The following is a 45,629-nucleotide window of genomic DNA, read 5'->3' as shown; positions in this document are numbered from 1 at the left end:
GCTCGGCTGCGGCGGCCTGCGCGGTCTCGGGCTCGGTCGCCGCCGCGCCGATCGGGTTCGCGCTCCCCGCGGCGGGGGTCGCTGCGGCCGGGGCTGCCCGGCGGCGCCGCGAGCGCGCGAGGCTCGAGGAGGCGATGCCCGAGGCCTTCGGGGCGCTCGCCGTCTCGCTCGGGTCGGGGTACTCGCTGCCGCAGGCGATGCGCTACGTGGGGAGCCATGCCGAGGAGCCGGTGCGCACGGAGTTCATGCGCGTGTCGTTCGCGGTGGACTGCGGCGTGCCGGCCGTGGAGGCCCTCGACGCGATGCTGGGACGCCTGCGCGCACCGGGACTCGACCTGGTCGTGCTCGCCCTGAAGGTCTCGCAGCGCACCGGCGCCCCGTTGGGGGAGCTGCTCGCCGAGGCCTCGCGCTCCGTGGGCGAGCGCATCGAGCTCCGCCGGAGACTCGATGTGAAGACGTCCCAGGCGCGCATGTCGGCGCGGATGGTGGCCTGCATGCCCATGGCGATGACGGCGCTGCTGTCCCTTCTCTCGCCGGATTTCCGCTCCGGGCTCGCGACGCCCGCGGGGGCGGGTTCGGTGGCGGTCGCGCTCGCGCTCAACGCCGTGGCATGGGGGTCGATCCGCAAGATCATGGATGTGGAGCTCTGAGGAGGTGGATGCCGTGAACGACCGGATGCTGATCGGTTCCATCGGGGCGTCGGTCGCGCTGCTCGCGTGGTTCGCGCCGGGCGTCGATGCGGGACGGCTCGTCCGTCGGCTGCGAGCCGCGGCGGCACGGGTGCGGGAGGTCGCGGCTCGCCCGTCGCGGTGCGGAGCCCGCCCCGGCGCGCCGGGCGGCCGCCGCGTCGGGTTGGGCGAGGTCGCCGAGATGGTGGATGTGGTGCGCCTGGGGCTCTCGGCGGGCCTCTCGTTCGACGCGTCGCTCGGGATGTACTGCGAGCAGGCGCCCGGCCCGCTGGCGTCGAGCATGGCCCGGGCCCGTCTGAGCTGGCAGATGGGGATGGAGACGCGGGAGGAGGGCCTGTCGGCGGTGGCGCGGGAGACCGGCGTGCGGCAGCTGGAGTCCTTCTCCGCCGCGGTGGCGCAGGCGCACGAGCTGGGCGCGCCGCTGGCCGACACCCTCGCGCGCCAGGCGCGCGAGATGCGCGCCGCGCACCGGGCGGCCGTCGAGCGCAGGATCGAGCAGGCGCCGGTCAAGATGCTCATCCCGACGGGCACGCTCATCCTGCCCGCGCTGCTGTTGTCGATCGTCGGCCCGCTGCTCGCGGCCGGCGGCATGATCTAAGGAGGTACAGATGGGTTCGGCGGTTCGTATGAGGGACGGGTTGCGCGCTGCGGGGCGGCTGCTGCGCGAGGAGCGCGCGCAGGGGACGACCGAGTACGCGATCCTGGTCGGCGTGCTCGTGGTGATCGCGATCCTGGCGATCATCGCATTCCGCGACAAGGTGGGCGAGCTGTGGGACGCGATCGCCTCGGGGATCAACAGCCTGTGAGGGGGCGCGGGCGGGGGATGCTCGCGCTGGCGGCGCTGTGCGTGCTCGTCGCCGCGGCGGCGTGGGTGCTGACGCCCCGTCCCGAGGCGGATGGGGGCGCCGGCGGCGGGGGCGGCGCCGTCCCGGAGCAGGGTGCGCCGTCCGTCCTCGCCCCAGCCGCCCCGTCCTCGTCCGAGCGCTTCCTCGCCGACCTGGAGCGGGGTGCGCGGGACGGGGGCGGGCCCGCCGCCGTGGCATGGGAGGTGCCGGGCGACCTGCCCGGCCCCGCCTCGGAGGTCCTGAGCGCCTACCGCGCGGTCCCCACCGCCTCGCTCGCGGTGAGCGGGTACCTGGACCTCAAGGGGAACGTGTGGGGTGCCGTGGTGCGCGACTCCCGGGGCTGGGTGGACGTGGTGCACGTGTCGACGACGGAGGCGGCCGAGCGGACGGAGGTCCGGGTGGCGCGCCTGGCAAGGGAGGACCTGTGAGATCGGGGGGACGGGATGGGTCTGCGGGACCGATGGGGCGCCTGCGGGCATCCGTGCGGGAGGATGCGGCGCAGGCATCGCTCGAGTACGCCCTCACGGTCGCCGCGCTCGCGGCGGTCGCCGTCGCGCTCGCGGCGCTGTGGCGCGCCGGCGAGGACGGGACGCTCGCGCGGCTCATCGAGCAGGCGGCGTCCCATGCGCTGGCAGGGACGGGGCCGCTCGATATCGCGCTGTATTGAGGGGCTGGGCGACGAGATGGCGCAGGCGACGGTCGAGGCCGCGTTCCTGCTGCCGACCTTCCTCACGCTCATCCTGCTGGCGCTCCAGCCGGTGTGCGTGCTCTACACGCGCAGCATCATGGAGTCCGCCGCGGCCGAGACCGCTCGGCTGGCGGTGACCTCCGCGGACGCCGACGCCATGCGGGCGTTCGCGCTGCGCCGCCTCGCCGCCGTGCCCGACGTCTCGATCTTCCACGCGGGCGGACCGCTCTCATGGGAGGTGGAGGTCGTGCGGGCGGGTGCGGGCGATGGGGGCGCGGGGGCGCCGCGCGGGGTCGAGGTCACGATCTCGGGGGCGGTGCGTCCGCTGCCCGTGATCGGGGCGTTCGCCTCCGCGCTCGGGGAGACGAATGCAAGCGGGGACGTGCTGTTGGAGGTGACCGTGAGCTATGAGGGGAGACCGGGCTGGCTCGAGGGCGACTACGGGGAGTGGGTCGCCATGTGGGGGTGAGCGCGTCCCGCGGTGCGGGATCGACCTGTTCATCGAGGACGGGGCGTACACGACGCTCGCCGCGGCCGTGACGATCCTGGTGGTGCTCGCGCTGCTGTTCTCGTCGGTGACGGCGGTGTGGAGCATGTCGCGGGCGGGCGACGTCCAGGTGAGCGCGGACGCGGCCGCCCTCGCGGGCGCCAACGTGGTGGCGTCCTACTCGACCGCTGCGACCGTGGTGGATGCGAGCGTGGCGAGCCTCGGCTTCGCGGGGCTCGTGACGACCGGCGTGGGGCTCGTGGGGCTGCTCGTGCCCCCGGCGAGCGCCGCGGGGGCCGAGGCGGTCGATGCGGGGATGCGCATCCTGGATGCGCGCAACAGGTTCGCCGCCTCCGCCTCGAAGGGGCTGAAGGCGCTCGAGGGGTCGCTGCCCTATCTCGTCGGCGCGAACGCCGCGCGCCTGTGCGCGGGCCAATCCACCGAGGAGCTCTCGTACACGGGGATCGCGCTGGCGGTCCCGCGCGATTCCGCGTCCGAGTTCCCCGCCCTCGAGGGCGCCGGCGTCGACACGTCGGGGCTCGAGGAGGCCTCCTCGGATCTGGAGGCGGCGGCGTCGGAGCTCGCCCGCGCATCGGAGGAGACGGCTGCCGCGAAGGAGCGTGCGTGGATCGCGGACTGCGGCCGCGCAGGGAGGAGCATGCAGGAGCGGGCGGCGAGCCTCACGGGGCTCCCCGCGGCGCAGAACCCCGACTACGCGTCCAGCATCACCTGGGAGCCGGCGGTGGCGCTCGAGCGCGCCCGCGCATACTACCGCTGGCGGCGCGACCACGAGCGGCCCGAGGACGGCTCCGTCGAGGAGCGCGCGGACTCCGCGGCGCGCCTGGCCTTCTACCGGTTCGCCTGCGAGCAGATGGAGCGCGCCGAGGTCGGGGAGAGCGGGGGCAGGTTCGAGTCGACGGTGCCCCTTCTGCCGCGGAACACGGAGGAGGTGCGGCGGACGGAGCTGTTCACCGAGGCGGTGTGGCCCGCGTCCATGGAGCCGGAGGGCCTGACCCTGCATTACGGGGCGGACTGCCCGGGGGCCACCGGCGGCGCGGCGGCGTCCCTGCCGCTCTCCGCCCTGGAGGGGGGAGGCGCCCGACAGTGCCCCACATGCCGGTTCGATGTGGGAGACGTGGGGAAGGCTCCCGCCGCGTCGACCTCGATCGACAACGGGTTCGAATACCACCTGCGCGAGTTCACCCTCGCGCTCGAGGACTACGCGGGGTGCCGCAACCGGGAGCTGGAGCTCGAGGAGCGAGCGCGAGAGGAGGCGGGATCGGCCGGCGACGCCTTCGGCGAGGCGCTGGAGGTCCTCGCCTCCAAGCGCCCGCGCATCGCGCCGCCCGGGCGCTTCGGCTGCGTGGCGCTCGCGGTGTCGGGCGAGGCCTCCTCGCCCGAGGAGCTCGACACCGCGTTCAACGATGCCGCCGAGCTCGGCCGTCGCGGCGCGGTGTCCGCGGCGGCGCTCGCGCCCGATGCGGCGACGCGCGAGAACAACGTGCTCTCGTCGTTCTTCTCAAGCCTCGAGGAGCGCGCGGGGGAGGACGGCGTCGTGGGTCTCGTGGGCGGCGTCATGGATCTCTGGGGGTCCCTGCTCGTCTCATACGGGGACCTCGGTGCCGGCTTGGAGCAGGCCATGGACGGGCTCGTGGGAGACGTCGAGGCCATGGGCGCCGGCCCGATCGCCCGTTGGCTCTCCGACCGGCTGGCGGACCTGATCGGCGCCCTCGGGCTGGAACCGGTGGACCTGAGCCTCAAGAAGCCGGTGCTCACCGATTCCGCGCAGGTCATCGAGCGCTCGGGCATGGCGGGGCTCGCGGACGTGCAGGGGATGCTGCGCGCGCTGCCGCTCGGGACGACCGATCCCGAGGCGATCTTCCAGGCGGTCGGGTACCAGGTGGGGGAGTACCTAGCGTCGATGGAGTTCACCATCGCCGAGATCCCCCTGCCCGGCGGAGGCTCCATCCCGCTCACGATCAGGCTGCGCGATGTCGCGGGGGCGGGGTCGTGACCGGGTTCGGGACGCCCGGCGGGCGCGCGGGCGCATCGGGTCCTCGCGTGGCGGCACGCCCGCCTCGCCTTCGCCGGGCCCCGGGGTCGGGCGCCTTCGGGTTTACTGCCTGCGCGCGGGTTCTGGGCGGGGATGCGGCGCAGGCGACCGTCGAGATGGCCGTGACGGCGCCCGTGCTCATCGTCTTGGCGCTCATCGTGTTCAACACGATGTCCTTCGCGTCCGCGGTCGCGCGGTTCGACCGCGTGGCGCCCGATATCGTGCTCGCCCACGGGGTGAGCCCCGAGGGAGACGGCGGCATGGCTGCGGTCGATGCCGTGGAGTCCCATCTGGGCGATGCGATGGAGGGCTACGACCTCGAGATCGAGGTGACGTGCGAGGACGCGGCCGCCGACGGGTCGATGCTCTCGCTCGTCGGGGGGCTGCGCACCTATCGGTGCACGATGCGCTACGCGCCCTGGCCGAGCGGCCTCTCGATCGCGGGGGCCGACCTCGGGGCGCCGGCGCTTCTGTCCCATGAGCGGTCGGTGACGGTCGATCCGTGGCGGCCCGGGGCGGTGATGTGAGGTGCGCCCGTCCTCCATCGGCGGCGTGGGACTCCAGCGCGCCCTCTGCGCCCTGGGTTGGCGGCCCGCCCGCCTGCACGTCGCCGAGCGGTTTCTCGACCGGCTGCTCGGCATGACGGTGCGCCGTCCCCAGACGGTGGAGGGAGAACCCCTCGTCATGGCCTTCCCCCGCTGCGCATCGGTGCACACCTGCTTCATGCGCTATCCCCTCGACATCGCGTTCGTCGACCGGGAGGGGAGGGTGCTCCGCCTCGTGGAGGGGGTCGGTCCGTGGCGGTCCGTGCGCTGCCCCGGGGCCGCCGCGGTGCTCGAGCGGGCCACTCCGTCGCGCGGGGAAGCCGCGTAGCACGGTCGCGGGTCTCGAGGCGGTACCGAGCTTCCGTCGACGAACGGGGCGGTGGGGGCGGAGCACGGATTCTGACGGCCCCGCCCGCCGTCGCCCGCGGGCCGTCCGGGAAGAGCGGCACGCGGCGAGCAAAAGGTGCCGATAGGACGCACCGGCCTCGCTGGAGGCTGGGTGTATCAAGATGATTTCCCCTATTGAGATATACCGTATATAGAGTACTATAGAATATATACGGTATGGATTTGAGGAGATATGGGATACCGAGTTCTCATCGACCATATCGTTACCTGGCTTGACGCGCAGGATGACAGGACCGTCGCGGGCGTCGCTGCCGCAATCGAAAGCCTCGAACGCGAGGGGCCGACGTTGGGGAGGCCGCTGGTGGACAGGATCCACGGGTCGCGGGTCCACAACCTCAAGGAGCTGCGTCCCGTCTCTCCTCCGGGTAGGCGGGTCCGGATCCTGTTCGCGTTCGATCCCGACCGCAGGGCGGTTCTGCTCGTGGCGGGCGACAAGGCGGACGGCACGTCGAGACGGAAGTGGGGCGGATGGTACCGGAGGAATATCCCGATCGCCGAGAGGCGGTACCGGTGCCATATCGAACGGATGGGTGGTGCCGATGGATATCCATGAGTATCTTCGGGAGCGCGGGGTCTCGGAGGCCGAGGTCGAGCGCGCGCGTCAGGCGACCGAAGAGAAGGTGCGCGCGCACACGCTTGCGCAGGCGCGGAAGCGCTGCGACCTCACGCAGCGCGACGTCGCGTCCCGCATGGGCGTGAGCCAGAAGCGGATATCCCAGCTCGAACACGGGGACATCGGCTCGGCGCGCATCGACACGCTCCGAAGATACGCCGAGGGCATCGGCGGCACGCTGGTGGCCTGCGTGGAGCTGCCCGATGAGGTGATACGCCTCGTGTGATGCCGTTCCCGTCCTCACGGACAGCGGCCCCGCCCGCCGTCGCCCGCGGGCCGTCCGGGAGCGCGCGAAAATTCTTTCAAGATTCCCCTTGACCCGAAGGGGTGATTTGTTAAACTGTACGAGCTGTCGTTCGCGACAGGAACGGCCAGATAGCTCAGTTGGTAGAGCAGAGGACTGAAAATCCTCGTGTCAGGGGTTCGAATCCCTTTCTGGCCACCATTTGATGTTGAAAGCGTCCGTCGTGAGCACGTCGGGCGCTTTTTTCGTATCCGCCGGGATCATGTCGCGAGGCGGCTGCCCGGCGCGGCGCTACAGGGGAGGTACCACCCATGTCAGGTCTGAAGGAGAGGATCCGCGGCGTCAACCTGTCCGGCTGGTTCATCTTGGAGCCTTGGGTCACGCCCTCGCTGTTCGCCGCCACCGGCGCGACGAACGAGACGGAGCTGCAGCAGGTCCTGGGCTCGGCTGAGTACAGCGAGCGCCTGCGCCGCCACTACGAGACCTTCGTCAGCGAGTTCGACTTCAACCGCATGGCGGCCATCGGCTTCAACGCCGTGCGCCTGCCCGTGCCCTGGCACGTCTTCGGCTCACAGGGCGACTCCCTCGCGCACATCCCCGCGATCGACTACGTCGACCGCGCGATGGAGTGGGCGGCGAAATACGACATGCGCGTCCTGCTCGACCTGGCGACCGTCCCGGGCGGCCAGGGGGACTCGAACGAGGGCGCCACGACCCCGGAGACCGCCGCGGACTGGCATTCCACGAGCAACGGCCGCCATGTCGCGCTGAACGTCCTCGACAACCTGGCCGAGCGCTACGGCTCCCACGACGCGCTGCTGGGCATCGAGCTTCTTGACTCGCCGGTGATGAGCGTGCGGCGCGGCCTGTTCAACATGACCGAGGGCATCCCCAGCCACTACCTGCGCAACTACTACCGCGACGCCTACGAGCTCGTGCGGGCGCGCATGGGCGACGACAAGCTCGTGGTGTTCTCCGCCTCCGGCCATCCCGAGATGTGGAAGCGCTTCATGAGCGGCTCCAAGTACCGCAACGTGTGCATGGACGTCCACCTGTACCACTACCGCGACGACACCGCGGTGGACATCACCTCGCCCCAGGGCATCTCCCAGGCCGTCACCCGCAACCGGCGCCTCATCCGCACGGCCCGCTCCTGCGGGTTCCCGGTGCTGGTGGGCGAGTGGTCCGCCGCCGCGGTGCTGTCGAGCTCGAGCGTGACCCCCGAGGGCCGCGCCGCCTACGAGCGCGTGTTCATCTCGAGCGAGCTGGCGAGCTTCGCCGAGGCGGCCGGCTGGTTCTTCCAGACCTGGAAGACGGAGAAGCGCATCCCCTCGTGGGACGCGCGGGTCGCGCTGGCCCCGCTCGAGCGCGCGATGATCGACTAGCCATGGAGAGACGGGAGGGCGCCGGCCGCCTGTACGTCGTGGGCACGCCGATCGGGAACCTAGGCGATATCACGCCGCGCGCGGCGCAGGCCTTCCGCGCGGCGGATGCGGTCTGCTGCGAGGACACGCGCGTCACCACGAAGCTGCTCGCGCACCTCGAGATCTCGCGCCCGCTCGTCCGCTGCGACGAGAACGTCATGGCGGCGCGGGCCCCGCAGCTCGTGGACCGCCTGCTGGCGGGCGAGACGCTCGCCTTCGCCTCCGATGCGGGGATGCCGGGCGTCTCCGACCCCGGCCAGGTGCTCGTCGACGCGGCGCGCTCCGCGGGGGTCGACGTCGAGGTGGTCCCCGGTCCTTCCGCCTGCGTGACCGCCCTGGTCGCCAGCGGCATCCCGTGCGAGCACTTCTTCTTCGAGGGCTTCCTGCCGCGTCGCCCCGGGGAGCGCGAGCGGCGCCTGCGCGAGCTCGCCGGAGTCCCCGGTGCGCTGCTGTTCTACGAGTCCCCGCACCGCGTGGAGGCGACGCTCGAGGCCATCGCCCGGGTGTTCCCCGCACGGGAGGCGGCTCTGTGCCGCGAGCTGACCAAGCTCCACGAGGAGGTCCTCCGCGACGCCGCCCCCGCGCTGCTCGAGCGCGTGCGCGAGCGCGGCGAGATGCGCGGCGAGATGGTGGTCGTGGTCGCGCCCCCGGCGCCCGGCGAGCTGCCGGGCGCGGCCTTCGCCGCCCCCTCCGCCGAGGATGCGGCCGCGGCGCTCGAGCGCGACATCGCCTGCGGCCTGGCAGAGGGGGAGTCCGCGGGCGCCCTGGCGAAGCGCCTCGCCCAGAAGTACTCCCGCCGCAAGCGCGAGGTGTACGCCCTGGTGCTCGAGGCGCAGGAGCAGGACGGGGAAGCCTAGGGGGCGTCTCACGGGCTCGGGGCGCCGTCTGCCCGCCGTTGCGTATGGTCGACGCACCCCGCATGCGCTAGAATGGCGGATTGACTGCATATCCAGCCTGTTTGACCGCATCGAGCACGAAGGGGACTGCCTCCATGGAGCACACCAAGCCGTCCTACTACATCACCACGCCCATCTACTACGTGAACGCCGCGCCGCATCTGGGCACCGCCTACTCCACGATCATGGCGGACGTCCAGGCGCGCTTCCGCCGCGCGACGGGCTATGACGTCAAGTTCCTCACCGGCATGGACGAGCACGGCCAGAAGGTGGCCGAGGCCGCGGAGAAGCACGGCCTGTCCCCGCAGGAGTGGTGCGACTCCCAGGCCCCGCTGTTCCATGAGCTGTGGGAGGAGCTCGAGATCTCCAACGACGACTTCATCCGCACCACCGAGGAGCGCCAGAAGCACGCCGTCCAGTACCTGTGGGAGCGCATGCGCGAGGCGGGCTACATCTACAAGGGCAGCTATGACGGCTGGTACTGCGTGCCCGACGAGACCTACTTCACCGAGACCCAGGTGGAGAAGGCCGACGAGGAGCGCGGCACCAAGGGCGAGCACCTCTGCCCGGATTGCGGCCGCCCGCTCGAGCGTATCCAGGAGGAGAGCTGGTTCTTCAAGCTCTCCGCGTTCCAGGACCGCCTGCTCGCGCTCTACGACGAGCACCCGGAGTTCGTCCAGCCCGATTTCCGCATGAACGAGGTGCGCACCTTCGTCGCCGGCGGCCTGCAGGACCTCTCCGTGTCGCGCAACACCTTCGACTGGGGCATCCCGGTGCCCTTCGATGACGGGCACGTCACCTACGTGTGGTTCGACGCGCTGCTGAACTACATGACCGCGGTGGGCTACGGCGTCGATGCGCCCGAGGCCCGCGAGGACTTCGCCTACCGCTGGCCCGCGCAGACCCATATCGTGGGCAAGGACATCATCCGCTTCCACTGCGTGATCTGGCCCGCCATGCTCATGGCCATCGGCGAGGCGCTGCCCGAGCACGTCTTCGCCCACGGCTTCCTCACCGTGCGCAACGAGGAGACCGGCAAGGCCGAGAAGATGAGCAAGTCCCGCGGCAACGCCATCGCCCCACGCGAGGTGATCGAGCTCATGGGCGTCGAGGGCTACCGGTATTACTTCATGACCGACGTGGTCCCCGGCTCCGACGGCGCCATCTCCTTCGGCCGCATGAAGCAGGTCTACAACGCCGACCTGGCGAACAGCTGGGGCAACCTCGTCTCCCGCTCGCTCAACATGAGCGCGAAGTACTTCGACGGCTGTGCCCCGGCCAAGCCCGCGGACGTCGCCGCGTATCCGAACCCGCTGGCGGAAGCGGCCGACGGCCTTGCCGGGCGCTATGCCGACAAGATGGGCTCCTTCGCGTACGGCGAGGCGGCGGCGCAGGTCATGGAGCTCATCCATGCGGCGAACCACTACATCGAGGACTCCGAGCCCTGGGCGCTCGCCAAGGACCCGACGCGCGCCGACGAGCTCGCCTTCGTGATCTACAACCTGCTCGAGGCCATCCGTATCTCCGCGCACCTGCTCGCCCCGTTCATGCCGAGCACGAGCGCCGAGGCGTTGCGCCGCATCTCCTGCGCCGATGAGGCGGGGTGCGACGACCTGGTCGCCGCCTGCGTGTGGGGCGGGCTGGCCGGCGGCGCGCCCGTGGAGAAGGGCGAGGCCCTGTTCCCGCGTCTGGTTGACTAGCGTCCCCGCGCCCGGACGGACACCGGGTATCGAATCCGATAGCGCCTCGTTCGGGGCGGTCGCCCTCGCCGTGCTCCGCGGGAGCCGGCGCGCGGCGGCCGCCCCGTCCGCTGTTGCGCAACAGCGGACGTGTTTTGGGCGGCTACCATGGAAGGCGGTACCGCGACCCGGGCGCAGCCCCCGGGAGCCATGGTGAAAGGAGTCCCGATGTTCTGTTCCTCCTGCGGCGCGAAGGTCGCCGACACCGCGCGCTTCTGTCCGATCTGCGGCGCCGCGCTCGCCGCTCCCGATGTCCCCTCCGCCGCGCCTTCCGCGCCCGCATCCGGCGCGTCCCCGGCTCCGGATGCCGGATTCGCCGCGCCCGCGCAGCCCGTCGCCCAGGCGCCCTCATCCCCCGCTGCGGCCGCTCCGGGGCAGGGCTTCGCCCCGCAGGCGCCGGCCCAGCAGGCGCCGGCCCAGCAGGCGCCCGTCGCCTACCCGCAGCAGCCCGTCGCCGGGGCGCCGTATCCGGCCGTCGCGGCCGAGCCGCCCATGAAGTGGTACAAGTTCGTGATCTGGGTCCAGCTCTTCTTGAATGCGCTGCTGCTCGCGGTGACGACGTTCCAGCTCGCACAGGGGGCGTTCACCTTCGTCAGCGACCTCTTCCCGTCGTTCGCCGCAGCGTACGGGTACGTTCCCGGCGAATGGGTGCTGTTCACCGTCTTCAACGCCGTCTTCGCCGTGCTGTTCTGCGCGCTCGCGGTGATGTGCATCGTGGTGCGCCAGGAGCTCGCCGCGTTCAGGCGCGTCGGACCGATGCACTACTACGTGCTGATGGGCGCCATCATCGGCGTGCAGCTCCTCTACATCGTGATCCAATCCCTGATGATGGGCACGCTTCTCATGAACCCGGCTTCCTTCTCGGGGCTGTTCTTCGCAGTGGCCATGATCTTCGTCAACAAGGCGTACTTCGACAAGCGCATGCACCTCTTCGTCAACTAGGGGCGCTTACCGGTCGTGACCGCCGGCCTGTCGCTGAGCGCCCCGGGCGCTCCCGTGCGGGGCGGTCGCCCTGCCGTGTCGGCTGGCCCGCCGCGTGCGCACGGGGCGGGTACGAGTCGTTCCGCTGTGCGCTCCTGCCGCGAACTGTCCGCTGCGTACGCACGGGGCGCTCACCGGTCCGACGCGGTCGTATCTGGCGGTCTCACAGAGGTTTGCCGCCGCGGCCCTCGCGGCGCGCGGTCGGGGCGATAATACGGGGGCGGGGCCGGGACCTCTCGGCGCCCGCCCCCGGTTTCCCCGATCCGTCTGCGGGCCCGCGCGCCCGTCCGATTGGAGCACGATGACGACATCGCCGCTGGCTAACCCGGGCGCGACGCGCGCCCTGCTCGAGACCTACGGGCTCGCCACCAAGCACCGGCTCGGCCAGAACTTCCTGGTCGACAACCATGTGATCGAGAAGATCATGGACCTCGCCGCGCTCGACGGCACCGAGCGCGTGCTCGAGGTGGGGCCGGGCATCGGCACGCTGACGCTGGCGCTCCTGCAGGATGCCGCGCGCGTGACCTCCATCGAGGCCGACCCGGAGCTCGAGCCGGTCCTGCGCACGCATGCGCTCGAGCACGAGGGGTTCCGCTACATCATGGGCGACGCGCTGAAGGTCGACCCCGCGCGCATCGCCGAGGTGACGGACGGGGAGCCGACCGTGCTCGCGGCGAACCTCCCCTACAACGTGGCCGCCACGATCATCCTGCAGTTCTTCCAGACGATGCCCGCGCTCGAGCGCGCCGTGGTGATGGTGCAGAAGGAGGTCGCCGACCGCATCGCGGCGCACCCCGGGACCAAGGCGTACGGCGGCTACACCGCGAAGCTCGCGCTGCTCGCGCGGGTGACGGGCCGCTTCGAGGTCCCGCCGCGCTGCTTCATGCCGGCGCCGCACGTGGACTCAGCCGTGGTGCGGCTCGAGCGCGACCCCGCGCGCGGGGAGGCGCTGGCGCAGGTTCCGGGCGCCGACCCCGCAGTCTCCGTCTCCGCCGTGATCGACGCGGCGTTCGCCCAGCGCCGCAAGACGATCCGGAACTCCATGTCGTCGTCCGGCTTCGACAAGGGCGCGCTCGACGCGGCGTTCGGTGCCTGCGGTATCGCGCCGACGGCGCGCGCCGAGACGCTCTCCGTCGAGGATTTCGTGCGGCTGACCGCCGCTCTGGACGAGTAGGGGCGCGCGGGACGGGGCGCGGCGCCCCGGCGCGCATGAAGAGGCGAGGAGAATCCCCATGAGCAGACGGCACGGCCAGTCGGGTCAGATCGCGCAGGTGCGGGAGGCGGGCGGCGACGTCCCCTCGACCTCGCTGCGGTTGAGCCTCGCGTGGATGAAGAAGGGCAGGCTCTTCGAGCCCCCCGCGCTGCCCGCCCCCGTCGCCGACACCCATGCGCATCTCATGAGCTTCTGGAGGGTCGACCCGGTCTCGGCGCTCGCGCGCGCCGCGGCGGCGGGTGTGGCGCAGCTCACGACGATCTGGGACCCCCTTGCCGACGCGCGCTGCGCCGCGACGGCACCGGCGTTCCACGACGTGCTCGAGGCCTGGGTGGCCGAGGCGCGGGACCTGTTCGAGCGCGGCGTCGCCGAGGGCGCGATCGACGGGGGCTCGGCCGCGCCGCAGCTGTTCGACCATATCCGCTATCTCGCGGGCGTGCATCCGTACGGGGCGCCCCGCTACGACGACGCCGTGCACGCGCGCGTCGCCGAGGCGCTCGACGACCCGCTGTGCGCGGGCGTCGGCGAGATCGGGCTCGACTACCATTTCGACGCCGACGACGACATCGAGGCCGCCCCGCACGACGTGCAGATCAGCGCGTTCGCGCGCCAGCTCGAGCTCGCCTGCGCGCGGAACCTGCCCGTCGAGCTCCACCTGCGCCATGAGGACGCGGACGAGGGGCGCGCGTCGCATGCGGACGCGTATCGGGTGCTGGAGGAGGTCGGCGTGCCCGAGGCGGGCTGCGTGCTCCACTGCTTCGGCGAGGACGCGGCCACGGCGCTGCGCTTCACCGACCTCGGCTGCCATATCGCCTTCGGCGGCGCGGCGACCTTCTCGCGCAATGGGGAGGTGCGCGAGGCCTTCGCCGCCTGCCCGCTCGACCGGATCCTGTTCGAGACGGACTGCCCCTATATGGCGCCCGAGCCCATCCGCGGGCTCGAGTGCGAGCCGGCGATGATCTGCCAGACGGCAGCCGTCCTCGCGGCGGACCGCGCCGAGCGCACCGGGGAGCGCGTAGAGGACATCCTCACCGCCGCCTGGGTGAACGCGCAGGGGCTGCTGGGCTGAGGCTCGCGGCGTCCGGGCACCCGGCGGGCGCGTAGCGGAAGTTCACCATGGCCATCTGGGCGGGCGAGACGATTGTGATATCGGGGTTCCGGCGGCATTCGTCCTCGGCCCACCGGGCGTGGCGTTCCTGCCGCGCTTCGCGGTGGCGGATGCCTGCCGGCGCGGCGCGCTCGTGGAGCCGGATTCGGACATCGAGCCCATCCGCCTGCAGAAGTAGCTGTTCGTGCACGAGGGCAAGCCGATGGCGGGCCCGTTGCGCGCCTTCGTCGAGCTTGCCGGGGAGATGCTCTAGCCGCTGCGCGCCCGGGGCGGGGTTGCATCGGCGCGGGCCGCCGAGGAGGGCACCGGAAGAACCCTTCGGGCCGGCCCGCTGTGGCACAATAGGGTGTTACATGGATCGGACCGGCAGCGGACGCGAGGGTGCACGATGGGCAAGAAGCGCAAGGGCAGGCAGAAGAAGCAGAAGGTCACCAAGGCGGACCTGCTGGAGGCGGACCGCCGCGCCGCGGAGCAGGGGACGGGGGAGACGGACCGCGTGAAGCGCATCCGGGAGTACCGCTCCGAGCCCGCGAAGCGCCGCAGCGTGGACAACGACATCCTCTTCGAGCTGCCGTCCGGCAAGGCCATGACCGCCGTGCTGGCGGTCGGCCTCGTGCTGTACGTGGTCTCATGCGTGCTCTCGATGCTGGGCGCGGCGGATATCCAGAGCGTGCCGCGCTATGCCTCCTACGCGCTGTTCGTCGTGAGCTTCGTCCTGTTCGTGTTCGCCCGGACGAAGGCCAAGCGCCTCACGGCGGAGCGGCGCGCGTCCGAGGAGTAGCGCGAAGCCGGGCCCCGCGCGGCCGCCTTCTATGGGATGGTTCACACACCGTCCATGGACCGGTATACCGAAATGCTTACATGAGCGCGCGGATGCGCCTCGATTCTTGACGAAACCCGCTGCGGCGGACGTCGATTCCTTACCGTGTGACGACCCGGTAAGGAATCGCGCCCCGCATCCGTAAAGGCGGGTCAGCATCGTGCATTGAAACGTCGCCGATGGGGCCCGCGCCCTTGCGACCGCATACTATCGTCTCCGGTGCACGGCCGCCGTCCTGTGGCCGTGAGCAGGGGGAATACCATCCCCTCCCTTGACAGTGCGCCGGCATCGCCCGGCATCCGGAAGGAGACGAACGCGTCCAAGATCATCGATTCCCAGCTGTCCCGCCGCTCGTTCCTCGGCCTGTTCGGCATCGGCGCCGTGACCGCCGGCCTGGGCCTCGCCGGCTGCGGCGGCGATGCCGACAAGGGCGGCGCCGCGACCGGCGGCGACTCCGGTTCCGCCTCCAGCGACAGCCTCGAGAAGATCACGATGGTGTGGCTTCCCAACGAGTCCGCCGCCGAGTTCGACGCGGGCCGCGAGGAGTTCGGCCGCGTGCTGTCCGAGTACGCCGGCATCGAGGTCGAGCTCATGACCACCACCGACTACAACGTCGCCATCGAGGCCATCGCCTCCGGCAAGGCCCAGATGGCCAACCTCGGCGCCGAGGGCTACATCCAGGCCCAGGAGAAGAGCGGGAACGTCCACGCCCTGTTCACCACCTCCGACACCGAGGGCACGCTCGACGGCGCCAAGTACTACAGCCGCATCGCCGTGCCCGCCGACCAGATGTCCGAGTACGAGGATGCCGAGAGCTCTACCGGCTACTCGATCAAGAACATCAAGGGCAAGCGCATGAGCTTCGTCTCCCAGACCTCGACCTCCGGCTTCAAGGTTCCCTGCAACGCCATCATGACCGAGTTCCCCGATGAGGTGGCCTCCACCGACGAGCTGGCTCAGCCCGGGTTCTTCTCCCAGGTCCTGTTCGGCAACTCCCACCCCGGCTCCTGCGTGAACCTGCTGCAGGGCGATGCCGACGTCGCCGCCTTCGACGACATCGACGTCGACATGTACCTGCAGGTTCCCGAGGGCGAGCGCGACGCCGTGAACCAGCCCGGCTCCGTGTACGGCGTGGCCGACGGCGCCGCCCAGCCCTTCGACCGCGTCCAGGGCAAGGAGTTCGGCATCATCCAGTCCACCCCGGTCCTGAACGGCCCGATCGTCTACAACGCCGACGTGCTGCCCGAGGACATCAAGGACAGGATCCTCGAGGGCATGACCTCCACCGAGGTCGCCGACAACGAGCAGCTCTTCGCGCCCGAGGACGCCGAGGGCACGGGCGCCATCTGGAGCCGCGGCGACACCGCCGGCTTCATCGCCGTCGACGACGAGTGGTACGACCCCATCCGCGAGCTGGCGTAATTGGGTTGGTTGGGGACGGGTTCGTTTCAACCCGTCTTCCCCGGAAGTGCATGCAATAGGTGCGTCCCCGATACGCGCTCGTCCCCGATATGCACTTCGACGCGGTGCCCAGAGGCGGTGCCCGCGTGCTCCCATGCAGGCCTGCAGGTATCTGAGCAAAAGAGACGGAGAGGCATGAGCACATCGAATCATCTGCTGATCATCGACGACCTCGGCAAGAGCTACGAGGCGCGCCGTCGCGGTGCGAGCGCCGGGACGGCGGCTGCGCTGTCCGGCGTGAACTTCACGGCCGACCCCGGTGAGTTCATCACGATCATCGGGCCCTCGGGCGCCGGCAAGTCGACGCTGCTGCGCAGCATCAACCGTCTGATCGAGCCGACCGAGGGCGCGATCACCTTCGACGGGCGCGACATCACGCATCTGAAGTCGGGCTCCCTGCGCGAGGTGCACCGCGAGATCGCCATGATCTTCCAGAACTACAACCTGGTCTACCGCCTGACGGCCATCCAGAACGTCCTCCACGGGCGCCTGGGGTACAAGAACGCGCTCGCGGGCAGCCTCGGCCTGTACACCGAGGAGGAGAAGCTGCGCGCCTTCGAGCTGCTCGACGAGGTCGGGCTGGGCGAGTTCGCCTACCGCCGCGCAGACCAGCTCTCCGGCGGTCAGAAGCAGCGCGTGGGCATCGCCCGCTCGCTCATGCAGGATCCCAAGATCATGCTGTGCGACGAGCCCATCGCGAGCCTCGACCCCAAGAGCTCCCGCATGGTCATGGAGACGCTGCAGCGCCTGACGCGCCAGCGCGGCATCACCTGCATCGTGAACCTGCACCAGGTCGACTTCGCGCTCGAGTTCTCGGACCGCATCATCGGCCTGCGCGCCGGGCGCAAGGTGTTCGAGGGTACGCCGGGCGAGGCGACGCCCGCGGTCATCCGGAGCATCTACGAGGGCCAGATGGACGAGGTCGTCGATGTGGCCGTCGCGGCGCCCGATGAGGGCGGGGCGGGTATCGGAGACGGCATGGCGGTTCCCGTGAACGCGGCGGGCGGTGCGCAGTGAGCGCGAACGAGGCGAGCATGGGGACCGCCGGCTCGACGGCGCGGGACCTCTCCTGGTTCCGTCGCCGCCAGCTGAGGACGCTCGCCGGCGTCGTCGCGGTCGTCGTCGCATTCCAGCTGTGCTCGCTGATCTGCAATTTCTCGCTCGGTTACGCGATGGGCTCCATCCCCGCGGCCTTCGCGTGGATGTTCCGGAACTTCGCGCCCACGGCCGCGTCCCTCGCGAACCTGCCCATGGTCGTCGAGCAGACCGTCTCGACCGCGCTCGACTCCGTGGCGGCGACGGTGATCGCGGCCGTCGTGGGCATCGCCCTGTCGGTGCTCGGCTCCTCGACTGTCGGCGTCGAGTGCGCGCCGGTGCGCGGTGCGATCCGCGCCATCGCGAGCATCTTCCGCAACATCCCGATGATCGCGTGGGCGCTGCTGCTCCTGCTCTCGTTCAAGCAGAACGAGTTCACGGGGTTCCTGGCGTTGTTCCTGACGACCTTCGGCCAGCTCACGAGGTTCTTCCTCGATACGTTCGACGAGATCCCGACCGGTCCGGTCGAGGCGCTGCGCAGCTGCGGGGCGTCGTACTGGCAGGTCGTGTTCCAGGCGGGGCTGCCTCTGGCCGTGGCCGACCTCATGAGCTGGATGCTCTACATGGTGGAGACCAACATCCGCTCGGCGACGCTGATCGGCCTGCTCACGGGTACGGGCATCGGCTTCGTGTTCAACCTGTACTACACGTCGTTCCGCTACGACACGGCCGGCCTGGTCATCATCGTGACCATCGTGTTCGTGCTCGCGATCGAGGCGGTCTCGAACGCGGCGAGGAGGTCGATGATCTGATGACCACGGCAACGCTGACCAAGGGGGCCGCCGAAACGCTCGAGCGCGACGCGCGCGGCCGCATCCGCCTGACGGCCGCATCCGAGCGGAACATCTCCGTGCAGCTGACGCTGTTCGTCCTCGCGGCGCTCACGGTCGTGACGTTCGCGCGCATGGGGTACGGCACGGTCGACCTGGTCCAGGCCGCCCGTCAGGCCCTCGCCGACTTCGGCGCCATGATGCTCCAGCCCGCGCTCGACCCGCCGCTCGGCGCGTCCCACTTCACCTGGGCGACGGTGCTCGAGAGCGCGGTCATCACCGTCGCCGTGACGGCCATCTGCACGGTGCTGTCGGCCATCGTGTCGTTCTTCCTCGCGCTCGCCGCCTCGGCGAACCTGTCCAACCCGGCGGTCTCCAACGCGGTGAAGGGCTTCGTGGCCATCATCCGCTCGATCCCCACGATCCTGTGGGTGCTCGTGTTCACCGTGGCCATCGGCCTGGGGTCGGAGGCCGCCGTGCTCGGCATCTCGTTCCACTCCGTGGCCTACCTCGTGAAGAGCTACTCGGAGAGCTTCGAGGAGATCGACGGCGGCGTGATCGAGGCGCTGCGCGCGAGCGGGGCGAGCTTCTGGCAGGTGGTCTTCCAGGCCATCACGCCGGCCACCATCACCAAGCTGCTCTCGTGGACCTTCATCCGCCTGGAGATCAACTTCACCAACGCGGTGGCCGTGGGCGCCTTCGCGGGCGCGGGCGGTATCGGCTTCCAGCTCTACCAGGCGGGCAGTCGCTACTACAACCTCCACGAGGTGGGCGTGATCGTGTACGTGTGCCTCATCGTCGCGTTCGTGCTCGAGTTCGTGAGCGTGCGCCTGCGCAAGAAGTACATCCTGCAGGACTAGGCGCCGGCAGGGCGCGGGGCGCCGGGTCGCCGGCCGCCCGGGGACCCGGCGCCCCGGCCCGCGGATCATAGGTTTCGATCGGTAAGAAGGAGTTATCCATCGTGATGTCTAGACGGGCGAGGACCGAGGTCCTCGTGGAGAGCGCGCCCTCGCTGGCGCATGAGCTCGCGCGTGCGCTGGAGGCGGAGCTTCCCGTGCGCGTGGTCGTGCCGCCGAGGCAGGGCCTTGTGATGAACCAGGTGCGCGAGACGGCGCGCAACAGCCGCTTCTACCTAGGTGAGGCGCTGATAAGCGAATGCCGCGTGCGCATCGGCGACGTGGAGGGCCTGGGCGCCGTGCTGGGCGCCGACGGCGAGCTCGCGCGGAGCCTCGCGGTGATCGACGCCGCGTACGCATGCGAGCCCGCCCCGGCGGTCCTCGCGGACGTCGACGCCCGCATCGCGGCGGCGGGCCGCGCGCTCGACGCCGAGCGCGCCCGCGAGGCGGCGCTCATCATGGGCTCGCGCGTGAGCTTCGACGAGATGGGCGGGCAGGACATGAGCGTGCAGGCGGTGGTCAAATGACGGATGAGGTGTTCGAGCGCGAGGCGTATGCCGACGACCGCGCGTTCTACCTGCAGCGGACGTTCCGCGCGCTGCTCGATGCCATGGCGCGGCCCGGCGAGGTCGCCGAGATCGGGGACCGGGCGCAGGGCGATGCGCGCGACGCGGAGGCCTCCGGCCTGACGCCGAGCGCGCTCATGCTCGCCGACGTGCTGCTCGACGCGGCCACGAGCGCCGCCGTCGCCGGTCCCGACGGGGAGGGCGCTGCGCTCGTGCTCGCCCGCCGCACCCACGTCGCCCCCGCCCCCGCCGCCGAGGCCGCCGTCGCCTTCGTGCCGGCCTCCGTGCGCGGCGAGGCCGCCGCTGCCTTCGTGTCCGAGCTGTCCGCCGGCACGCTCGCCGACCCGCATCTGGGCGCGACCTGCATCGTCGCGGCGGACACGGTCATCGGCGTCGACCGCGACGGGCTCCGGACCGGGGCGCTGTCCGGCATCTCCGAGGTCGGCGCCTGGCGCCTCTCCGGTCCCGGTATCCGCGGGACGGTGGACGTCGAGCTCGACCGCGTCGACGTGATGGGCGCCCGCGCCGCGCGCGGCGACGAGTTCCCGCTCGGCATCGACCTCGTCTTCGTCGACGGGGCGGGCCATGTGCTGTGCCTGCCGCGCACCACGCGCGCCGAGCGCATCGAGACCGCGTGCGACCGCAGGGAGGGTGCCGCATGGGATATGTAGCCGTGACCGGGGGCGAGCAGGCCATCGCGGCCTCGCTCGACCTGAACGAGCTCCGTCGCGTCGAGGCCGGCCGCTCGGTCGCCGTCGAGGACATCCTGGCGACCATGCCCGACCTCGTGAACCAGGTGCAGTCGGAGGGGTCGCTGTGGGCGCCCGAGATCGCCGCCGTCGCCATCAAGCAGGCGTGCGGGTCGATCGAGGAGGCGGTCTTCCTCATGCGCGCCTACCGCTCCACCCTCGAGCGCCTCTACACCTCGCGCGTCGTCGACACCGACGGGATGCGCGCCGGCCGCCGCATCTCCGCCGCGTTCAAGGATATCGAGGGCGGTCAGATCCTCGGGGCCACGCGGGACTACTCGCACCGCCTGATCGAGTTCGAGCTCGCCGACGAGACCGTCTCCGACGCGCGCGAGCGCGCCCGCGAGATCCGCGCGCGCCTCTCCGCTCCGGCCGACGCCGACGCCGCGGCCCTGCTCGACCGCGTGCCGCGCGTGCTCACCTACCTGCGCTCCATCGACATGGTGCGCGATTGGCCGGTCGACGACACCGAGCCCGTGGACATCACGAAGACGCCCCTGTCGTTCCCCGCGCCGCGCAGCGTGATCCTCCAGGCGCTCTCCCGCGGCCTCACGCAGGCGGTCGTCGCCATCGGCTACGCCGCGATCCGCGGCTTCGGCCTGTCCCACCCCACGGTGGGGGAGCTGCGCCGCGGCACGGTCGCCATCGAGATCGACGCGCCCGGGGCGTCGGGGGACGCCGCCGCCGAGGATGCGTACTACCTCGGCTCCATCCCGGTCACCGAGGTCGAGAGCCTCATCGTGTCCGACGAGGAGGACGGGGAGGGCGGCCACCGCTCGGCGCTCGACGTGGGCTACGGCCTCGTGATGGGCGACGACGAGAGCAAGGCGATCGCCATGAGCGTGCTCGACCACAGCCTGCGCGCCGACGACGTGCGGTTCCCCACGCAGGACCAGGAGTTCGTCCTCTACCACATCGACGGCGTCGAGGCGACGGGCTTCATCAGCCACCTCAAGCTGCCGCATTACGTGACCTTCCAGAGCAAGCTCGACTCCGCGCTGCGCTCTGCGGCCGAGAAGGGAGGCGAGGCGGATGCGTAGGAACTACAACTTCGCCTATCTGGACGAGGGCTCCAAGCGCGAGATCCGCCGCGCGATCCTGAAGGGCGTCGCCATCCCCGGCTACCAGGTCCCCTTCGCGAGCCGCGAGATGCCCATCGGCCGCGGCTGGGGCACGGGCGGCCTGCAGCTCACGCTGTCGTGCATCGGCCCCGACGACGTCCTGAAGGTCATCGACCAGGGCTCCGACGCGAGCGTGAACGCCGTGTCGATCCGCGGCCTCGTGCACGAGACGACCGGCGTGGACACCACGACGCTCACGCAGGACGCCACGCTCATCCAGAGCCGCCACCGCATCCCCGAGCGCCCGCTCACCCGCGACCAGCTGCTCGTGCTGCAGGTTCCCACGCCCGAGCCCCTGCGCACCTACGAGGCGCGCGAGACCGTGACGAAGCGCCTGCACGCCGAGGCGGAGTACACCGGCGCCTATCTGGAGCTGTTCGAGCAGATCGTGCGCTACGGCACCACCACGACGGGCGCCGACCACCCGGTGATGGTCGAGGGCCGCTACGTCATGGCGCCGAGCCCCATCCCGCGCTACGACAACGCCAAGCTCGACATGGCGGAGAACCTGACGCTTCTGGGCGCCGGCCGCGAGAAGAAGATCTACGCCGTGCCGCCCTACACGAAGGTGGAGTCGCTCGCCTTCGACGACTACCCGTTCGTCACCGAGGACTTCGAGGGCGCCTGCTGCCATGTGTGCGGGGCGACCGGCGTCTACCTCACCCAGACGGTCGACCCGGCGACGGGCGAGCAGGTCTGGCAGTGTTCCGATACCGATTTCTGCTCGCAGCGCGTCGCGGCGCGTTCGGCGGGGAAGGAGGCGTAAGATGGCCATGGCGACCACGCAAGCCGCGCCCGCCCCGGTCGAGCACGCGTTCACCGACGACATGCCCGTCCTCGACGTGCGGGGGCTCTCCAAGCGCTACGGCCCCGGATGCCCCTACTGCGCCGACCCGGATGCCGAGCTCGAGCGCAACATCTGCCCGGTGTGCGGGACCGTGCACGCGGTGCGCGGCGTCTCGCTCGAGGTGCATCCCGGCGAGATCCTGGGCATCGTGGGCGAGTCGGGGTCGGGCAAGTCGACGCTCATGCAGTGCCTGTACTTCGACCAGGACCCGACCGAGGGCGACATGCGCGTCGCCGCCTACGACGGAGGGCGCGAGAACTGCTTCACGGTCTCGCGGCAGCAGCAGCGCTACATCCGCGACCGCATCTTCGGCATGGTCTACCAGAACCCCTACCTGGGCCTGCGCATGAACTTCTCGAGTCTCTCGAACATCGCCGAGAAGCAGATCGCCGCGGGCGTGCGCGACGTCCACCGGATGGTGGGCCGCGGCGAGGAGCTGCTCGAGCGCGTGAAGATCCCCCTTCGCCGCAAGCAGGACCCGCCGCGCGCCTTCTCGGGCGGCATGCAGCAGCGCGTCCAGATCGCGAAGGCGCTCTCCAACGAGCCCCCGGTGCTGTTCTTGGACGAGGTGACCACGGGGCTCGACCTCTCAGTGCAGGCGCGCGTGCTCGACCTCATCCTGCAGCTGCGCCGCGACCTGGGCGTGTCGATGGTCGTGGTGAGCCACGACCTGGGCGTCATCCGCCTGCTCGCCGACCGCACGATCGTGATGCTCGACGGTCGGGTCATCGAGCACGGGCTCACCGACCAGATCATGCAGGACCCGCAGCACGCGTATACCCAGGAGCTGGTGTACTCGCTGCTGTAGCGGGCTTCCTCGGGGCCCGGGCCCGCCCTGCCGGCGGGGACGGGCCCGTGGGGCGGACGGCGCACCCGGCGGCGGCCCCTCCCGGCCCCGCTAGCCCGTCCCCGAAGGGCCCTGACGCCTTCCGGCCTGGCTCCTTTTGACCCCGTCCCAAGAAGTAGGCCCCGCTCCCGAAGGGCCCCTGACCTATTTTGACCCCGTCCCCGAAAGGGTCACTCTGTCCCCAAGGGCCCCTGACCTATTTTGACCCCGTCCCAAAAAGTACCAAAAAGTACCACGCGATCCCAAGGAGGTCGTTCCTTGTACGTCATTCGCAACGGCATCATCGTGCAGCCCGACCGGCTGCTGTTCGGCTACGAGCTCGTGGTGGAGGGTGACCGCATCGCGGCGATCCAGCGCCAGGGCGTCCTCGATGCCGAGCAGCGCGGCGCCGGCGTCATCGACGCGCACGGCGGCTACGTCGTGCCCGGCCTCGTCGACATCCACTCCGACTACATCGAGACGGTCATCTCCCCGCGCCCGACCGTCCTCATGGACTTCCCGACCGCCCTGTTCGAGGCGGAGCGCGAGCTGCTCGCCCACGGCATCACGACGATGTTCCACTCGCTTTCGGTCTACGGCGCCGACAAGATGGACGTCAAGCCGGTGCGCCAGTGGGACCGCACCGAGCAGCTCATGGACCTCATCGGCCGCGCGAAGCGCACCGAGGGGCGCAACGCCCACCTCATCCGCCACCGCCTGCACCTGCGTCTGGAGATCGACAACGTGAACCTGGTCGACCAGGTCGAGCGGCACCTGCGCGCCGGCGAGATCGACGAGCTGTCCTTCATGGACCATACGCCCGGCCAGGGGCAGTACCGCGACCTCGAGATCTGGCGCAGGTCGTTCCGCGGCAAGAACCTCACCGAGCAGGAGGCCGCCGCCATGGCGGCCGATGCCCAGGCGGCGCCCAAGCTCGGCTACGAGCAGCTCGCCTATCTCGCGGGCATCGCGCGCGAGCACGGCATCGCGCTGGCGAGCCACGACGACGACAGCATCGAGAAGCTCGACCTCATGCGCGAGCTCGGCTGCACGATCTCCGAGTTCCCGATCTCGCAGGAGGTCGCCGCGGCGGCCGTCGAGCGCGGCATGTCCACGGTCATGGGCACGCCGAACATCCTGCTCGGCAAGAGCCATTCGGGCAACCTCTCCGCGCGCGACGCCGTGCGCGCCGGCGTGGCGAGCTGCCTGTGCTCGGACTACTACCCGACGGCCATGCTGCAGAGCGCGTTCGTCCTGCACCGCGACTTCAAGCTGCCGCTCGAGCAGGCGTTCGCCATGCTCACGGTCAACCCGGCGCGCGCCGTCAAGATCGACGCCGACCTCGGGAGCCTCGAGGAGGGCAAGAAGGCCGACATCCTCGTGGTCCGCGAGGTGGAGGAGGGGCAGCGCTCCTACCCGGTCATCACCGCGACGCTCGTGGACGGCCGGGTCGTCTCGCGCATGTGGTACCCGGCGCTGCCGTCCATGTCCGCCCGCTTCGCCGTCGACGCGGCGACCATCCGGGAGACCGTGACCGACGAGGAGGTGCGCTAGATGACCGCCGACGCCATCGACATCGCGCAGGGCGCCGCCGCTTCCGCGGGGACGCCGCGTCCGATGCTTGCCATCGAGGACCTCTCCAAGGGGTTCACCCTGCACGCCGCCGGCCGCCGCGTGCGCGGCTGCGAGGGCATCTCGCTGTCCATCGAGGCGGGCGAGTTCGTGGGGGTGACCGGCCGCTCCGGATCGGGCAAGTCGACGATCCTCAAATGCATCTACCGCACGAACCTGCCCGAGGCGGGGCGCATCGTGTACGACTCGGCCGCCTTCGGGCCGGTGGACCTGGCGACGCTCGATGAGCGCCGCGTCATCTACCTGCGCAACTACGAGATCGGCTACATCTCGCAGTTCCTGGACGTCGTGCCGCGCACCACGGCGCGCGATATCGTGCGCGCGAGCGCCGCGGAGGCCTTCGAGGACCCCGACGTCATCGAGAGCGAGACCGTGCGCATGCTCGAGCACTTCGACTTCCCGCAGGAGCTCTGGGACCTCTATCCGAACACGTTCTCGGGCGGCGAGAAGCTGCGCCTGAACATCGCCCGCGCCATGGTGCGCCGACCGCGCCTGCTCCTGCTCGACGAGCCCACGGCGAGCCTGGACAACGCGAGCAAGATCAAGGTGCGCGACCTGATCGAGCAGCTCAAGGCCGGCGGCACGACCATGCTCGGGATCTTCCACGACCTCGAGTTCATGGAGGGTGTGTGCGACCGCGAGTACAATATGCAGGCAGGCGGGTTCGTTGCGGGCTGAGGCCGGCTGGGCGGTCAGGGACGCCGTCCCGGCGGACGAGCGCGCGATCCACGGGCTCATCTGCGAGCTCGAGGGAGGGACGTTCGCATACGCGCCGTTCTGCGAGCGCCTGCGCGCCCAGATGGCCGACGGCCGCCACGTCTGCCTGGTCGCCGAGGTCGGGGGAGCCGTGGCGGGCGTGATCAACCTGCGGATCGAGCCGCAGCTGCACCACGAGCGGCCGACCGCCGAGATCTTGGAGCTGGTGCTCGACCCGGGCGCCCGCTGCCGCGGCCTGGGCGCCCGGCTGCTCGCCGCCGCCCGCGCCCGCGCCGTCGCGGCGGGATGCGAGGAGCTCGAGGTGCACTCGAACGTGGTGCGGACGAGGGCGCACCGGTTCTACGAACGCGAGGGCATGGTGAAGACGCATGAGCACTTCACCTGCGCCCTCTGAGCGCCCGACGCGGGTGGGACCCGCCCGGGCGGTGAGGAGGCGACCATGGGGGAGCACGGAGTGCGGCGCTTCGACCTTCACAGCCATTCGACGTTCTCGGACGGCTCGTTTTCGCCGGAGGAGCTGATCGGGCGGGCCCGTGCGGCCGGTCTCGCGGGGATCGCCGTGACCGACCACGACAGCCTGACGCAGCTCTCCGCCGTCCGCGCCGCCGCGCGGGAGGCGGGGTTCCCCGTGCTCGCGGGGCTCGAGGTCTCGGCGGCCTGCGCGGCAACGGGGCGCAAGGTGCATGTCCTGGGCTTCGGGCTGGAGGCGACGGCGGACGGGTCCGGCCCACTCGAGCGCATGGTCGCCGGCACGCTGCGCGCGCGGTGCGCCAACACGCTCTGGCAGGCGTGGACCATCGCCCGCGCCATGCGCTCCGGCTCGGCGGGGCCGTGCGATGCGCTGTCGGCTGCCGGGGTGGCGGAACCGGGGCTCGTCGACCCGGCGTTCACGCTCGACCGGGTGGCGGAGGTGTGCGCCGCCGGGACTGCCGCCTACAAGCAGCACGTGATGGAGGCGCTCGTCCACCTGCCGTATACCGATGCCTCTTACCAGCGCGTCTACCGCAGCATCTTCAAAGGGTCGGGCATCGCGGTGAGCGATATCGGCTACCCCGAGGCGGTCGACGCCGTGCGCGCCATCCGGGAGCAGGGCGGCGTCGCGGTGCTCGCCCATCCCGGCCAGATGAACTCGTGGTCGATCATCCCGGACCTGGTGGATGCCGGCCTCGAGGGCATCGAGGCGTATCACCCCGACCACGGGGACGCCGACCGCGAGCGCGCCCTCGCCGCGGCGGGGGAGCACGGGCTCTTCGTGACCGGGGGCAGCGATTTCCACGGGCGCTACGGCGCCCCTGCGGGCATGGGCGCCTGCACGGTGGACGCGGAGGTCGCCGGGCCGCGCGTCGCCGGGTTGTTCGAGCGCGAGGCGGGCCTGCGCTGACGGGCGCGCCCGCCCGGCGCCGCCGCGTGCGGGGTGGGGCGCTGCTTCCGCGCAGCGCGTCAGCCGCCGCAACGCCCGCCGGGCGCGGCCTACGCCGCGTCGAGGTCGGTCGCCGAGGGGGCCACGGCGTAGACCTCGGCCTCAGCCTCGGTCGGCTCTCCCGAGATGCCGCGCACGAGGCGGTCGAGCTGCACGAGCAGCCAGCTCACCGGATCGGGGGCGCTCTGGTCCTCGGCGCTCACCAGCTCGACGGTCGCCATCTCGTGCCCGTTCTGCGAAAGGGTGAGGGTGCCCACCGCCTCGCCGCGCTCGACGTCGCCGGTCACGGTGTCGAGCTGGATGTCCTGCTCGACGTCCCCCGCCAGGCTGAACAGCGAGACCGTCTGCTCGGGGTCGGCCACCGTGACGTCGACGGTCTTGTCCGTCCAGTCGGCATGCGTGGCGCGCGCCACGAGCGGCTGGCCGTCGGGCGTGGCGCGGTCGGTGGTGACGGCGGGGTAGGCGACCATGTGGTCGTAGTACCACGACGCGAGCCGCGAGGTGTCGGTGAAGCGGTCGTCCGGGCAGCCGAGGACCACGATGTAGATCTCGCCGCCGTTGTCGCGGCTGTAGGCGGACACCAAGCAGTCGAGCGCCTCGTAGGTGGTGCCGGTCTTCCCGCCGATGTTGCCGTCCTTGCCCAGCAGGTCGTTGTGCATCTGCAGGGTGATCTCGCGCTGGGTGCCGTCCGCCCCGGTGACGGAGATCTTGTTATCGGTGCTCGCCGTGATGGCGCGGAAGTCGTCGTTCTTCATGGCCTCGGCGAACATGACGGCGACGTCGCGGGCGGAGGAGTGCATGTCCGCCTCCCAGCCGTTGAAATCGAGGCCGTGCGGGTTGGTGAAGGCGCTCGCCATGCCGAGCTCCGCCGCCTTGTCGTTCATCGCTTGGACGAAGGTCGCGTACGGGTCGGTGCTCTCGGGGTCGATCTTCGCGCCGACGGTCGTGGCGATCGCCATGGCGGCATCGTTGCCCGAGGCGATGAGCAGGCCGCGCAGCGCGGCCTCCATGGTGAGGCGGTCCCCCTCGCGCAGGTTCGCGGACGACTCGCCCACGGTGGCCGCGGCGTGGTCGACCACGACCTCGTCGGTGAGCGATGCGTGGTCGAGCGCCACGAGGGCGGTCATGACCTTGGTGATCGAGGCGATCTTCACCTGGGCGTCGGCGTCGCGCTCGAAGTAGACCGTGCCCTCGTCGTCGATGAGGATGGCGTTACGGGCGGTAAGGTCCGGTCGGTCCGCGGCGGGATCCTGGCGCTCGGACTCCGAGACGCCGCAGATGACGTCCGTGTCGAGCTGCGATGCGAGCGCGGGGGCGGGGCACAGGGCGAGGCAGATGCCGAGGGCAAGCGCCGGCAGGAATCCCGCGGCGCGCCGGGCGCCGCCGCGGCGAGATGGACGATCGGACATGGTCCTCGCTCTCCTTGGGTGGTTCATGGTTTGCGTACAGGCTAGTATACCTGCGCGTGTCGTCGACTGCAGCGGCTATCGGCGCGATCGGCGCGGTTCGTTTGGCGCCGGCGCGCCGATCGGATCGACCATCGGCGGGGAGGGCGGTGGGGCTCATCCGGGATGGCCCGGGCCGCCGACGGCGGCGCATCGGTCTTCGGCGGGCTGTCCGACGGCGGCTCATCGGTCTTCGGCGGGCTCCCGATGGCAGCACCCCTATATCTTGTGTAGATCGGGGTCCTGTATATCTACGGCGAGATTACTGTAACGTTCAACTCGGTCCTGCCGAGTAGACCTCCGGATGTGCGATCGCTCTATCAGCGGGTTCTTTCTAGGCGAGGGGAGGTTCTACTCCAAGGATCCGGTTTTAACGATACAGTAATCCTCCCGTGCGCGTGCGGACTCGTCCGATATGGCCGTACTGTCCGTGCAGTCCGCTATTATTATGCGAACTGCAACTAGTTTTATACATTGAGCGCAGCGTAGGGGCTCCTGCCGGTGAAACCGCGCTCGGATTCCCGTCGGCGCCTCCTGAGGTGCCCGCCCTGCAGGGGGCGTGCGGCCCGCCGGGCCTCTTGAGCGCGGACCGTGCTCTCGCAAGCTCCGATTGCCCGTGCTTGAGACCGGCAGGTCGCCCGGATGCGGGGCGCGCCATGTACGAGGGTCCCACCTGCTACCTGCAGGACGATGGACCGCCTGCATGCGATCTGATGGACTGCCCGAACGGCGGCCTCGCGCTTAAGACCTCTTAATTCCCCGTGGCAAAACGGTGTGCGCATGGGGAGCCGGTCATAATGGGAGGAAGGGGGAAAGGAGCACGGATGGACCCTCATATCCTCATCGTCGACGACGAGCGAGCTATCACGGATCTCGTAGGTATCTACCTGCAGAACGAGGGGTACCGTGTGACGCTCGCCTACAACGGGGCTGATGCCGCCAAGGCGATCCTGGAGCAGGATTTCGACCTCGCCGTGCTCGATATCATGCTGCCCGACATCGACGGGTTCGAGCTGCTGCGCACCATCCGCGCCGAGCACACCTATCCCGTGATCATGCTCACCGCCCGCGGGTCGCAGAACGACAAGATCGAGGGCCTCTCGCTCGGCGCCGACGATTACGTGGTGAAGCCCTTCCGTCCCCTCGAGCTCGTCGCGCGCTGCAAGGCGCAGCTGCGGCGCTACACCAGCTACGGGAGCCGGGCGACCGAGGAGGACAGCGCGGAGCTCTCGGTGGACGGCCTCACCATCAACAAGGATTCGCGCACGGTGACCGTGGACGAGCGGCCGGTCCGCTGCACACCGCTCGAGTACGCCATCCTGCTGTACCTCGTCGAGCACCGCGGCAAGGTCGTCTCGGTCGAGGAGCTGTTCTCCGCCGTATGGGGCGAGGAGTTCATGGCGAGCTCCAGCAACACGGTCATGGTGCACATCCGCCACCTGCGCGAGAAGATCGGCGACGACGCGGCGAATCCGCGCTTCATCAAGAACATCTGGGGCGTGGGCTACACCATCGAGGGGTAGGCTGAAGAGGGCCGCAGCCGGCCCGAGCCGCTCGGGCGTGATTCAACATTTGATGTGCGCCTCTAGGTCTTTCGTGAACGCCCTTCAGTCGTGGCCGTCCTGTAGTCGATATCCCGGGCGAAGAACGGGCAGGCGAGCTCTCTCATCGACCTGCCATAAACTGTTGTGAAAAAAGCCCCATTTCTTGGACCTTGCTCCTCGATCGAGGAAATGGGGCAGTTCATCTTTGCGATAGGAGCCTGTTCTCTGGTTACCTGCGGAGTTTGAAACCCGCTGCGAGATTGAGGATTGGCGGAGTGATGAAAAAGAAGAAGAGCACTGTAAGGCCGTTATTGAGTCCGGTGAAGACACCGAACAGAGCAAGCGAAACAACGGATAGCACAACCCCGGATGGTGTTCAAAAGCTTGGAATCGATCTTCGTGTTTATGAGCAACAGAATGCCGGAAATTGAAGCTGAGCCAACTATAGACAGCAGCATCCAATAGCTGTTTTCAAAGTACGCCTGATCGTAAGCCTGTAGATAGTTGTCTGTTGTTGGGATAAGAAGAACGCTTGCCACCCACAACGACATCAAGACAGAAAGAATGAGAAGAACTATAGGGGCAATAGGCTTTTTCAGCTGCTTGCCGCAGCTTGGGCATACTTTGGAATCGCTTGAAACCTCTTTGCCGCATTCAGGGCACTTGACGAGGGCCATATTACTCCTCCACCTTCAGAACCTCGGTCGGTGCATACAGGTTGTCGTAGCGGACGTCGAAGCTGGTGGAAGCGACGATCACGGAATCGCCCGATTTGATTTCCTGCTCGCTGACAACCTCGCTATCAACTTCGGCCGTGAGCGCGGTGGCGGGTTCCATCCCGTTCGCCGCAAGATATCCCTCATCGGTGGTGAGCTCGAGCGCGGTTTCAAAGGCGTCCCCGCTTCTCGTCTGCCAGTCGCTCTTAGTCGACTTTACCTGACAATGAGCGATGAACGTAGCGCCCTCGTAGCGCTCGGTGTAATAGGCTTCGTCATCGTCGACGGCATCGAGGAAGTGCTCGACCCCGTAGGCGAATCCCTCGGTGGAGTTCTCGTACTTGTCTACGGTTCCGTCCTCGAGGACGACCCACATCTCACCGGCTGGCATCTCGGCGTAGTCCTCAAGGTTTATCGCGGGCGCTTGGCTTGCGGTGATGCCGCCGCAGCCGACAAGCCCGATGGATAGCAGCGCGGATGCGAGGAGCGGGGCAGGTTTCCTCATCTTAATCTCCTATTCAACGATGAAGGCGTCCACAAGACGCGACTCGACCTGTATGTACTGGAACCTGCCGCACACCGTGATCTCCTGGTCTTTAGAAAGGCTCGCGAGCTCGTCCTCGGGCAGCTCGACGCATAGCGTGTTGCAAAACGTCCCGAGGATCACCTCCCCGATGCGAGCATAGGTGGGGGTTATCTCGCCGACAATCGCGGTGCAGCGGAATATCTCGCCGTCATATTCCTGCTTCGCCTTCGCTTCGTTCTCGTTTTCCGTCTCATGGAACGCCTGGAGGTCGAGTTCCTCGGCCTGTTCAAGCATCTCCTCGTGGGAGAGCTGCTGATCGTCTTCGCCTGAGGTCCGGCTATCCCCGGTACCGCCGCACGCGGTAAGTCCGTAGATGCTTGCAAGTCCGAAAGAGCATGTAAACAGCAGGTTCCTACGGGTTATCTCATTCACTGCTCGCTCCTATCAATCGTGGGTGCCGTCTGATCGAGGTTCCGCCGGCCGGATTGGCCGATCGGTGCCGTTGCGCCTGCTCACTGGTTGATCGCGAACGTGAAGGATTCGGTATCGCCGTCGACCGTGGGGAGCGTGAAGGCGACCTCGAACGGGTCGATGAGCGAATCCGGCTCGAAGGGGGCCTCGACATAGGCTCTGAACAGGTCCTTCTCAGCGACGCCCGCCAAGAGGTTGGTGACCGTGTCGCTGCTCCAATCCTGCTCTCCCTCGATATCTCTGACCATCCAACCGTACTTCTTCTCCTCGAAGTCCTCGGTGGAGTACGTCTCGCCGTCATAGGAGACGGAGACGAAGGGTTCGTCTTGGCCGGAGCCGTCGAGCTCGAGGTAATCGCGATCGAGGTTCTCGACGAGAATCTCGTAGAAGACGAGCGTGCTGCCCTTGGAGGCGACGTACGGGTTGTCGGCGTCCTCCTCGACGGTGTACTCCTTCGGGCAGAAGTAGTCGTTGTCGATGTTGAAGCCGGTTCCGATCTCAAGTGTGTTCACCAGCGCGATCGCTAGCTCCGCCCTGTTGAGGGTGAGGCGCACCAGGTCCGTCTCAACGGTATCCCCCACGGCATAACGGGCGGCCTGCTCCTCGGGCTCCTGCGCGGCCTCCGTGGAGCTCGACCCCTGGTCGGCAGTGCCTCCGCATCCCGTGAGGCTGAGGGCTCCCGCGGCCCCGATAGCCCCTGCGATCAGGAAGTTCCTTCGTGTCAGGGTGTTCATGGTTCCATTCCTTTCCGGAGCTGTGACATCCACTGGAAACCAGCGTGACAGGGAATGCGACGAAAACGTTGAGCAACAATGTCCGAAGGCCGGATGCGCCCCGCCCGGAGGCCGGTGGGCGCCCCGCCCGGAGTCCGGCGGGCGCCCTGCCCGAAAGCCGGACGGCCCCTCCGCCCTCACCCCACAGCTCCGCGACAGCTTATTAAGCAAGTCTTCCGTACCGGGTCGAACGGGGCTTCGTATACTGGGAGGTACGAGATGCGGACCCCGGCGACCGTGCGGGCGAACGCGATGCGGGCTCCCGGCAGTCGTCGGGGCGGTCGCTGCGCGCCCCTGCGGCCGCGCCCGTCGGGTCGATGGAGGCGCGGGCCTTCGCCGCGTGCCGTCGGGGTCGAGGAGGATGCGGTCGCCGACTGCCGGCGCCGGGGCCTATGAGGAAGCAGGGTGGTTCGGTGGCTGGTACCGGTCGATTTTCACGCAAACCCGAGCATACGCCCGTGAATCCCGTGACGGGGCTGCCCAACGACCCCGCCGTCGCATGGCAGCCGCCGGCATACTCCGCGGCGCCCCAGGTCCCCGGGCAGGGGAGCGCCTCCGCCCACGCGGCCTCCGCGGCCCCGCCGACCCCCGCCGGCGCCCAGACCCCGTCGTCGTGGGCTCAGGCCCCGGCCGCGGCGGGCGGCCCGTCCGCTTCCGCGCCCTTCGCATCGTCCGCCTCCGCGGCTGCGCAGGACCGCCCCTATGCCACCGATCGCGTCCCCCCGCAGGGGTGGTCCCCCTCCTTCGAGCCCTCGTTCGTCCCGCCCGCGCCCCCGGTCGACCAGCAGGTCCCGCCCGCTGCGGACGCGGGGGCCCATGCCGACCTCGTGTCCATCATGGACAAGACCCTCGTCGTTCTCGACAGCCGCATCTTGGCGACGGTGGTGCTGCTCCTGCTCGACCTGTTCGTCATAGGGCTCGGCAGCTTCATCCCCTTCGCCGTGGTGATGTTCGCGGGTTATATCCTGCTCGACCGGTTCTCGAACGTCCGGCGCGTGATCACGCTGGGCGGCATCCCCTGGCTGGCGGTCCTCGTCGCGGGGGTGTTCGTCGCCGGCGGCGTGGGCCCGGTGGCGTTCGGCATCGACTACCTGTTCATGTTCTGCGGCTTCCTCACGGCCGTCGCGGTCTGCGGCGTCTTCTTCATCAGCCGCGCGTTCTACGACTACGGCTACGAGCGCGGCGAGTTCGATGCGGACCGCATCGTCGCCCGCCACATGATCGACCGCCTGGTGGAGCATCCGGACGACTGGGGAACCGTCGACGGCGACTTCCTCGAGGTCGAGGGCGCGCTGAACCGCGTGCGCGACCGCCAGCGCGCCGCCGAGCAGGCCCTGCGCGACGAGTCGAGCCGCAAGGACGACCTCGTCACCTACCTCGCCCACGACCTGAAGACGCCGCTCGCGAGCGTGGTCGGCTACCTCTCGCTGCTGCACGAGGCGCCCGACCTGCCCGTCGAGCAGCGGGTGCGCTTCACGGGCGTGGCGCTCGACAAGGCCCACCGGCTCGACGCGCTCATCGAGGAGTTCTTCGACATCACGCGCTTCGACTTCCACGACATCGTGCTCACCCGCGGGTACGTGGACCTGAACCTGATGCTCGCCCAGGTGGTCGACGAGTTCTACCCGACCCTCTCGGAGCAGGACAAGTACGCGGAGATCAGCGTGCCGGAGGGGCTCACCGTGCTGGTGGACGGCGACAAGATGGCGCGCGTGTTCAACAACGTGATGAAGAACGCCATCGCCTACAGCTACGAGGGGTCGACGATCCGCATCGCGGCGAGCCGGGTTGACGGGGCGGCGCAGATCCGCTTCGAGAACCAGGGCGACCCGATCCCCGCCCCCAAGCTCAAGGTGATCTTCGAGAAGTTCTACCGGCTCGACGCCGCGCGCGCCACCAACCGCGGGGGCGCCGGGCTGGGTCTCGCCATCGCCAAGGAGATCGTCGTGGCGCACGGAGGCCAGATCTCCTGCGAGTCGACCCCGGAGCACACGGTCTTCACCATCACCCTGCCCGAGTAGCGGGGGTCGGGGATGCCGCCCGCCCCATCGACAGCCGCCGTCCCCCCCCCGTCGCACGGCAGGGGCGCACGCGCGGCCCCGCTGCCCGGCGGATGCCGCCCGGCCCCTCCCGCGACCCGCCGGCCCTCTTTACACTCCCATGACAAACCGCTTTCAGCCGCATGAAACGCGGCTCGTATCCTTGAGCGAGCTATGACAGCATGCCTGAGGAGGTACCGGGTTTGAACGAGAAGGAACTTGGAGGCACGGCCGAGGCTATCGCCGCCGCCGCGCAGGAGGCGCACGATCGCGAGATGGGCTCGATGATCACCGAGCAGCCCAAGGTCGAGCACCCCGTTCGCATGTCCGTCGAGCACCTCGACCTCTACTACGGGGACCATCACGCCCTGAAGGACGTCTCCATCGACATCCGCGACCGCGAGATCACCTCGTTCATCGGCCCGTCCGGCTGCGGCAAGTCCACCCTGCTGCGCTGCCTGAACCGCATGAACGACATGGTCAAGGACTGCCGCATCGAGGGCAAGATCACCCTGGACGGCGAGGACATCTACGCGGACTACAACGTCACGCGCCTGCGCCAGCAGGTCGGCATGGTGTTCCAGCGCCCGAACCCCTTCCCCATGAGCATCTTCGACAACGTCGCCTACGGCCCGCGCGGCCTCGGCATCAAGAAGCGCTCCGAGCTCGAGGAGATCGTCGAGGAGTCCCTCACCGGCGCCGCCCTGTGGGACGAGGTCAAGGACAAGCTCAACCAGTCCGGCCTGGGGCTCTCCGGCGGCCAGCAGCAGCGCCTGTGCATCGCCCGCGCCCTCGCGGTGAAGCCGCAGGTCCTGCTCATGGACGAGCCCACGAGCGCCCTCGACCCCATCTCCACCGTCATGGTCGAGCAGCTCGCCATGGAGCTCAAGAAGGACTACACCCTGGTGGTTGTGACCCACAACATGCAGCAGGCGTCCCGCATCTCCGACTCCGTCGCGTACTTCCTGCTCGGCGAGCTGGTGGAGCACGCGCCCACCGCGGAGCTGTTCACCAACCCCAAGGACAGCCGCACGGCCGACTACCTCACCGGCCGGTTCGGCTGATACGCCCTCGCCGCGGTGCGGCATCACGTGCTCTGCCCGCTGCGGTGTATCATATCCATAACCTGCGGACAGACACGGAGACGCGCCGATGATCTATTACGTTGAGGATGACGACAACATCAGGGGGCTGACGCTGTACGCGCTGCGTCAGCAGGGAATCGAGGCCGAGGGCTTCTCGTGCGACAGCGAGTTCAAGGCCGCCGTCGCCCGCCGCGTCCCCGACGCCGTCCTCCTCGACATCATGCTGCCCGACACCGACGGGCTCGAGATCATGCGCCGCCTGCGCGCCATGCCCGAGACGGCCACCGTGCCCATCATGATGCTCACCGCCAAGGACACCGAGCTCGACAAGGTCGTCGCGCTCGACGGCGGCGCCGACGACTACCTCACCAAGCCGTTCTCCCTCATGGAGCTCACGAGCCGCTGCCGCGCGCTGCTGCGCCGCGGGGGCATGACCAAGCAGGTGAGCGACGTGCTGTCCGCCGACGGGATCGTGCTGTCCCCCAGCCACCGGCGTGTGACGGTCGACGGCGAGGAGGTCAAGCTGACGCTGCGCGAGTTCGACCTGCTCGAGTACCTCATGCGCAAGCCGGGCATCGTCTTCACGCGCGAGGCCCTGCTCCAGAGCGTGTGGGGCTGGGACTTCGACGGCGGCTCGCGCACGGTCGACGTGCACGTGCAGACGCTGCGCCAGAAGCTCGGCGAGCATGCGGGCAGCATCGAGACCGTGCGCGGCGTGGGCTACCGCTTCGCCGGCCAGGAGGGGTAGGCCCGTGCGCGCCCGCATCCCGCGGACCCGGGGCGGCCGCCGATGAACGCCGCCCGCCGCTCGCTGTCCCGCCGCGTCTTCGCGACGGTGCTCGCCGTGGCCATGATGGTGGTCGGGGTGTTCTCCGTCGCGGGCGCCGCCTACATGCAGGGGCAGCTCGTCTCGCTCGCCCACGACGAGCTCGTCAACCAATCCGACGTGGTGGCCGCCGCCCTGAACTCCATGCCGGACGACAAGATCATCCTGCGCAACATGTCGCTGCGCTCCACGCGCATCACCCTGATCGGCACGGACGGCTCGGTGCTCTACGACACCGAGGCCGATGCCGAGGACATGCCCAACCACGGCGACCGGCCCGAGGTGCGGCAGGCGTTCGAGGACGGACGCGGTTCGTCCGAGCGCTCGAGCTCGACGCTGGGTGAGGTCATGCTGTACGAGGCCGTGCGGCTGGAGAACGGCACCGTGGTGCGCCTCGCGCAGGAGCAGGACGGCATTCTGTCGATCCTCCTGAACATGCTGCCCCCGCTGGCGGCGCTCGCCGCCCTGAGCGCGATCGCGTCCCTCCTGGCGGCGCGGACCCAGTCGCGGGCGATCATCGCCCCGCTGCTCGACGTGGACCTCGACCATCCCATCCGCAACGCGGAGAACGCCTACACAGAGATGATCCCCATGCTGGAACGCATCGAATCCCAACGTCAGGAGCTCAAGCGCCAGGTGCGCGTGCTGGCGGACAACGACCGCATGCGCCGCGAGTTCACCGCGAACATCACCCATGAGCTCAAGACGCCGCTGACCGCCATCTCCGGGTACGCGGAGCTCATCTCGAGCGGGATGGTGGCCGACGAGGAGGACAAGCGCGACTTCGCGCACCGCATCTACAACGAGGCGGGACGCCTGACCGCCCTCGTGAACGACATCCTCACCCTGTCCAACCTCGATGAGGCGGAGCGCGACGACGGGCAGTCCGCCGACGGCGTGCTGGGCACGCGCGAGCCCGTGGACCTGCCGCGCACGCTCGACACCGTGTACCACCGTCTGGAGACCGTGGCCGACGTCGCCGGCATCGAGCTCGCGCTGCGCCCGAAGCCCGCGATCGTCTTCGGCGTGCCCAGGCTGATCGACGAGCTCGTCTACAACCTGGCGAGCAACGCGATCCGCTACAACAAGCCCGCCGGATCGGTGACCATGAGCTGCGGCGTCGAGGACGGCGCGCCGTTCATTCGGGTCGAGGACACCGGCATCGGGATCGCGCCGGAGGAGCAGGAGAAGGTGTTCGAGCGCTTCTACCGCGTGGATAAGAGCCGGTCCAAGGCGCGCGGCGGCACGGGGCTCGGCCTCGCGATCGTGAAGCACGCCGCGATGTTCCACGACGCCGAGATCAAGGTCGACAGCGCACTGGGGGAGGGCACCGCGATCACGGTGACGTTCCCCAAGGACAACCCGCAGATCGACGATCTGATCTAGGTCGGGGCGCGACGCGTTTCGCGCGTCCGTGGGGGCGGGCATGCGGGCGGGCTCCGGACTGCGGCGCGGCGGGTGCGGCGCCGCCGGTTCCGCGTGCCGCCGCACCCGCGCAGGGAGGGGCCCGGTTCCGCCGCCGGCTCCGCGCCCGCGCAGCAGCGGGAAAAAGGTGCCTGTCCCTATTTTCCCGCCGCGCGCGCCCGAGAAGGGGGTCCGTATCTGCATTTTTGGGAAAAAGGTGCCTGTCCCTATTTTCCCGCGCGCCCGAGAAGGGGGTCCGTATCTGCATTTTTCGAGGTCGACCAGATAGCGGGCACAGCGGTTTTCCATGGCGGGGGGTTTGGGCTACCATGTTGAAGGTTTGGAAAAGGGGACGGGACCCGCGCCGATAGGCATGCCTGCGCGCCGCTTCAGCGGTGCGGTGCCCGTCCGTCGCATAGGGCCGGCCGTCGCCGGCGCGTTCGGATAGGGAAAGAAAGGCAACTCGATGACTCTGCTCGAACTGTTCCAGCTGCTTCGGAAGCATCTGCGGCTGGTCGTCGCACTCCCGGTGGGGTGCGCGCTCATCATGGCGGTCGTGAGCTTCGCGCTCATGGGGAACACCTACACCGCCCAGACGAGCATGTACATCCTCGCGAACAGCAACACTGAGTCGCAGAGCACCAACTACACCGACCTCACGGCGAGCCAGCTGCTCGCCAACGATGTCGCGACGCTTCTGCAGAGCGACCGCGTCGAGGCGGATGCCGCCTCGTCCCTCGGCCTCACCGACCTCTCCGATTACAAGGTGAGCGTCACGAGCGAGACCACCACCCGCGTGATCAGCCTCGTCGTGACCGGTCCGGACCCGCAGGGCGTGGCCGACGTCGCCAACGAGATGGCCTCCCAGGTGTCGGTCGTCGCCCAGGACGTCCAGATGGCCGACAGCATCAACGTCATCGACGAGGCGGTCGCGCCGACCTCCCCGAGCGGCCCCAATCGCATGCTCTACATCGCCGTGGCGTTCCTCGCCGGCCTGTTCCTGGCGATCGCCATCGTCGTGCTCATGGATATGCTCAACACCCGCATCCGCAGCGCCGAGGACGCCGAGGAGCTGCTCGGCGTGCCGGTGGTCGGCCGCATCCCCGCGATGAAGAAGAAGGGCGGTAAGTAACCCATGCCTAAGAAGAAAGCGAGCGCCGACAGGCTCGTCGTCCAGAACGCCGCCAAGACCCTGCTGGCCAACATCCGCTTCGCCAGCGTCGACAACCCGATTCGCGTCATCACGCTGACCTCCTCGGTCCCCAACGAGGGCAAGTCGACCGTCGCGCTCAACCTCGCGCAGGCCATCGCCACGAGCGGCAAGAGCGTCGTGCTCGTGGAGTGCGACATGCGCCGCCGCAGCATGGCCGATATGATCGGCGTGCACAGCCGCGGCGGCCTGTACGCGGTGCTGTCCGAGCAGATGACGCTCGACGAGGCCGTCGTCGAGACCAGCCAGAAGAACCTCTACTTCCTCGATTCCGAGCCGCACATCCCCAACCCGGCGGACATCATCGCCTCCAAGCGCTTCGCCCGCCTGGTCAAGTCGCTCTCCGAGTCCTTCCAGTACGTGATCTTCGACACGCCCCCCGTGGGGACGTTCGTGGACGCCGCCGAGGTCGGCCACCTCTCCGACGGCGTGCTGTTCGTCATCCGCGAGAACTTCGCCAAGCGCAACGAGGTGCTCGCCGCCATGGACCAGCTCCGCCGCGCCGAGGTCCACATCATCGGCACCGTCATGAACTACTGCGAGGTCGAGTCGAGCGAGTACTACTACTCGTACTACACCAAGGACGGCAAGAAGGTCCGCACCTCGGAGGGCTCCGGCTCGGGTTCCTCCCGCGGCGCCCAGGGCGTCGCGCCGGCGTCGGGCAGCCGCTTCACGCGCTAGCGTCCCCGGCGGGAAGGACCACGCAGCATGCGCGATATCCACTGCCACATCCTGCCGGGCGTCGACGACGGCGCGGCGGATCTCGACGAGAGCCTGGCGATGCTCGAGGCGGCCAAGGAGGCCGGCGTCACGAGCATCGTCTGCACCCCGCACTGCCGCGACCCGTACTTCGACTACGACGCCATGTGGGACGCCTTCGAGCTGCTGCAGGCCCATGCGGGCGGCTTCCCGCTGCAGATGGGGTTCGAGGTCAACCATGCCAAGCTCATGGAGCTCGGCATGGACTGGGCTGACTACCTGCATTACGACGGGAGCAACGAATTCCTGCTCGAGCTGTCCACGCGTGCGGGCAAGCTCGAGTTCCAGGAGTACGAGCGCACCATCTACGAGCTGCAGGGACGGGGTTACGAGGTCATCATCGCCCATCCCGAGCGCTACCACGCCATCCAGGAGGACATAGACGTGGCGGTCCGGCTCATGCGGATGGGCTGCAAGCTGCAGGCGTCGGCTGACTTCATTGCGGGCGGGCGGCTCGGGCGCGAGAAGCGTCCCGCCCTGAAGATGTTCGACGAGTACCTGTACACCTATATCGCGAGCGATGCGCATACGCCCGAGCACTACCGGTATCTCGCCGAGGCGCGGGCGAAGTTCCGCGTCCGCGGCAGGCACATGCGCGCGTAGGGGAGGGCCGATGGCGGTCGAGACAAGGATCGGTGAGCGCGCCGACGCATTCGAGGTGCGTCGGCGCGTCTTCATGGACGAGCAGGGGTACGTGAACGAGTTCGACGGGATCGATGACGACCCGCGCTGCCTGCACGTAACGCTGTATGTCGACGATGAGCTCGCCGGCTGCGCGCGGGTCTTCCCGGAGCCGTTGGAGCGCGAGCTGGTGCCCGATGCCCCGCAGTCCCCCGCCTGCCCGCTCGACGACGGGGTGCCGGCGGAGCGGGTCTACCTGCTCGGTCGCGTGGCGGTGCTTCCGGCGTTCCGCCGGCGGGGGCTGGCGAGCGCGCTGGTCGCCGCGAGCGACGACGCCGCGCGCGCGGCGGGCGCGCGCGTCTGCAAGCTGCATGCCCAGGAATACGTGCGCGATCTCTATGCGAAGCTCGGGTACGGGCAGATCTCCGACGTGGACTACGAGGACGAGGGCCAGCCGCACCTATGGATGGCCAAGCTCCTGTAGCATCGGGCACGGGGACCCGGGGATCGGGGCTCTTGCCGGCCCTGCTCAGGGGCTCGCCGGTCCCCCCGTTCCGGTTCGCGTCTGAGCTGGGAATCGGAGCCCGTCGGTCCCGTTCGGGGTCCTCGGCAGGTTCGTTCTGGCCCTTGCCGCCCCCCTTTCTGGCCTTTGCCGGCCATGCTCGGAGCCCCATCGCTTGCGTTCGGGGCCCTTGGCGGTCCCGTTTTTCGTTCGTGTTTGAGTTCCTGGCAGATTCTCATCGTTTGGGGGAGGGTCGCTGCCGTCCCGAGGCGGCACCGCCCCTCAGAGGGCCCCCGTCCGGTCGCCCGGCGAACGGAAACACGTTCTCCCGGCGTATTATTCCGGCCAAAGCGGTCAGATTATCGCATCGGTATCCGGTTGAAGGGCGCTCGGGGGTCATCCTGCCGCCGGAGCCGAAGGTCCGGAGCTCCGGTCTGCCGGCTTTCCGCGACGGTCCCTCCCCGAAACGCCCCTTTTCTGCCAGGATCTGAAACGCGAACGGATTCCACCCTTGCGGGGGCCGTTCGACGCGGCGGGCGATGCGGATGGATGCGCACGGTGACGGATCCCGGCTGCGCCGGGTGCCCTGCGCAGGGTGCCGTATGCCGCCTTTGACGCAGCCGGGACATCGTCGTCAGCGAATGACGGTGCCGCTGTAGTCCTTCACCGAGGACACGATGCGGCTGCGCAGCGATTCGCGCAGCCTTCGGTACGCGATCGGCTTCGCTACCCGGAAGCGCTTGCCGAGCGCGTTGAAGATGTCGCGATGAAGCTGGTCGAACATGAGGTCGCTCGCGATGTCCTCGTACCACACGTTGAGCGTGACCAGCCCCGAGGCGGTCAGGTGGTTCTGGCGCCGGTCGTCGCGCTCGGTCTGCTCGACCGAGTGGGACTCCCGACCTTTGTACTCCAGCCCCACCGTACCGCCCGGGAGGACGATATCGACCCATTTGTCGCCGTCTTCGGTGGCGACCTTCTTGTTCATCTCGAGTGGGGTGAGGCCCAGCCCGCCGTCCTTGCGGGGGAACGACATGAGCATCGCCAAGGCGGTCTCCATGGGCGAGTTCGATCCGTCGAAGATGAGCCGCAGCGCTTCGCGCGCACGGACCGCACCGGCGAAGCCCGTGATGCCCGTGGCGAGCCGCTCGATCTTCTTGACGGAGGTCAGGGAGCGCTCGGTGTTGGTCATCTTGTCCCACGAGGAATCGATGAGGTAGGTCCCGCAGATCTCGTACCCGATCGCGACGAGCTCGGTGAAATGGAATTCGCCCGATCCGGCGAGGTCGATGAACATCATCTCGGGGCTGACGATGTGGACGTCGTCGGACAGCTTGATGATCGCGCGTCTGGGGAGCCGCTTGGTCCGCTGGTGCCTCCGCACGTCTATCCGGGCGGTATGCGGCGCGTTGCGCTCGATGAGCAGGTGATACGGTTTGCCGGTGACGCCGATCCGCTCCATCGTGTCCTCGAGCATCTGCGGGGCGGGGGTCCCGCATCGTGCGAGCTTGCCGGTGCGCGGCCGGTCGAGTAGGTCGGGGGCGAGGCGCATATGCGCCCGGTACGCTTCCAAGGCCGACGGTCCGCAGAGACATATATGGTGGTCGTCGGTCATGGGCGCTCCTGTTCGCGTCGATGCGGGATCGGCACAGGAAAGGATATTGCCCGGGGGCGTCCGGTCGTTGAAGCGGGGCTTACAAGTCGTGTCCACGCTTTCCGCGTGCGTGCGAGGGCGGAACTCCCGAGCCCGGAGCCGCCTGCGGAGCCGACGCCCTCCGCGCGTGCGTCGGGCCGCGCCGACCGAAGCCGTCCGGGGTCCACGGTGAGGCCGCGCCGCGGGGATGGCCTGCAGGGCGAAGGTCGAGGTCTGGATGAAGCGGGGGAGGACTCAGGGTCCACGGGGATGCCGGGTCGCAGGGTCGGAGTCCGGTTGCGAAGATAATCTAAGTCTTTAACGCTTAGGTTTTATGAGCCTGAAGATGGGTAGTATAGTCCCTGTTGAACAGATGGGCCGGCATCGCCGCGACGAGCCGGCATCAGGGCAAGGAAGGGACCGCATCGCATGCGCCAGTTCAAGACAGAGAGCAAGAAGCTCCTCGACCTCATGATCAACTCCATCTACACCAACAAGGAGATCTTCCTGCGCGAGCTCATCTCCAACGCGTCGGACGCGGTGGACAAGCTCAACTTCAAGAGCCTGTCGGACGGCAGCGTCCAGCTCGATGGCGAGGACCTGGCCATCCGCGTCTCCTTCGACAAGGACGCCCGTACGCTCACCATCTCGGACAACGGCATCGGCATGACCGCGGAGGAGCTCGAGAAGAACCTCGGCACGATCGCCCACTCCGGCAGCCAGGAGTTCAAGGCGGAGAACGCCGAGAGCCAGGGCGACGCCGTGGACATCATCGGCCAGTTCGGCGTCGGCTTCTACTCCGCGTTCATGGTGGCCAAGCACGTGCGGGTCGTGAGCCGCGCCTACGGGTCGGACGAGGCGAACGTGTGGGAGAGCGACGGCCTGGACGGCTACACCATCGAGCCGGGGGAGCGCTTCGGCCACGGCACCGACATCATCCTCACGATGCGCGACAACGAGCCGGGCGAGAACGGCGAGCCGGGTGAGAACTACGACCGCTACCTCTCCGAGTGGGGCATCAAGGACCTCATCCGCCGGTACAGCAACTACGTGCGCTATCCCATCCAGATGATGGTGACCAAGAGCCGCCAGAAGCCCAAGCCCGAGGACGCCGGCGACGACTACACCCCCGAGTACGAGGACTACCAGGAGCTCGAGACCGTCAACTCCATGACGCCGATTTGGAAGAAGCGCAAGGACGACGTCGAGCAGTCCGATTACAACGAGTTCTACAAGTCGACCTTCCACGATTACGAGGACCCCGCCCGCACCGTGAGCTTCCACGCCGAGGGCACGCTCGAGTACGATGCGCTCCTGTTCGTCCCCGGTCGCGCGCCGTTCGACCTGTACAGCCGGGATTACGAGAAGGGCCTCGCGCTCTACAGCTCCAACGTTCTGATCATGGACAAGTGCGCCGAGCTGCTGCCGGATTACTACAACTTCGTGCGCGGCGTCGTCGACTCCGCCGACGTGTCGCTCAACATCAGCCGCGAGACGCTGCAGCACGACCGCCAGCTGCGCGCCATCGCCCGCCGCGTCGAGAAGAAGATCACGAGCGAGCTCGAGGACATGCGCGACAACGACCGCGAGACCTACGAGACCTTCTTCGAGAACTTCGGCCGCGGGCTCAAGTACGGCATCTACTCCAGCTACGGCTCGAAGGCCGACGAGCTCGCCGACCTGCTGCTGTTCTGGAGCGCGCGCGAGAAGAAGATGGTCACGCTGCGCGAGTACGCCGAGGCCATGCCCGAGGGGCAGAAGGCCATCTACTACGCCGCCGGCGACGACCGCGACCGCCTGTCCAAGATGCCGGTGGTGACCGGCGTGCTGGCGCGCGGCTACGACGTGCTGCTGCTCACGGCGGATGTGGATGAGTTCACCTTCCAGTCGATGCGCGAGTACGTGGCGCGCGACATGCCGAAGGTCTACGAGGACGAGGCCGCGCGCGAGGCGGCGGCCAAGGCGGTCGAGGACGGGGCGGAGCCCGAGGTCGAGGACCGTCATCTGGAGCTCAAGAACGTGGCGACCGGCGATCTGGACCTCGCCACGGAAGACGAGAAGAAGGACGCCGAGGAGGCCACCAAGGAGAACGGCGACCTGTTCGAGGCGATGAGGGGGGCGCTCGGCGACAAGGTCGAGAAGGTCACCGTGTCGTCGCGCCTGGTCGCCGAGGGCGACGCCCCGGCGTGCATCACGACGGAGGGCCCGCTGTCGCTGGAGATGGAGAAGGTCCTCAAGCAGGGGCCCGAGGGCGATATGGAGGGCCTGCCCAAGAGCCAGCGCGTGCTCGAGCTCAACGCGAAGCACCCGGTGTTCGCCAAGCTCGTCGCGGCGCAGAAGGACGGCGATGACGAGCGGGTGAAGCTCTACGCCGGCCTGCTGTACGATCAGGCGCTGCTGGTGGAGGGCATCCTGCCCGAGGATCCCGTGGCGTTCGCCGCGAGCGTGTGCGAGCTGATGTAACGTCCGACGGGAGCGATTCCGACGGGGCGTCCCGTATCCCTTTCGAGCGCGTGCGGTCGATCGCAGGCGCCCCAGGGGTTGAACTGCGCCCCAAAACTTGGACGCGTTAAATCATAGCCGCTAGGCAGCCTTTTGAAGGGCCTGCTCCCGGAACTCGACCGGGGTCAGGCCCTTCAGCCCGACCTGGCGCCTCACGTGGTTCCAGTGGCGGATGTAGGCCTCGAGGTCCGCCTTGAACGCTTCGAAGTCGTCCCAGTCCCTTCCCCGGAAGAACTCGTCCTTCAGGTGGCCGAAGACCTGCTCGGTCGCGCCGTTGTCCAGGCAGTCGCCCTTGCGCGACATGCTCTGGGTGAAGCCGTTGGCGCGCAGCGCGGAGACGTAGAGGCCGTGCTGGTACTGCCACCCCATGTCGGAGTGCAGGATGGGCCTGGCCCCGTCGGGCTTCGCGGCCATGAGCATCGAGAGCATCTCCTCCTGCTGGGCGAGGTCGGGGCTCTCCGAGACCGACCACGCCACGATCTCCTTGCTGCCGAAGTCGTAGACCGGGGCGAGGTAGGCCCTGCCGAAGGAGAGCCTGAACTCGGTCACGTCGGTGCCCATCTTCTGCCACGGGCCGTCCGCCCTGAAGTCGCGCCCGAGCACGTTCTCGAAGGTCTCGCCGACGGCCCCCCTGTACGAGCTGTACCCGCGGCGGCCGGCCCCGCGGCGGATGCCGCAGCGCAGGCCCATCTCGTTCATCATCTTGAGGACGGTCTTGTCGGC

General features: G+C 69.1%; 48 protein-coding genes and 1 tRNA gene. 42 read left to right on the top strand and 7 right to left on the bottom strand.

Translation table 11 applies throughout. From position 1 onward, the window contains the following. The 32 genes from PHA29_RS04320 to PHA29_RS04165 form a co-directional block, all read left to right on the top strand. Positions 1-650 (top strand): type II secretion system F family protein (locus tag PHA29_RS04320; RefSeq protein WP_270848284.1); only part of this gene is annotated, 650 nt, incomplete at its 5' end. Further along, the gene (locus PHA29_RS04315) at positions 637-1,287 is read left to right on the top strand and encodes a type II secretion system F family protein (protein ID WP_270848283.1); all 651 of its coding nucleotides are present in this window, start codon (positions 637-639) and stop codon (positions 1,285-1,287) included. The genes PHA29_RS04320 and PHA29_RS04315, both read left to right, overlap by 14 nt. A gap of 28 nt (positions 1,288-1,315) precedes the next feature. Continuing rightward, positions 1,316-1,495: a Flp family type IVb pilin gene (locus PHA29_RS04310; RefSeq protein WP_270575585.1), complete on the top strand. Its 180-nt coding sequence runs from the start codon at positions 1,316-1,318 to the stop codon at positions 1,493-1,495. A gap of 17 nt (positions 1,496-1,512) precedes the next feature. Beyond that, complete coding sequence (locus tag PHA29_RS04305; protein WP_270848282.1) at positions 1,513-1,962, top strand: hypothetical protein; 450 nt, start codon at positions 1,513-1,515, stop codon at positions 1,960-1,962. After that, the gene (locus PHA29_RS04300; RefSeq protein WP_270848281.1) at positions 1,959-2,201 is read left to right on the top strand and encodes a hypothetical protein; all 243 of its coding nucleotides are present in this window, start codon (positions 1,959-1,961) and stop codon (positions 2,199-2,201) included. The genes PHA29_RS04305 and PHA29_RS04300 overlap by 4 nt, the downstream gene beginning before the upstream one ends. Next, positions 2,158-2,691, top strand: a complete 534-nt coding sequence (locus tag PHA29_RS04295; protein WP_270848278.1) for a TadE/TadG family type IV pilus assembly protein — start codon at positions 2,158-2,160, stop codon at positions 2,689-2,691. Before PHA29_RS04300 ends, PHA29_RS04295 begins: the two co-directional genes overlap by 44 nt. Further along, on the top strand, positions 2,630-4,723 hold the full coding sequence (locus tag PHA29_RS04290; RefSeq protein WP_270848277.1) for a hypothetical protein: 2,094 nt from the start codon (positions 2,630-2,632) through the stop codon (positions 4,721-4,723). The genes PHA29_RS04295 and PHA29_RS04290 overlap by 62 nt, the downstream gene beginning before the upstream one ends. 155 nt (positions 4,724-4,878) lie before the next feature. Further along, complete coding sequence (locus PHA29_RS04285; protein WP_270848276.1) at positions 4,879-5,289, top strand: hypothetical protein; 411 nt, start codon at positions 4,879-4,881, stop codon at positions 5,287-5,289. A gap of 1 nt (position 5,290) precedes the next feature. Further along, entirely contained in the window at positions 5,291-5,635 is a 345-nt protein-coding gene (locus tag PHA29_RS04280) for a DUF192 domain-containing protein (protein ID WP_270848275.1), read from the top strand. A gap of 252 nt (positions 5,636-5,887) precedes the next feature. Then, positions 5,888-6,268 (top strand): type II toxin-antitoxin system RelE/ParE family toxin, encoded by a 381-nt coding sequence (locus tag PHA29_RS04275; protein ID WP_270404318.1) that lies wholly within the window; start codon positions 5,888-5,890, stop codon positions 6,266-6,268. Further along, on the top strand, positions 6,255-6,554 hold the full coding sequence (locus tag PHA29_RS04270; RefSeq protein ID WP_270848272.1) for a helix-turn-helix domain-containing protein: 300 nt from the start codon (positions 6,255-6,257) through the stop codon (positions 6,552-6,554). Before PHA29_RS04275 ends, PHA29_RS04270 begins: the two co-directional genes overlap by 14 nt. A 143-nt stretch (positions 6,555-6,697) precedes the next feature. Further along, positions 6,698-6,773, top strand: a tRNA-Phe gene (locus PHA29_RS04265). A gap of 110 nt (positions 6,774-6,883) precedes the next feature. Next, the gene (locus PHA29_RS04260; protein WP_270848271.1) at positions 6,884-7,957 is read left to right on the top strand and encodes a glycoside hydrolase family 5 protein; all 1,074 of its coding nucleotides are present in this window, start codon (positions 6,884-6,886) and stop codon (positions 7,955-7,957) included. Between the two features lie 2 nt (positions 7,958-7,959). Further along, a complete protein-coding gene (gene rsmI / locus PHA29_RS04255; protein ID WP_270848270.1) occupies positions 7,960-8,853 on the top strand; it encodes a 16S rRNA (cytidine(1402)-2'-O)-methyltransferase in 894 nt (297 codons plus the stop codon). A 134-nt stretch (positions 8,854-8,987) separates the two neighbouring features. Further along, positions 8,988-10,592 carry a methionine--tRNA ligase gene (gene metG / locus PHA29_RS04250; RefSeq protein WP_270848269.1) on the top strand — a complete coding sequence of 535 codons (1,605 nt, stop codon included), beginning with the start codon at positions 8,988-8,990 and terminating at the stop codon, positions 10,590-10,592. Positions 10,593-10,799: 207 nt separating this feature from the next. Next, positions 10,800-11,573, top strand: a complete 774-nt coding sequence (locus PHA29_RS04245) for a zinc ribbon domain-containing protein (RefSeq protein ID WP_270848268.1) — start codon at positions 10,800-10,802, stop codon at positions 11,571-11,573. 340 nt (positions 11,574-11,913) lie between these two features. Then, on the top strand, positions 11,914-12,786 hold the full coding sequence (gene rsmA, locus PHA29_RS04240) for a 16S rRNA (adenine(1518)-N(6)/adenine(1519)-N(6))-dimethyltransferase RsmA (RefSeq protein WP_270848267.1): 873 nt from the start codon (positions 11,914-11,916) through the stop codon (positions 12,784-12,786). 58 nt (positions 12,787-12,844) lie between these two features. After that, entirely contained in the window at positions 12,845-13,894 is a 1,050-nt protein-coding gene (locus PHA29_RS04235) for a TatD family hydrolase (protein ID WP_333491379.1), read from the top strand. Between the two features lie 427 nt (positions 13,895-14,321). Further along, on the top strand, positions 14,322-14,714 hold the full coding sequence (locus tag PHA29_RS04230) for a hypothetical protein (RefSeq protein ID WP_270404330.1): 393 nt from the start codon (positions 14,322-14,324) through the stop codon (positions 14,712-14,714). 276 nt (positions 14,715-14,990) lie between these two features. Further along, on the top strand, positions 14,991-16,175 hold the full coding sequence (locus PHA29_RS04225) for a phosphate/phosphite/phosphonate ABC transporter substrate-binding protein (protein WP_270848265.1): 1,185 nt from the start codon (positions 14,991-14,993) through the stop codon (positions 16,173-16,175). A gap of 174 nt (positions 16,176-16,349) precedes the next feature. Further along, the gene (gene phnC / locus PHA29_RS04220) at positions 16,350-17,231 is read left to right on the top strand and encodes a phosphonate ABC transporter ATP-binding protein (protein ID WP_270404333.1); all 882 of its coding nucleotides are present in this window, start codon (positions 16,350-16,352) and stop codon (positions 17,229-17,231) included. A gap of 17 nt (positions 17,232-17,248) precedes the next feature. Then, positions 17,249-18,061, top strand: coding sequence for a PhnE/PtxC family ABC transporter permease (locus PHA29_RS04215; RefSeq protein ID WP_270848263.1), 813 nt, complete (start codon positions 17,249-17,251; stop codon positions 18,059-18,061). Beyond that, complete coding sequence (locus PHA29_RS04210) at positions 18,061-18,939, top strand: PhnE/PtxC family ABC transporter permease (RefSeq protein ID WP_270848261.1); 879 nt, start codon at positions 18,061-18,063, stop codon at positions 18,937-18,939. Before PHA29_RS04215 ends, PHA29_RS04210 begins: the two co-directional genes overlap by 1 nt. 104 nt (positions 18,940-19,043) lie before the next feature. Beyond that, positions 19,044-19,502, top strand: a complete 459-nt coding sequence (gene phnG, locus PHA29_RS04205; RefSeq protein WP_270848259.1) for a phosphonate C-P lyase system protein PhnG — start codon at positions 19,044-19,046, stop codon at positions 19,500-19,502. After that, positions 19,499-20,212, top strand: a complete 714-nt coding sequence (gene phnH / locus PHA29_RS04200; protein ID WP_270848258.1) for a phosphonate C-P lyase system protein PhnH — start codon at positions 19,499-19,501, stop codon at positions 20,210-20,212. Before phnG ends, phnH begins: the two co-directional genes overlap by 4 nt. Then, positions 20,200-21,330, top strand: a complete 1,131-nt coding sequence (locus PHA29_RS04195) for a carbon-phosphorus lyase complex subunit PhnI (RefSeq protein WP_270848256.1) — start codon at positions 20,200-20,202, stop codon at positions 21,328-21,330. The genes phnH and PHA29_RS04195 overlap by 13 nt, the downstream gene beginning before the upstream one ends. Then, positions 21,323-22,177, top strand: a complete 855-nt coding sequence (locus tag PHA29_RS04190; protein WP_270848254.1) for an alpha-D-ribose 1-methylphosphonate 5-phosphate C-P-lyase PhnJ — start codon at positions 21,323-21,325, stop codon at positions 22,175-22,177. The genes PHA29_RS04195 and PHA29_RS04190 overlap by 8 nt, the downstream gene beginning before the upstream one ends. Before the next feature lie 7 nt (positions 22,178-22,184). Further along, entirely contained in the window at positions 22,185-23,066 is an 882-nt protein-coding gene (locus PHA29_RS04185; protein WP_270404346.1) for an ATP-binding cassette domain-containing protein, read from the top strand. Between the two features lie 297 nt (positions 23,067-23,363). Then, complete coding sequence (locus PHA29_RS04180; RefSeq protein ID WP_270848251.1) at positions 23,364-24,638, top strand: alpha-D-ribose 1-methylphosphonate 5-triphosphate diphosphatase; 1,275 nt, start codon at positions 23,364-23,366, stop codon at positions 24,636-24,638. After that, the gene (locus PHA29_RS04175) at positions 24,639-25,394 is read left to right on the top strand and encodes a phosphonate C-P lyase system protein PhnL (protein WP_270404350.1); all 756 of its coding nucleotides are present in this window, start codon (positions 24,639-24,641) and stop codon (positions 25,392-25,394) included. Next, positions 25,384-25,827 (top strand): GNAT family N-acetyltransferase, encoded by a 444-nt coding sequence (locus PHA29_RS04170; RefSeq protein ID WP_270848249.1) that lies wholly within the window; start codon positions 25,384-25,386, stop codon positions 25,825-25,827. The genes PHA29_RS04175 and PHA29_RS04170 overlap by 11 nt, the downstream gene beginning before the upstream one ends. Before the next feature lie 45 nt (positions 25,828-25,872). Continuing rightward, positions 25,873-26,814, top strand: a complete 942-nt coding sequence (locus PHA29_RS04165; RefSeq protein ID WP_270848247.1) for a PHP domain-containing protein — start codon at positions 25,873-25,875, stop codon at positions 26,812-26,814. An 89-nt stretch (positions 26,815-26,903) separates the two neighbouring features. Here PHA29_RS04165 and PHA29_RS04160 read toward each other — a convergent pair whose 3' ends face one another. Continuing rightward, positions 26,904-28,262 carry a D-alanyl-D-alanine carboxypeptidase family protein gene (locus tag PHA29_RS04160; protein WP_270848245.1) on the bottom strand — a complete coding sequence of 453 codons (1,359 nt, stop codon included), beginning with the start codon at positions 28,260-28,262 and terminating at the stop codon, positions 26,904-26,906. 860 nt (positions 28,263-29,122) lie between these two features. Between PHA29_RS04160 and PHA29_RS04155 the strand changes: the two genes are divergently transcribed. Beyond that, the gene (locus PHA29_RS04155; protein WP_270405603.1) at positions 29,123-29,821 is read left to right on the top strand and encodes a response regulator transcription factor; all 699 of its coding nucleotides are present in this window, start codon (positions 29,123-29,125) and stop codon (positions 29,819-29,821) included. A 329-nt stretch (positions 29,822-30,150) separates the two neighbouring features. On the opposite strand, the gene PHA29_RS04150 is transcribed toward PHA29_RS04155, so the two are convergent. From PHA29_RS04150 to PHA29_RS04135, 4 genes are all read right to left on the bottom strand, one after another. Continuing rightward, a complete protein-coding gene (locus PHA29_RS04150) occupies positions 30,151-30,519 on the bottom strand; it encodes a zinc ribbon domain-containing protein (RefSeq protein ID WP_270405605.1) in 369 nt (122 codons plus the stop codon). Position 30,520: 1 nt separating this feature from the next. Beyond that, positions 30,521-31,063, bottom strand: a complete 543-nt coding sequence (locus tag PHA29_RS04145) for a hypothetical protein (protein ID WP_270405606.1) — start codon at positions 31,061-31,063, stop codon at positions 30,521-30,523. 9 nt (positions 31,064-31,072) lie between these two features. After that, positions 31,073-31,516, bottom strand: a complete 444-nt coding sequence (locus PHA29_RS04140) for a hypothetical protein (protein ID WP_270405607.1) — start codon at positions 31,514-31,516, stop codon at positions 31,073-31,075. A gap of 80 nt (positions 31,517-31,596) precedes the next feature. Next, positions 31,597-32,289: a hypothetical protein gene (locus PHA29_RS04135; protein WP_270405608.1), complete on the bottom strand. Its 693-nt coding sequence runs from the start codon at positions 32,287-32,289 to the stop codon at positions 31,597-31,599. Between the two features lie 497 nt (positions 32,290-32,786). Here PHA29_RS04135 and PHA29_RS04130 point away from each other — a divergent pair, with 497 nt between their 5' ends. The 8 genes from PHA29_RS04130 (at position 32,787) to PHA29_RS04095 (ending at position 40,756) form a co-directional block, all read left to right on the top strand. Further along, the gene (locus PHA29_RS04130) at positions 32,787-34,349 is read left to right on the top strand and encodes a sensor histidine kinase (RefSeq protein WP_270848242.1); all 1,563 of its coding nucleotides are present in this window, start codon (positions 32,787-32,789) and stop codon (positions 34,347-34,349) included. Positions 34,350-34,651: 302 nt separating this feature from the next. Continuing rightward, positions 34,652-35,431: a phosphate ABC transporter ATP-binding protein PstB gene (pstB, locus tag PHA29_RS04125; protein ID WP_270405612.1), complete on the top strand. Its 780-nt coding sequence runs from the start codon at positions 34,652-34,654 to the stop codon at positions 35,429-35,431. Between the two features lie 88 nt (positions 35,432-35,519). Continuing rightward, a complete protein-coding gene (locus PHA29_RS04120) occupies positions 35,520-36,200 on the top strand; it encodes a response regulator transcription factor (RefSeq protein ID WP_270575212.1) in 681 nt (226 codons plus the stop codon). Positions 36,201-36,242: 42 nt separating this feature from the next. Further along, complete coding sequence (locus tag PHA29_RS04115) at positions 36,243-37,664, top strand: sensor histidine kinase (protein WP_270405611.1); 1,422 nt, start codon at positions 36,243-36,245, stop codon at positions 37,662-37,664. A 484-nt stretch (positions 37,665-38,148) separates the two neighbouring features. Beyond that, positions 38,149-38,814 (top strand): YveK family protein, encoded by a 666-nt coding sequence (locus tag PHA29_RS04110; RefSeq protein ID WP_270405662.1) that lies wholly within the window; start codon positions 38,149-38,151, stop codon positions 38,812-38,814. A 3-nt stretch (positions 38,815-38,817) separates the two neighbouring features. Beyond that, positions 38,818-39,573, top strand: coding sequence for a CpsD/CapB family tyrosine-protein kinase (locus PHA29_RS04105; RefSeq protein ID WP_270848240.1), 756 nt, complete (start codon positions 38,818-38,820; stop codon positions 39,571-39,573). A 27-nt stretch (positions 39,574-39,600) separates the two neighbouring features. Next, positions 39,601-40,254, top strand: coding sequence for a CpsB/CapC family capsule biosynthesis tyrosine phosphatase (locus tag PHA29_RS04100; protein ID WP_270848237.1), 654 nt, complete (start codon positions 39,601-39,603; stop codon positions 40,252-40,254). Positions 40,255-40,264: 10 nt separating this feature from the next. Next, on the top strand, positions 40,265-40,756 hold the full coding sequence (locus PHA29_RS04095; RefSeq protein ID WP_270405667.1) for a GNAT family N-acetyltransferase: 492 nt from the start codon (positions 40,265-40,267) through the stop codon (positions 40,754-40,756). Between the two features lie 652 nt (positions 40,757-41,408). Here PHA29_RS04095 and PHA29_RS04090 read toward each other — a convergent pair. Next, complete coding sequence (locus PHA29_RS04090; protein WP_270405669.1) at positions 41,409-42,386, bottom strand: hypothetical protein; 978 nt, start codon at positions 42,384-42,386, stop codon at positions 41,409-41,411. Positions 42,387-42,833: 447 nt separating this feature from the next. On the opposite strand from PHA29_RS04090, the gene htpG reads away from it, so the two are divergent. Beyond that, entirely contained in the window at positions 42,834-44,867 is a 2,034-nt protein-coding gene (gene htpG / locus PHA29_RS04085) for a molecular chaperone HtpG (protein WP_270848235.1), read from the top strand. 120 nt (positions 44,868-44,987) lie between these two features. Here htpG and PHA29_RS04080 read toward each other — a convergent pair. Then, positions 44,988-45,629: IS3 family transposase (locus PHA29_RS04080; RefSeq protein WP_270848233.1), on the bottom strand; the 642-nt coding region annotated here is incomplete at its 5' end.

This window comes from Candidatus Collinsella stercoripullorum, assembly GCF_027669965.1.
GTDB classification, from domain to species: domain Bacteria; phylum Actinomycetota; class Coriobacteriia; order Coriobacteriales; family Coriobacteriaceae; genus Collinsella; species Collinsella stercoripullorum.
This window is presented reverse-complemented; position numbering and strand designations above follow the sequence as displayed.

What these genes read in the sequence shown, in the direction of transcription:
- PHA29_RS04295 (WP_270848278.1), top strand. Translation starts at nt 2,158, where the DNA reads ATGCGCTGGCAGGGACGGGGCCGCTCGATATCGCGCTGTATTGAGGGG.
- phnC (WP_270404333.1), top strand. Translation starts at nt 16,350, where the DNA reads ATGAGCACATCGAATCATCTGCTGATCATCGACGACCTCGGCAAGAGC.
- metG (WP_270848269.1), top strand. Translation starts at nt 8,988, where the DNA reads ATGGAGCACACCAAGCCGTCCTACTACATCACCACGCCCATCTACTAC.
- PHA29_RS04230 (WP_270404330.1), top strand. Translation starts at nt 14,322, where the DNA reads ATGGGCAAGAAGCGCAAGGGCAGGCAGAAGAAGCAGAAGGTCACCAAG.
- rsmA (WP_270848267.1), top strand. Translation starts at nt 11,914, where the DNA reads ATGACGACATCGCCGCTGGCTAACCCGGGCGCGACGCGCGCCCTGCTC.
- PHA29_RS04115 (WP_270405611.1), top strand. Translation starts at nt 36,243, where the DNA reads ATGAACGCCGCCCGCCGCTCGCTGTCCCGCCGCGTCTTCGCGACGGTG.
- phnH (WP_270848258.1), top strand. Translation starts at nt 19,499, where the DNA reads ATGACGGATGAGGTGTTCGAGCGCGAGGCGTATGCCGACGACCGCGCG.
- PHA29_RS04305 (WP_270848282.1), top strand. Translation starts at nt 1,513, where the DNA reads ATGCTCGCGCTGGCGGCGCTGTGCGTGCTCGTCGCCGCGGCGGCGTGG.
- PHA29_RS04155 (WP_270405603.1), top strand. Translation starts at nt 29,123, where the DNA reads ATGGACCCTCATATCCTCATCGTCGACGACGAGCGAGCTATCACGGAT.
- PHA29_RS04145 (WP_270405606.1), bottom strand. Translation starts at nt 31,063, where the DNA reads ATGAGGAAACCTGCCCCGCTCCTCGCATCCGCGCTGCTATCCATCGGG.
- PHA29_RS04190 (WP_270848254.1), top strand. Translation starts at nt 21,323, where the DNA reads ATGCGTAGGAACTACAACTTCGCCTATCTGGACGAGGGCTCCAAGCGC.
- PHA29_RS04260 (WP_270848271.1), top strand. Translation starts at nt 6,884, where the DNA reads ATGTCAGGTCTGAAGGAGAGGATCCGCGGCGTCAACCTGTCCGGCTGG.
- PHA29_RS04160 (WP_270848245.1), bottom strand. Translation starts at nt 28,262, where the DNA reads ATGTCCGATCGTCCATCTCGCCGCGGCGGCGCCCGGCGCGCCGCGGGA.
- rsmI (WP_270848270.1), top strand. Translation starts at nt 7,960, where the DNA reads ATGGAGAGACGGGAGGGCGCCGGCCGCCTGTACGTCGTGGGCACGCCG.
- PHA29_RS04100 (WP_270848237.1), top strand. Translation starts at nt 39,601, where the DNA reads ATGCGCGATATCCACTGCCACATCCTGCCGGGCGTCGACGACGGCGCG.
- PHA29_RS04090 (WP_270405669.1), bottom strand. Translation starts at nt 42,386, where the DNA reads ATGACCGACGACCACCATATATGTCTCTGCGGACCGTCGGCCTTGGAA.
- PHA29_RS04105 (WP_270848240.1), top strand. Translation starts at nt 38,818, where the DNA reads ATGCCTAAGAAGAAAGCGAGCGCCGACAGGCTCGTCGTCCAGAACGCC.
- PHA29_RS04120 (WP_270575212.1), top strand. Translation starts at nt 35,520, where the DNA reads ATGATCTATTACGTTGAGGATGACGACAACATCAGGGGGCTGACGCTG.
- PHA29_RS04315 (WP_270848283.1), top strand. Translation starts at nt 637, where the DNA reads ATGTGGAGCTCTGAGGAGGTGGATGCCGTGAACGACCGGATGCTGATC.
- PHA29_RS04195 (WP_270848256.1), top strand. Translation starts at nt 20,200, where the DNA reads ATGGGATATGTAGCCGTGACCGGGGGCGAGCAGGCCATCGCGGCCTCG.
- PHA29_RS04095 (WP_270405667.1), top strand. Translation starts at nt 40,265, where the DNA reads ATGGCGGTCGAGACAAGGATCGGTGAGCGCGCCGACGCATTCGAGGTG.
- PHA29_RS04150 (WP_270405605.1), bottom strand. Translation starts at nt 30,519, where the DNA reads ATGGCCCTCGTCAAGTGCCCTGAATGCGGCAAAGAGGTTTCAAGCGAT.
- PHA29_RS04110 (WP_270405662.1), top strand. Translation starts at nt 38,149, where the DNA reads ATGACTCTGCTCGAACTGTTCCAGCTGCTTCGGAAGCATCTGCGGCTG.
- phnG (WP_270848259.1), top strand. Translation starts at nt 19,044, where the DNA reads ATGTCTAGACGGGCGAGGACCGAGGTCCTCGTGGAGAGCGCGCCCTCG.
- PHA29_RS04165 (WP_270848247.1), top strand. Translation starts at nt 25,873, where the DNA reads ATGGGGGAGCACGGAGTGCGGCGCTTCGACCTTCACAGCCATTCGACG.
- pstB (WP_270405612.1), top strand. Translation starts at nt 34,652, where the DNA reads ATGATCACCGAGCAGCCCAAGGTCGAGCACCCCGTTCGCATGTCCGTC.
- PHA29_RS04215 (WP_270848263.1), top strand. Translation starts at nt 17,249, where the DNA reads ATGGGGACCGCCGGCTCGACGGCGCGGGACCTCTCCTGGTTCCGTCGC.
- PHA29_RS04185 (WP_270404346.1), top strand. Translation starts at nt 22,185, where the DNA reads ATGGCGACCACGCAAGCCGCGCCCGCCCCGGTCGAGCACGCGTTCACC.
- PHA29_RS04175 (WP_270404350.1), top strand. Translation starts at nt 24,639, where the DNA reads ATGACCGCCGACGCCATCGACATCGCGCAGGGCGCCGCCGCTTCCGCG.
- PHA29_RS04270 (WP_270848272.1), top strand. Translation starts at nt 6,255, where the DNA reads ATGGATATCCATGAGTATCTTCGGGAGCGCGGGGTCTCGGAGGCCGAG.
- PHA29_RS04275 (WP_270404318.1), top strand. Translation starts at nt 5,888, where the DNA reads ATGGGATACCGAGTTCTCATCGACCATATCGTTACCTGGCTTGACGCG.
- PHA29_RS04310 (WP_270575585.1), top strand. Translation starts at nt 1,316, where the DNA reads ATGAGGGACGGGTTGCGCGCTGCGGGGCGGCTGCTGCGCGAGGAGCGC.
- PHA29_RS04290 (WP_270848277.1), top strand. Translation starts at nt 2,630, where the DNA reads ATGAGGGGAGACCGGGCTGGCTCGAGGGCGACTACGGGGAGTGGGTCG.
- PHA29_RS04135 (WP_270405608.1), bottom strand. Translation starts at nt 32,289, where the DNA reads ATGAACACCCTGACACGAAGGAACTTCCTGATCGCAGGGGCTATCGGG.
- PHA29_RS04245 (WP_270848268.1), top strand. Translation starts at nt 10,800, where the DNA reads ATGTTCTGTTCCTCCTGCGGCGCGAAGGTCGCCGACACCGCGCGCTTC.
- PHA29_RS04210 (WP_270848261.1), top strand. Translation starts at nt 18,061, where the DNA reads ATGACCACGGCAACGCTGACCAAGGGGGCCGCCGAAACGCTCGAGCGC.
- PHA29_RS04285 (WP_270848276.1), top strand. Translation starts at nt 4,879, where the DNA reads ATGGCCGTGACGGCGCCCGTGCTCATCGTCTTGGCGCTCATCGTGTTC.
- htpG (WP_270848235.1), top strand. Translation starts at nt 42,834, where the DNA reads ATGCGCCAGTTCAAGACAGAGAGCAAGAAGCTCCTCGACCTCATGATC.
- PHA29_RS04235 (WP_333491379.1), top strand. Translation starts at nt 12,845, where the DNA reads ATGAGCAGACGGCACGGCCAGTCGGGTCAGATCGCGCAGGTGCGGGAG.